The 57,671-nt window shown below is 45.8% G+C and carries 47 protein-coding genes (2 of these 47 cut by a window edge); all 47 read right to left on the bottom strand.

Annotated features, from left to right (window positions below):
• Nucleotides 1-361, bottom strand: partial view of a hypothetical protein gene (locus ACFOTD_RS11270; protein WP_378118660.1) — the 5' portion only. Its footprint begins 452 nt before the window's first position; only the first 361 of its 813 coding nucleotides appear in the window; the start codon lies at nt 359-361; its stop codon lies beyond the left edge, outside the window.
• 371 nt (nt 362-732) lie between these two features.
• Nucleotides 733-1,467, bottom strand: a complete 735-nt coding sequence (locus ACFOTD_RS11265) for a response regulator (protein ID WP_090116230.1) — start codon at nt 1,465-1,467, stop codon at nt 733-735.
• Nucleotides 1,457-2,635: a sensor histidine kinase gene (locus tag ACFOTD_RS11260; RefSeq protein WP_378118658.1), complete on the bottom strand. Its 1,179-nt coding sequence runs from the start codon at nt 2,633-2,635 to the stop codon at nt 1,457-1,459. Before ACFOTD_RS11260 ends, ACFOTD_RS11265 begins: the two co-directional genes overlap by 11 nt.
• 147 nt (nt 2,636-2,782) lie before the next feature.
• A complete protein-coding gene (locus ACFOTD_RS11255; protein WP_378118656.1) occupies nt 2,783-5,491 on the bottom strand; it encodes a stalk domain-containing protein in 2,709 nt (902 codons plus the stop codon).
• A 222-nt stretch (nt 5,492-5,713) separates the two neighbouring features.
• Nucleotides 5,714-6,202: a VanZ family protein gene (locus tag ACFOTD_RS11250; RefSeq protein ID WP_378118655.1), complete on the bottom strand. Its 489-nt coding sequence runs from the start codon at nt 6,200-6,202 to the stop codon at nt 5,714-5,716.
• 120 nt (nt 6,203-6,322) lie between these two features.
• The gene (locus ACFOTD_RS11245; protein WP_378118654.1) at nt 6,323-7,309 is read right to left on the bottom strand and encodes a copper amine oxidase N-terminal domain-containing protein; all 987 of its coding nucleotides are present in this window, start codon (nt 7,307-7,309) and stop codon (nt 6,323-6,325) included.
• A 22-nt stretch (nt 7,310-7,331) separates the two neighbouring features.
• Nucleotides 7,332-8,051: a superantigen-like protein SSL4 gene (locus ACFOTD_RS11240; protein ID WP_378118653.1), complete on the bottom strand. Its 720-nt coding sequence runs from the start codon at nt 8,049-8,051 to the stop codon at nt 7,332-7,334.
• Nucleotides 8,048-8,677 carry a hypothetical protein gene (locus ACFOTD_RS11235; protein ID WP_378118651.1) on the bottom strand — a complete coding sequence of 210 codons (630 nt, stop codon included), beginning with the start codon at nt 8,675-8,677 and terminating at the stop codon, nt 8,048-8,050. The genes ACFOTD_RS11240 and ACFOTD_RS11235 overlap by 4 nt, the downstream gene beginning before the upstream one ends.
• Nucleotides 8,678-8,730: 53 nt before the next feature.
• Nucleotides 8,731-9,894: a nucleotide sugar dehydrogenase gene (locus ACFOTD_RS11230; RefSeq protein ID WP_378118649.1), complete on the bottom strand. Its 1,164-nt coding sequence runs from the start codon at nt 9,892-9,894 to the stop codon at nt 8,731-8,733.
• Nucleotides 9,895-10,036: 142 nt separating this feature from the next.
• Nucleotides 10,037-11,371, bottom strand: a complete 1,335-nt coding sequence (locus ACFOTD_RS11225; RefSeq protein ID WP_378118647.1) for a flippase — start codon at nt 11,369-11,371, stop codon at nt 10,037-10,039.
• A 40-nt stretch (nt 11,372-11,411) separates the two neighbouring features.
• A complete protein-coding gene (locus ACFOTD_RS11220) occupies nt 11,412-12,569 on the bottom strand; it encodes a glycosyltransferase (protein WP_378118645.1) in 1,158 nt (385 codons plus the stop codon).
• Nucleotides 12,562-13,800, bottom strand: a complete 1,239-nt coding sequence (locus tag ACFOTD_RS11215) for an O-antigen ligase family protein (RefSeq protein WP_378118643.1) — start codon at nt 13,798-13,800, stop codon at nt 12,562-12,564. The genes ACFOTD_RS11220 and ACFOTD_RS11215 overlap by 8 nt, the downstream gene beginning before the upstream one ends.
• Nucleotides 13,793-15,148 (bottom strand): glycosyltransferase family protein, encoded by a 1,356-nt coding sequence (locus ACFOTD_RS11210; protein ID WP_378118641.1) that lies wholly within the window; start codon nt 15,146-15,148, stop codon nt 13,793-13,795. Before ACFOTD_RS11210 ends, ACFOTD_RS11215 begins: the two co-directional genes overlap by 8 nt.
• Entirely contained in the window at nt 15,141-16,298 is a 1,158-nt protein-coding gene (gene wecB / locus ACFOTD_RS11205) for a non-hydrolyzing UDP-N-acetylglucosamine 2-epimerase (protein WP_378118639.1), read from the bottom strand. Before wecB ends, ACFOTD_RS11210 begins: the two co-directional genes overlap by 8 nt.
• Nucleotides 16,299-16,301: 3 nt before the next feature.
• Entirely contained in the window at nt 16,302-17,411 is a 1,110-nt protein-coding gene (locus ACFOTD_RS11200) for a capsular polysaccharide biosynthesis protein CapF (RefSeq protein ID WP_378118637.1), read from the bottom strand.
• Nucleotides 17,408-18,430: a polysaccharide biosynthesis protein gene (locus tag ACFOTD_RS11195; RefSeq protein WP_378118635.1), complete on the bottom strand. Its 1,023-nt coding sequence runs from the start codon at nt 18,428-18,430 to the stop codon at nt 17,408-17,410. The genes ACFOTD_RS11200 and ACFOTD_RS11195 overlap by 4 nt, the downstream gene beginning before the upstream one ends.
• Before the next feature lie 11 nt (nt 18,431-18,441).
• A complete protein-coding gene (locus ACFOTD_RS11190; protein WP_378118633.1) occupies nt 18,442-19,662 on the bottom strand; it encodes a glycosyltransferase family 4 protein in 1,221 nt (406 codons plus the stop codon).
• A gap of 2 nt (nt 19,663-19,664) precedes the next feature.
• On the bottom strand, nt 19,665-20,282 hold the full coding sequence (locus ACFOTD_RS11185) for an acetyltransferase (RefSeq protein ID WP_378118631.1): 618 nt from the start codon (nt 20,280-20,282) through the stop codon (nt 19,665-19,667).
• Nucleotides 20,279-20,875 (bottom strand): sugar transferase, encoded by a 597-nt coding sequence (locus ACFOTD_RS11180; RefSeq protein WP_378118827.1) that lies wholly within the window; start codon nt 20,873-20,875, stop codon nt 20,279-20,281. The genes ACFOTD_RS11185 and ACFOTD_RS11180 overlap by 4 nt, the downstream gene beginning before the upstream one ends.
• Nucleotides 20,876-20,922: 47 nt before the next feature.
• Nucleotides 20,923-22,038: a DegT/DnrJ/EryC1/StrS family aminotransferase gene (locus ACFOTD_RS11175; protein WP_378118629.1), complete on the bottom strand. Its 1,116-nt coding sequence runs from the start codon at nt 22,036-22,038 to the stop codon at nt 20,923-20,925.
• 44 nt (nt 22,039-22,082) lie between these two features.
• Nucleotides 22,083-23,903, bottom strand: a complete 1,821-nt coding sequence (locus tag ACFOTD_RS11170; protein WP_378118627.1) for a polysaccharide biosynthesis protein — start codon at nt 23,901-23,903, stop codon at nt 22,083-22,085.
• Between the two features lie 24 nt (nt 23,904-23,927).
• On the bottom strand, nt 23,928-24,623 hold the full coding sequence (locus ACFOTD_RS11165; RefSeq protein ID WP_378118625.1) for a CpsD/CapB family tyrosine-protein kinase: 696 nt from the start codon (nt 24,621-24,623) through the stop codon (nt 23,928-23,930).
• Complete coding sequence (locus ACFOTD_RS11160; protein ID WP_378118623.1) at nt 24,604-25,383, bottom strand: YveK family protein; 780 nt, start codon at nt 25,381-25,383, stop codon at nt 24,604-24,606. Before ACFOTD_RS11160 ends, ACFOTD_RS11165 begins: the two co-directional genes overlap by 20 nt.
• A 159-nt stretch (nt 25,384-25,542) precedes the next feature.
• Entirely contained in the window at nt 25,543-27,735 is a 2,193-nt protein-coding gene (locus ACFOTD_RS11155; RefSeq protein ID WP_378118621.1) for an S-layer homology domain-containing protein, read from the bottom strand.
• Between the two features lie 87 nt (nt 27,736-27,822).
• Nucleotides 27,823-28,605 carry a tyrosine-protein phosphatase gene (locus ACFOTD_RS11150; protein WP_378118619.1) on the bottom strand — a complete coding sequence of 261 codons (783 nt, stop codon included), beginning with the start codon at nt 28,603-28,605 and terminating at the stop codon, nt 27,823-27,825.
• Between the two features lie 61 nt (nt 28,606-28,666).
• Nucleotides 28,667-33,019: an Ig-like domain-containing protein gene (locus ACFOTD_RS11145; protein ID WP_378118617.1), complete on the bottom strand. Its 4,353-nt coding sequence runs from the start codon at nt 33,017-33,019 to the stop codon at nt 28,667-28,669.
• 141 nt (nt 33,020-33,160) lie between these two features.
• Nucleotides 33,161-34,366, bottom strand: coding sequence for a methionine adenosyltransferase (gene metK / locus ACFOTD_RS11140; RefSeq protein WP_378118615.1), 1,206 nt, complete (start codon nt 34,364-34,366; stop codon nt 33,161-33,163).
• Between the two features lie 153 nt (nt 34,367-34,519).
• Nucleotides 34,520-34,795: an alpha/beta-type small acid-soluble spore protein gene (locus ACFOTD_RS11135; RefSeq protein WP_378118613.1), complete on the bottom strand. Its 276-nt coding sequence runs from the start codon at nt 34,793-34,795 to the stop codon at nt 34,520-34,522.
• A gap of 107 nt (nt 34,796-34,902) precedes the next feature.
• Nucleotides 34,903-35,886 (bottom strand): dTDP-glucose 4,6-dehydratase, encoded by a 984-nt coding sequence (rfbB, locus tag ACFOTD_RS11130; protein WP_378118611.1) that lies wholly within the window; start codon nt 35,884-35,886, stop codon nt 34,903-34,905.
• An 18-nt stretch (nt 35,887-35,904) separates the two neighbouring features.
• Entirely contained in the window at nt 35,905-36,456 is a 552-nt protein-coding gene (rfbC, locus tag ACFOTD_RS11125) for a dTDP-4-dehydrorhamnose 3,5-epimerase (RefSeq protein WP_378118609.1), read from the bottom strand.
• A 51-nt stretch (nt 36,457-36,507) separates the two neighbouring features.
• Nucleotides 36,508-37,458, bottom strand: coding sequence for a glycosyltransferase family 2 protein (locus tag ACFOTD_RS11120; protein ID WP_378118825.1), 951 nt, complete (start codon nt 37,456-37,458; stop codon nt 36,508-36,510).
• Between the two features lie 32 nt (nt 37,459-37,490).
• Entirely contained in the window at nt 37,491-38,378 is an 888-nt protein-coding gene (gene rfbD, locus ACFOTD_RS11115) for a dTDP-4-dehydrorhamnose reductase (protein WP_378118607.1), read from the bottom strand.
• 103 nt (nt 38,379-38,481) lie between these two features.
• Nucleotides 38,482-39,942: a class I SAM-dependent methyltransferase gene (locus ACFOTD_RS11110; protein ID WP_378118605.1), complete on the bottom strand. Its 1,461-nt coding sequence runs from the start codon at nt 39,940-39,942 to the stop codon at nt 38,482-38,484.
• Nucleotides 39,939-42,719, bottom strand: a complete 2,781-nt coding sequence (locus tag ACFOTD_RS11105; protein ID WP_378118603.1) for a glycosyltransferase — start codon at nt 42,717-42,719, stop codon at nt 39,939-39,941. The genes ACFOTD_RS11110 and ACFOTD_RS11105 overlap by 4 nt, the downstream gene beginning before the upstream one ends.
• Nucleotides 42,712-43,476 (bottom strand): ABC transporter ATP-binding protein, encoded by a 765-nt coding sequence (locus ACFOTD_RS11100; RefSeq protein ID WP_378118601.1) that lies wholly within the window; start codon nt 43,474-43,476, stop codon nt 42,712-42,714. Before ACFOTD_RS11100 ends, ACFOTD_RS11105 begins: the two co-directional genes overlap by 8 nt.
• A gap of 16 nt (nt 43,477-43,492) precedes the next feature.
• A complete protein-coding gene (locus ACFOTD_RS11095) occupies nt 43,493-44,281 on the bottom strand; it encodes an ABC transporter permease (RefSeq protein WP_378118599.1) in 789 nt (262 codons plus the stop codon).
• A complete protein-coding gene (locus ACFOTD_RS11090) occupies nt 44,275-45,453 on the bottom strand; it encodes a glycosyltransferase (RefSeq protein ID WP_378118598.1) in 1,179 nt (392 codons plus the stop codon). Before ACFOTD_RS11090 ends, ACFOTD_RS11095 begins: the two co-directional genes overlap by 7 nt.
• Nucleotides 45,440-45,955, bottom strand: coding sequence for a GNAT family N-acetyltransferase (locus ACFOTD_RS11085; protein WP_378118596.1), 516 nt, complete (start codon nt 45,953-45,955; stop codon nt 45,440-45,442). The genes ACFOTD_RS11090 and ACFOTD_RS11085 overlap by 14 nt, the downstream gene beginning before the upstream one ends.
• The gene (gene rfbD / locus ACFOTD_RS11080) at nt 45,939-46,802 is read right to left on the bottom strand and encodes a dTDP-4-dehydrorhamnose reductase (RefSeq protein ID WP_378118594.1); all 864 of its coding nucleotides are present in this window, start codon (nt 46,800-46,802) and stop codon (nt 45,939-45,941) included. The genes ACFOTD_RS11085 and rfbD (ACFOTD_RS11080) overlap by 17 nt, the downstream gene beginning before the upstream one ends.
• Nucleotides 46,803-46,811: 9 nt before the next feature.
• Nucleotides 46,812-47,681, bottom strand: a complete 870-nt coding sequence (rfbA, locus tag ACFOTD_RS11075; RefSeq protein ID WP_378118592.1) for a glucose-1-phosphate thymidylyltransferase RfbA — start codon at nt 47,679-47,681, stop codon at nt 46,812-46,814.
• A gap of 47 nt (nt 47,682-47,728) precedes the next feature.
• Entirely contained in the window at nt 47,729-48,853 is a 1,125-nt protein-coding gene (locus ACFOTD_RS11070) for a DegT/DnrJ/EryC1/StrS family aminotransferase (RefSeq protein ID WP_378118590.1), read from the bottom strand.
• Nucleotides 48,854-48,881: 28 nt separating this feature from the next.
• Entirely contained in the window at nt 48,882-49,367 is a 486-nt protein-coding gene (locus tag ACFOTD_RS11065) for a hypothetical protein (protein ID WP_378118589.1), read from the bottom strand.
• Nucleotides 49,368-49,386: 19 nt separating this feature from the next.
• Complete coding sequence (locus ACFOTD_RS11060; protein ID WP_378118587.1) at nt 49,387-50,364, bottom strand: glycosyltransferase family 2 protein; 978 nt, start codon at nt 50,362-50,364, stop codon at nt 49,387-49,389.
• A gap of 15 nt (nt 50,365-50,379) precedes the next feature.
• Entirely contained in the window at nt 50,380-52,803 is a 2,424-nt protein-coding gene (locus ACFOTD_RS11055; protein ID WP_378118586.1) for an O-antigen ligase family protein, read from the bottom strand.
• Nucleotides 52,804-52,815: 12 nt separating this feature from the next.
• The gene (locus tag ACFOTD_RS11050) at nt 52,816-54,327 is read right to left on the bottom strand and encodes a sugar transferase (RefSeq protein ID WP_378118584.1); all 1,512 of its coding nucleotides are present in this window, start codon (nt 54,325-54,327) and stop codon (nt 52,816-52,818) included.
• 137 nt (nt 54,328-54,464) lie between these two features.
• Nucleotides 54,465-56,609, bottom strand: a complete 2,145-nt coding sequence (locus ACFOTD_RS11045) for a hypothetical protein (protein ID WP_378118582.1) — start codon at nt 56,607-56,609, stop codon at nt 54,465-54,467.
• A 168-nt stretch (nt 56,610-56,777) separates the two neighbouring features.
• On the bottom strand, nt 56,778-57,671 hold the 3' portion of the coding sequence (locus ACFOTD_RS11040; protein ID WP_378118580.1) for an S-layer homology domain-containing protein. Its footprint extends 1,950 nt past the window's final position; 894 of the gene's 2,844 nt are visible here — the last part of the coding sequence; the start codon falls outside the window, past its right edge; its stop codon occupies nt 56,778-56,780.

Genomic DNA, 57,671 nt, shown 5'->3' with positions numbered 1-57,671 from the left:
CGGCACTTGCATTGGTTTCGGTATTGGACGCGGCAGCGACTGCTGCTAAGGCTTGGCCGGAAGCTTCGGCAGCAGGCGCGGCTGCCTCGTTCGCGGGCGCTGCCGAGGCTTCAGGCGCAGCGGCTTGCGCTTCAGCTTCAGGCGCAGCGGCTTGTGCCGCCGGGGCGGCCGCTTGCTGTTCGGGCGCTGCCGTCGCTTGCGGCGCGGCTGCTTGCGGCGCGGCTGCTTGCTGCTGCTCGGGCGCGGACGCGGCAGCCTCTGTCTTTTGATTGGCCGATACGGCTGCATACGTCAGCCCGCCGAATACGACGGTAGCGGCCACTACGGAAATAGCCAGTTTGGAAAGCGCGAGTTTCTTCATTTCTAAATCATCCTCCCCAAGATGTGTGGCTTATCGGAAACAAAAAAGATTCAACCGCGGCGCTATTAGCGCTTTAGTTGAATCTCCGGTTCGTCCAGTCGATTCTTGATCTCTTTTTAATTCCGATCGCCTTTGTTTACATTGAGTTCATATTAAAGGTATAATCCCGACCTGTCAACTAGTATTTAATCCTTATTTTCCCTTTCCCGTTTACAAATTATCTAATGTTCACAACTACATGTTGTAGTGAGGCATGACTTCATGTCGCTCTAAAACAAAGACGCCCCCGCAAGATCTGCCGATCGTCGGGTGGCGCCTAAGCGACTTGCCATATGTATAATTCCTGCTGTTGCGATCTTGCGATAAAGGCGTTACAGCGTCACCCAGCCGAACTTGATCGAGTTGATGACGGCTTGCGTGCGGTCGTCGACTTCCATCTTCTGCAGAATGCTGCTGACGTGGTTCTTGACCGTCTTCTCGCTGATGAACAGGCTCTCGCCGATGTTCTTGTTGCTCTTGCCCTCCGCCATGAGGCGCAGCACTTCGGCTTCGCGGCGCGTGAGCGGATTGTTGCCCCGCGGCACGAACTTCGTGATCGTCTCGCGGCTTGCGGCGGCCCCTGATGCGGCGCCGATCTCGTCGAGATACGTCATGCGGCGCAGCTGATTGATGAGCTTGCCGGTGACCTTCGGGTGGATGTACGCATGGCCGTTGGCGACCGTGCGGATCGCCTCAACGAGCGACTCGGCCTCCATGTCCTTGAGCAGATAGCCGGTAGCGCCCTTGCGCAGCGTCTCGAACACGTAGCTCTCGTCGTCGTGGATGGACAGGATGATGACCTTGATCTCGGGGAAAATGTCGCGGAGCTTCTCCGTCGCGATCACGCCGTTCTCCGTCGGCATGTTAATGTCCAGCAGCACGACGTCCGGCTTTTGCCGATTGCAGAACTCCAGCACCTGGATGCCGTCCCCGCATTCGCCGATTACCTCCAGGTCGGGCTCCATGTTCAAGATGCGCTTCAGTCCCTCGCGGAACAGTTGGTGGTCGTCGGCAAGGAGGACTTGGATCTTGCGGCCCGAGGCGATGTTCGAATTCTTACTCTCCATTAATGTCCAACTCCTTCCGCATTTCGGCTTTGATAGGTACTTGAATGGTAATCGTGGTGCCCTGTCCGATGGCCGAATCGATGTCGATCTCTCCCATCAGCAGATCCACGCGCTCCTTCATGCCCATGAGTCCGAACTTGTTCGTCTTCTTCGCCTGCGCTTCCGCCAGATCGGTATGGAAGCCTTTGCCGTTGTCCTTGATCACCATCCGGATCGTCTCTTCCAGATAAGTGATATCGAGCGACATATAAGATGCTTCGGCATGCTTGAAGGCATTGTTGAACGCCTCCTGCACGAGCCTGAACATCGCGGCCTCCAGTGCGGTCGAGATCCGCTTCTCCCGCCCGCTCGTCTCGAAGACGGAACGGATGGAGGTGCGCTCCTCGTAGTCCTGCACGAACTTGCGAAGCGTAGGAATAAGACCCAGATCGTCCAGCGCCATCGGCCGAAGGTTGAATATGATTTTGCGAATCTCCCCCAGTCCGGAACGTATCTGCGATTTTAAATCGACCAATTCGCTGCGCACAAGCTCCAAATCCTTCGTATCCAGCATTCTCTCGGCAATTTCGGTCCGCAGTACCAGATTCGCGAGCGATTGGGCGGGACCGTCGTGGATCTCACGGGCCATGCGCCTGCGTTCTTCTTCCTGGGCGAGAATGATCTTGAGACCGATCAGCTGGCGGTTCTTCGCGGACTCGAGGATGCGGGTAACCTGGTTCAGGTCGCCCGAGAAGTAATCCAGCACGACGTTCATCTGCGACCCGATCATCTCGGCCCGCTCGATGGACAGCTCCACGTTGCGGACGCGGCTCTGCAGGTCGTCGCGGCGCGCCTTCAAGTAATTCTCTTTTTCCCGATACACGGTCAGATCCAGCTGTAGCTGAGTCGCCTTCTCGTAGGCGGACTTGATGTCTTTCTCCGAGAAACGTACGAAATCCCTGCTCACCTCGGTGAGCCGGATGCGCGATAGCTTGTAATCCCGTTCGAGGCCGTCGACCTTGTCGATCGTAGTGGAAGTCTCTCTAAGGACATTCTCCAGTTCCTTGCCCAGCGATACAAGCTCGCGTCTCGCAGCCTCACAGATCTCGAATACTTGCATCTTGCTGTCTTCCATGACGCGCATCGCGTTCTGTATAACCCGGTCTATCTGTTCTACCCGATAGTCCAATCGAGCAACTCCCCTCCGCGCCCTCTCCGGACCGTCTCGCGTCGCACGCTTCCAGCCCCGGCGGGCTTGAATGGAGACAAGTTATGCCTCCATCATATCATATTTGCGTGCGACGTGGACGGGCCTACTAGGTCTGGCTGCGCAAGATTAGCGAATTGTAATCGTCTTGGTCTTCTGGTCCCACCCGACCTTGCGCCCGAGCTCCGTGGAAACGACGCGCACCGGCACCAGCACCCTGCCGCTTCGCAGGATCGGCGTCGCAGCAGCCGTCGCGCGGACGCCCGTGTTGAGCAGGTCCGGCTTGCCGACCCACAACTCTAAGAGCTTGCCGCCGCCCGTGACGGTCGCCTTCTGCGCCGCCTGGTCCCAGCCGATGTCCGCGCCGAGCGCGTCCGACACGAACCGCAGCGGCAGGTACGTCGTCCCGTTCAGCAGCAGCGGCGCGATGTCGAGCGCCACGCTCTTGCCGTCTACCGTAGCGGACTTCTGACCTAGCTGCAGCACGATGTTCGACTGCGCGCCATCGTCGACGACGGACGGATACTGGAGCGACAGATTGTCAAAAGCAACCGCCCCCGTCAGCGCGCGCTCGTCCTGCCCCTCGGCCAGGTTGACGACATAGAGTCTGGTGAGCGTCGCCGGATAAGTGATGCCGCTGCCCGACAGATCGACGCGGATCTGCTTCCAGCCGGTCCAGTTGGCCATCTTGGCGATGTCCACCAGCGCCAGCTTGCCGTCCGCGCCCTTGAACTCGGCGCGCAGCCAGTTGTTGGAGCCGTCGCCGTAGACGTCCAGCGTCAGCGCGCTCGGGCTGCCCGAGATCGCCAGGCCCGTGCTGCCGTTGGGCAGCGCGTAGGCGAAGCGGTTACCCGTACCGACCGTGAAGTCGTAGGTCAGCTGCAGCGCCTTCGAAGTCTCGCGACCCGGCAATCCCGTGACAATCGCGGCCGTGCCGGTCGTCTCCGCCGGGAGCTTGTCGAACGTCACCGGATACGCGGCATTCTCGAACGTCTCGAAGCTCTTCTCCGCTCCCGCGCTCAGCGCGAATGCCGTCGAGAAGCCGTCGTACCTGGCGATCGCGTAGCCGGTCTTCGTCTGCTCGCCGACCGCGCCGATCGTGATGACGCCGCCGCTCGCAGCCGCCGTGAAGCCCTTGAACTCCCATTTCACCGAGTCCGCCGGCACCTCGAGCGTGCGGCCGTCCGCGAGCGTGGCCGTCAGCTTGACCGTAATCTTAGCACCTTGCTGAAGCACGGTTGTGTTGGGATTCGCCTTGAGCTGGTTGATCTGCGAACCGCCGATGACCTCGATGCTTGCCTTGTCGCTCGCCGCGCCGGACTTGACCGTCAGCTCGCCTTTGCCCGCCTTGGACGCCGTCAGCACGCCGCCGGCGAAGCTGCCGAGCCCGCCGCTCACGCTCCATGCAGGCGTCAGGCCGGCGGCGTCGATCGGGTTGTAATACGTGTCGTACGCCTTGACCGAATAGGTCGCCTGCTGTCCGATGAACAGCGTCTTCGCCCCGCTGACCGTAATGCCCTTGGTCTCGCCGGCAGGCGCGATCGTGAACACGCCGATCCCGTTGGCTACCGCGCGCTGCGTCGTACCGAAGTACGTCGGATGCGCCAGGACGGTTGCCGTCTCCCCGAGCGGCCGCGTGATCATCGTCGTCGAGCCGCCGCCGTCCAGGTTGACCGCTTTCCATACGCCAAGCGACGTCAGAATGTTCTGGAATACCGACAGCGTCACGCCGTCATGCGAGCTGTATTCTTCTACAGTGACGAGATAAGCCGTCTTGCCGTCCTTGGAATAAGCGACCGCCGTGCGCGCCCGGTTGGAAGAGCCGTCCACGCCGCTGACGCTTCGGCTGAACGCCGAAGCCTTGCCGCCGTCCATGAGCAGCGTGTGGCCGCTCACGATCATCTGAAAATCGCTCTCGCTGTAGGTCTTGCCGCTCGTCTGCGACACCAGATTGTACGCGCTCGTCACCGCCGTGCCGACCGGCAGGCTGTTCAGAATGAAGTTGCCGGAATCCTTGCCCTTGTGTCCCCGGAGTATGTAGCCGTTCGCCGGGATCGGCGTCTGGATCTGCACCCCGTCGCTGACCTCCGTCACGACGCCGTTCACGACCAGCGCCTCCGTCGGCGTCGTGCCGCTGTTAGCCGGACGGTTGGCCGCGGTCCAGGCGTTGGTGTACATGTACAATGCGTTGAGATGACTCGCTGTCTTGTCCGGATACGTCGTGTACGAAGAGTTGTTCAGCCCCGACAAGGCAAACTTCGTCCCGTCCGCCGCCGTCACGCTGCCCGAGAACGCGAACTGATCGATGATCGGCGTCTTGTCCTTCGTCAACGCAAAGGCGTACATGCCCTCCAGCTTGGTCGGCGCTACCAGCAGCTGCCCCGAGAGCAGCTCCGCCCCAAGCGGCGCCCCCTCGCTCGACGTGCCCGTGTTAAACACGTCCCCGTTCACGCCAGCTACAGCTCCGGTCGCCTTCGTCATCGCCCCGACCGATTGCCCGGTCGTGACGCTGCCGTTTTTCCCGCTCAATGCGTTCATCTGCACGTACGGATTGGTCAGATCGATCTGCAGCACGTGGACGAGCTCCGTGCTCTTCTTCGCGTCCGACGGCACCCAGCTATAGTTGATCTGCTTCACGCCCGACGTCACGATCGCCTCGTCGGACTTCACCAGCTTGTACGTGACCGCCGCCGTCGCCGCCGAAGCGACGCCCGGCTGCCATTGCGCAAACGGCGCCAATCCGGTGCCCGCGAACGAAGCCACGACAAGCGTCCCGGCCAACATCGGTACACATACGACTCTAGCAGCTCTCAGAATGTTAAACTTCGATTCAGACATTAGATGCAATACGCTCCCATGTTGTCATAGATTTGCGCGGGGCGGCACGGCAGCCGACTCCTACCAAACTCCCAATACTTCCCCTCTATAAGTAGACTCCGTAATCTACAAAAAGTTACATGCGATAAGAGAATTATATAAATTTCATATTCTCGCAAAATAAAAATGATCCCTTCCGACTGGTGCGGAGGGATCACGCTTTGTGAGATTCGATTCACTTGGTCAGCTATGTACGTTTCCTAGCCTAGGTCGCTTGAAGCGCCGATAGATCGCAAGAACGATCAGCAATACGATCTGCCCGATCACAGCCCCGCTTATATCCACCATCACGTCGAGCGGCGTCGGCGTCCGGCCTCCCGTGAATGACTGATTCCATTCATCCAGGCTGGCAAACATGGCTACGACGACTAGCGCGCCCGTTACGCGGAACGCAAGGCTGCGAATCCAGGGCACCAACAACAGATGCGCCAGCAGCCCGAGCATGAAGTACATGAACAAATGCGCGCTCTTGCGGAACAGAAACTCTACGAATCTGTACGGATCCGCCTTCGCATGAATGGCGCTATGATTATATCGGATCGTTACGTCCGGCACGATCTGCTGCAAGCGATGTTCCGGTATATGCTCCCTCATAAACGGGATGATGCTCTGCTGCGAATACGTCTGCGAGGAAAAGTCGAAAATCAGCAGCAGCCACAGCATCAGCGGCATGGCGTACAGCAGCTTTTTGAGCGTAGAGATGCGAATTACCCTCCTTGCAAGACAAGTTATCTCCTCTGGCGACAGCCTCATCGCTTGAGAGATAACTTGTATAATGCTAAATCATCGACTTCAGTTGGCTCCGATTATTTCCCGTCCAGTTTGCATATCCTTTTCAAACTGCGCCCGGTAATCCGCTAGAATCGCGGTACTGTAACCATTCGCCGTCAGCGTGGCCCCTGTATCGGCCAGAATCTTTTCGAATTTCTCCGTACAGGAACTTAGCGCGCTCTGGCCCTGGGCCTTTAATGCAGCCTTCTGTTCAGTCGTTGCGCCTTGATATTGTGTGTAGAGATCATACAGCGTCACTGTACAATTCATTTCCAACGCATCCAGTTGACTCTTCGCGCTTGCTGTTATCGACTCATAACTCGGCTTCGTGACGCCGCCACCGGTCCCGCCGCTGCTGCCGCTTCCCGTTCCGCCCGTCGATCCACTGCCCGATGCGCTCCCGCCGGATCCGGCGCTCCCGCTCGTGCCGCCGGAAGTACCGCCACTCGTCTGCGCATCGCGATATGCTTTGGACTCGCCCGAGACCGTTCCCGTCTTCGCGTCCCACAGCACCGTCGTCCCGACAGCCTCCGAGATGAAACGCACCGGCACATAGATCGAGCCGTTCACGTTGTAAGCTTGCTGACCTGCCGGCAGTTTCTTCTCCACGCCGTCAAATATAAGCTTTACGGCCGTAGGAACCAGCTTGACCTTGACCGCCGTCGACGCCGTCTGTCCCGACGAAGCGGCAGCATTCGCCAGGTATTCCTTCAAAGCGACCTTTTGCCCCGAAGTCGGTTCGGCGACGGACACCGTCTTCGTCTTCGCATCATACTCGACTTGCTTCTGCAGCGCATAAGAGGCGAACCGCAGCGGTATGTATACCTTGGACTGATACATGAACGCCACTTGTCCCGAAGGCAGCGCCAGCTTCTTCCCGTCAAACTCCATGACGATCGGCTTCGATTCCACCGCGATCGTCGTTGTGGCCGCAGATGCCGCTACCGGCACGGACAACAGCATTGCGCCGAGTAATGCGGCCGCTATGATGCTTCTCTTGCTTTTCATTTCACTGCTCATCTCCCTTTGACTACTCAGCCTGCCAAGCAGCCAGAATCTTCGACATCGCCGACAGTTTTGCCTGCGCCTTGCCGTTATCGTACTGACTCTTCCACGTTGCGAGCTTCGTCTCTACGACTCCTGCATCCTTATAAGCTTTCTCCGCTTGTGCCAGCGTCGTGTTAAACTGCTGATCACATATCGCCTCGGCTGCGGCAACCTTGCCCAGAAACTTCTTCTGCAGGTCCGTAATCGACACCTCGCCGTCTCCCGACTTGGCCCCTGCAATATAAGACGTCACTTCTCCGGTTAAGTTGCTAACTTTTGCCTGACAGCTGGAGCGGATGGAGGTGAATTTGGATTCATATTTTTGTTCGACCTCACCCTTCTTCTGGGTATCTGTAGAAGAGGGCTTCGGCGAAGTAGAAGGCGTCTTTGCCGGCTCGCTTGCGTTGGGCTCTACGTTTTTGCTAGGTATAGGCGTGGCATCGGGAGTAAAAGTGGGCTCAATTGTTGACGACGCAGTCTCAGAAGGAACGGCGGTCGGCGAGTGTGTACCTTCACCTTCAGTTTCATTGCTGGGGGAAGGGGTTGCGAACTGAGTTGCAGCCGCAGAAGGTGATGGAGACAAGGACGGAAGAGCCTCGCCTCCACTATTTTCCTTAGAGCATCCTGAAGCTATAACAACAACTGCTAGAGCCGTAAGCCCCGCAATAATAGTAGTCCGAGACCTAGATAACTTCTTCATCACTGCATACCTTTTTCCTTTTTAGAATCCTCATAGCTCTTGCCTTCGCTCATACCGTATTTCTGAGCGATCTTAATCAGTTCGTCATACTCTTTTTCACTGAGCTTTTCAAGAATAATCTTCTTGGCTTCTACCTTCTTCTCTACGCTTAGGCCACCGCTGGCCAGATCCGACAACGTCTTAATATCACTTGCACTCAATCTTTTGAGCATAATTGTCATTAACTTCGTTTTTTCGGAAAATGTGATGTCTTCCTTCACTGACTCCGCCTTGTCGACTGATACCTCAGCGCTATAGGATTGACTATGATCCCCACTAGCGTCATTAGGTGTACTATTGCCATTGCTTGTCGGATTCGAGAAATTTGAGGGGGCGTTTGATTCTGATCGATCCGTGCCATTATTCTCTGTTATATTTATTGTTGACGTATCAGAAGGCAAAACGGTTGAAACTTTTACCTTATCCGTAGAAGGAGTTGAAGATGTTATTGCATTCTCAAGTATTGAGTCAGATAAACTGTTCATAACCTTATCCGCAGCAAAGTTAATGCCGAAATAAGCTCCAACAAGCAAAACGACAAGAAAACAACCGATGCCTATAAACCATTTTCTAAATCTATTTTGTTTCATCTTGACACACTCACCTCGCAAAATCATCTAGTCAATACCAGTGCCCTGCCGAATCAGTCCCTGTTGAATAAATCTCTTGTGTATATTTTATTAGCCACGTCTGAAAGCCTTTTAGACATGCGATTGGCGACAATAACATCAGCTCTTTTCTTGAATAGTTCAAGATCGTCGTATACCCTACAATTAAAAAATTCATCTGATAACGCAGGTTCGTATACGATAACCTCTACCCCACTAGCTTTGATTCGTTTCATAACGCCTTGAATAGCTGATTGTCTAAAGTTGTCTGAATCCATTTTCATCGTCAAACGGTAGATGCCAACTACCTTTGGATTTTTTTGCAAAATCATATCAGCGATATGATCCTTTCTTGTTCGGTTAGCTTCAACTATCGCAGACATCATGCTCTGAGGCACATCAGCGTAATTTGCGAGCAACTGCTTGGTATCTTTGGGAAGGCAATATCCACCATATCCAAAGGATGGGTTGTTGTAATGGTCCCCAATTCGCGGATCCAAGCTGACGCCCGTAATAATCTGCTGCGTGCTTAGCCCTCTCACCTCAGCATACGAGTCCAATTCGTTAAAGAACGCGACACGCATAGCCAGATATGTGTTGGCAAACAACTTAATAGCTTCTGCCTCCGTCGAATTTGTGAACAATATCGGAAAGTTCTTTTCAATTGCTCCTTGTACGAGCAATTCTGCAAAAATCTTCGCTCTTTCCGACTGCTCACCAACTACCACGCGAGACGGGTATAGATTGTCATAGAGCGCTTTGCCTTCTCTCAAGAACTCTGGGGAAAAGATAATATTATTAGTCTTAAACTTTTGTCTAGCAATTTGCGTGAATCCAACCGATACTGTTGACTTAATAACCATTATTGCATCGGGGTTAATCGATAATACTGAACTAATAACATCCTCAACGCTGCTTGTATTAAAGTAGTTTTTGTCGGGATCGTAATTTGTCGGTGTCGAGATTATAACGTAGTCAGCATCTTTATAAGCTGCGAATTTATCCGTTGTTGCCGTTAGATTCAGATTCTTGGTTTCAAGGTAATCCTGTATCTCTGTGTCAAAGAAAGGCGACTTTCGTTCGTTGATCATGTTAACCTTGTATTCATCAATATCAAACGCAACTATTGTGTTATGCTGGGCCAGCAGCACTGCATTGGAAAGGCCGACATAGCCAATTCCTGCAATAGCGATTTTCATGCTAATCTCCTTTCTTGTTCCATGTATAAACATACAATCGACGTTGTTAGCACAAATACAAATCTAAATTTATTATTCAAAAACACGTCTTTAACTATAAGATTAATAAAAAACCTTTAAATATAGAATTATTAATAGTTAATCATGGTCTAGCTTTTATCTTAAATATAAAAGCACGTGCAATCATAAGATTTGATGTTCTAGTTTCACTGAACATTGATAAGAGCACTAAAGCAGTTAACTGGGCTACTAATGTCGCAAAAGCTGATCCATAAGCGCCGTACTTCGGTATTAACATCCAATTCAGAAAAACATTCATTAGCAGTCCAAAGAAAGTGTAAATTAAGGTGAACTTTTGCAAATTCTCGCAGACGATCCAAACCGCTCGAGCTGTTCCCAGCATAGCAAAAGTACCTGCCCAAACACTTATCGATAATATATTGGCTGCTTCGATATATTCATTCCCATACAGTAACTGTATCATCGTTTTCGAAGCAAAAAAAATCATAAAACCGACACTAATACCTAACCAAGCTATTACAGTATATAGAAGCTGTAAAGAATCTAAATATTTTTTCTCACTCATTTTTTTATTATTAATTATAATGGGCTTGAACGAGGTAATGACTGAAATAGGAATAAAATACCACATCTCCGCTATTCTTACAGCCACTGAAAACACACCAAGGACTGATTTATCCTTTAGCATCGATCCCAACATTACTTGATCTATTCTCATATAAAGAGTTATCATAAATCCTGATAATATTAAATACCAGCTTTTATGTAAAACCTCTTTTGCATATTCCCCGCTTAAACTCCACTTACTATTAGCTTTCCGAAGATAAAAGTACATTGCAAAAATAGAAAAACCAAATAATATTGCTTCGAATAAATATAGGATTGATAGTTGTATTATAGATCCATCAAAAATAACTAGTATTATTTTCAATAGTGAAATAACTATATATATAGTCATTCGAAGTATCGAGGGAGTTTTAGATTTATGATGAGCTTGGAACCAGTATTCTATGATTTCAAAAGATTTAAAAATCATTGTACACGACATAAAAAAGACCAACCATATCAATGTGTAATTTTGAGGTTCAAGAAGCTTTACCACTAATGTTGCTGAAATGGTTAGGCCAGTTCCTCCAATCAATCTTAAAAGTAAACTTGTAAATAAAATTGACCCTTCTTCATATTTTTTTTCAAGCAAATTTTTAAATGTTATTGTCTCTAAACCCAATGTTGAAAAAACAGTCAATAATGAAACAATTGCAATTGAGTAATTGAATAGCCCAAATTTTGCAGGACCAAAATAACGTGCAATCATTGCACCAATGAAGATTCCTATTAACAAATTCACTAATTTATCAATTACTAACCAACTTGAGTTTTGTATGATTAATCTTAATTTTTCGTTTGAGATTAGTGTTTTAAACATTGTTTTTAGTCGAGTCATAAGTTTTCCCACTTTTTGAATCTTATTCTGTGGAACCTTTTACTTTTATACTTTAATTTATTTTGAATCTAGATAAAATTCTTCTAATCAATATTTTAAGCATAAGACGATAGTCATTACTTTTAATATCGTAATTCCATTTTTTAATATCTGTTTCTGTTGCCTTTATGTAATTATTTTCGTCAGCTATCGAAGTGTCGTATAGAAAAATGTCTTCACCTGGTAGCTGGTTTGTAATATTAGCTTCATGAGGGCGCATTTCTAAACCAAAGCTTTTTACTATTTTATAAGGTTTCTTTTCCATCGTGAGCAAAAACCTTTTATAAACTTTCTCACTTTTCCCACCGTAAATATCCAAACATAGATCCAAATCATTTAAACCAATAAATTTACCGAGATTTTCTCTCTCGAAGAAACAATCGTAAAAAACTCCTTCGTCCCTATTATTTATATCGACGAATTTATATTTTAGTCCCTTCCCGTTTACTATGGGAATCTGATAATTGGTGGATTTAAAAGCATTATGTTGTCCAATATCAGTGAAATTAGTTGATAAAGAGTGATATGGGTAGACAAAATATTTATTCATCTCAATACAATACTTTATATGATATTTTAACCATGAAGACGCAGGCCAATTGGATACATTGGGGGGGATATGTGGTTGATCCAAAAATTCTTCATTATTTTTATTATACCAATCTATAAAATCCAACCATTGATCTTTTAACCAAATCTGCCCCCAAGATTGGGCATACTTCATAAAATAAACATCATAACAATTTTTATCGGGAATAAACGGACGGTTGTTATACTCACTCCAGCCATGGGAGTATAAAGAGATTCCCGCAATATTTCTTTCTCCTTGATAGTAATTAACAGCTTGATTCATGAAATTGAAAAAGTCTGGAGAAACATATACATCATCTTCTAATACAGCAATCGCATCGTAATCATTTAATAAATCGCCACATGATAAAATGTGTTTTCTTAAACCCAGCTTTTGGGGGTAAGCTTTAACAATTTTATCCCCAAAAGGCCATCTATACTCTTCTGCAATCAATCTAACATTATCAACACCACTAAAATCTATGCTAATAACTAGATCCACTTTTTCCCCTGCGTAATCCGCTTTTAAAAGAGAAGCTAGCAACCTACTTATGCTATCAGTTCTATTATAGCCAATAACCACCACAGCAAATTTATTCATCATTTAACCTCATGGTATTTTGATTGATTTCTACTTTAGAAATCGCTAACAAGATAAGGGCAAGATAAAAAAATCTCGATTCATCAATTAAGCTATTGATTGTAAAGGCGATCACAACAGGAATTAAAAAAGAGTACCTCATTTGAAGATATCTTTTTTTAACAGAAATGAACAACAAAGAAATATAAGCAACAAGTCCGTAAGAATATAAGAAGCGAAGATGATCTGAATGAGGATTAATATAGAACCCATCTCTTATTAAAGTATAACCAGATCCCCATAGTGGAGGAAAACTTTTCAAAATCTGCCCGTACCTTTCATACCTACTATTCATACTATTGTCGCTCCATCGCTGCACAGTTTCGGTATTTTTAAAGAAGTCTATAATTTTGTTGTCAATTAAAAGGTTTATCCAAAAAATCACACCAATAAAGGCTAGTATAAAAACAACAGATATTACATACTTAGTGTTGACTTTATTTCGCCAAACCCTAAAGTTTTTAACAACAATATAGATTATTAATGCGTAACCTCCTCCTACACTTTTAGTTAGAACAAGTGCAAAGATCGCCGATAACCACAATAAAACTCTTGTTATTTTTCTTAATGAGTAAATTTCAAGTAAAAACATTATAACCATCAAAATGAAATAGCAAGCATTGTTCGGATCCAGCAATATAAAGTTATATCTTTCAAAATACCCAGTGTTTATTAGCACTTCGTTTGTAGTTAAGTTAATATTACTATTAAAAAATAAGTTTTTAATTTGATAATAACTTAAATAATCGTTTAGAAAAATAATACCTAACAAAGAGAAAACAGCAATTATTAAATATAAGACCCACTTAATTGATACGATCAATTTTGCACGACTTCTTCTATATAGGTAACCTACCGATTCGTAAATTATAAAACCAAAAAGGATAAACAATAATCTTTTAATATCTTCCCTTTGAACATCAATAAAAAGTGTATTTACATCATTTTTAAGTAAAGCAGTCTTTTCCTTAAAAAGCACAGATAGCCATCCAGATATAAGTAAACAAACTATCAATATATAGTATGATATCGGCTTGGATTCTAACTTTTTTCTATAAAGAATATGGAAGAAAATTAGGAGATTCGCAAACAAGGAATATGGAAAAGCAAAAATGGGACTTACCGGAAAAAGAGCCACATCTAAAATAATAAATAGAAATAGTACTTTGTTTGGGACAATTTGATTATTCATGTCTCTCTCTACCACAAGCCTCTTCTATAGTTATATATATATTTTCTTGGTTTCTTTTAGGAGTGTGCATATTCAAGTAACCTTGGAATGCTGTATCACTGTAAAAGCGTCTCTTGTTTTTGTTAGATAACAACTCTTCTATACCTTGCTTGATAGCCGCAGAACTCCTAGTAGTAACTACTTTCCCGAAGTTATTTTCTTTTATATATTTTATAGACGCAATATCATCAGGTCCCACTGCAAATATAGTTCGTCTCGAAGCCATGTATTCTGGGATTTTTGTAGATATAGATAAGCGTGTTATTGCTTTGTTTTTTTCATCGAAAGCCTCAACATGAACTAGAATATTGGAATTAGAAACCGCCCTCTCCAGTTCCTCTTTCAATAGAGATCCACCATATTTTATTGCAGAAATTGACTCAAAAATCTTCCTTATTTCCGGCGAAACTGGTGTTGGAGTATATATAAATAATTTATATTCAGCACTATATTTTATGTTTAAATCCTCAAGAGAGCGACCAATATCTACAAGCAGTTCCCATCTCTTAAGCGAAACATTACCTGTATAGAGGAGATTTCCCCCTTCCTGCTCATCTTTAACATTTCTTTGAGGAATTGAATTCATTAAAACCGAGTAGTCTCCGCCAAAACGAGATTTGTATTCGTCTTTCATATACTCACTAATAGTGTAAACCTTTGAAGCTAGGTTTATTGTATAAGAAAAGATATCTAGATACCTTTTTTTATTTACCTTTTCAATTACTGACCACTTATAAAGCCCTGTTGTATAATCGTCCGTCAACTCTAAAATAACTGGGATTTGAAACTTTTCGCGTATCCATAAACATATTTCATACCCAAAAACACAGCTACTTCCTTGGAAAAAGAGTACATCAGGGGAAAAATCCTCAATATAATTCTCTAGCTCTTTATTTTTCCATTTCCCTAACTTCCAAAACCACTCTCTCATAAAAATAAATAGAGGTTTACGTGCAATAAAAGCTTTATGAATAAAATTATTAATTCCTTTTCGCTCATTTCCATTATTCCGTCCCGTATATAACCTTTGAATTACTGGATTCAAGGTTTCCAAGTTATCTTCTTTGCTAAGTATGATTTTCTTGCCTATTCGCCCTTTAAATAAAATATTATTTAAGACTTCATAATCAGTCATTCTATAATAGTTTTTGCAAAAATCAAAATCAGGAGTTTCTGGCTGGAGATAAATTTGAGCAATTTTGTCTTTATCCCAATTTTGAAAAAAAGATTCTAAAGTTTTTCCGTTGTTCTGTGTTTTACTGAAGGCGTTATGGCTTAATACTAAAACTTTTTTGTAGGATTTATCCATCTCTTTTCACCTCAAACACCTTCAAAGAATTCCTCCAGACAACTGTATTCACATAATTTGTATAAGACAAAATTATTCTAAGCACTTTTTCAGATACATTAGGCATGTTGTAGTCTCGCACTATGCTTAATGTATTTAATTCTTGAGTATTTAAAATTTCTAACCCCTGCAGAATTCTTTCCTCGTTTAAACCTACCATCATAACAGCCGCTTCTTCCATTGCTTCAGGTCTTTCATGAGCCTGTCTAATATTCAAAGCTCTAAACCCAAGAATAGAAGATTCCTCACTGATAGTCCCACTATCACTTAGAACTGCCTTGGATTTAACTTGCAATTTAATATAATCATTAAATCCTAATGGTTTCATTATTTTTATTAGTGGATTAAACTCTATCCCTTTATTATCAATCATATTCCTTGTTCTAGGGTGAGTGCTGAATATGATTGGCATATTGTACTTTTCAGAGATTCCATTTAAGCTGTTAACCAAATCCATAAAATTGGTCTCGGAATTGATATTTTCTTCTCTATGTGCGGATACTACAAAATATTTCTCTTCTTCAAGATCTAATCTTTCGAGTATATCTGATTTTTCGATATCATCTCTTCTAGAATTTATTACTTCAAGCATAGGACTTCCGGTTTTAATGATTCTGTCTGCTGGCAACCCTTCTCTTAATAAATATTCTCTCGCTATATCACTATAGGTTAGATTAATATCCGCTATATGATCTACAATCTTTCTATTTGTCTCTTCTGGTACCCTCTGATCGAAACATCTATTGCCTGCTTCCATATGAAAAATGGGAATCTGTCTTCTTTTAGCTGCGATAGCACATAGACAGCTATTGGTGTCTCCCAGTACTAAGAGGGCATCTGGTTGAACTTGTTCAAAAATAGGATCAATCTTAATTAGGATGTTTCCTATCGTTTCAACCGGCGTTCCGATAGCTGCATTAAGGAAGTAATCAGGCTTCTTTAACTTAAAATCATCAAAAAACACTTGATTCAATTCATAATCATAATTTTGCCCCGTATGAACAAGAGTATGTTCAATTGCACTTGATTCTTCAAGCTTATTAATTACAGCTGACAGTCTTATTATCTCTGGTCTAGTACCTACGACTGTCATCACTCTTAGCTTTTTCATCATTTAAACCTCCATGAAGTACGTATCCGGGCTATTCGGATCATAAAATTCATTTGCCCACATAATAGTGACCATATCGGTATCACCAAGGTTTTCAATATTGTGCGTGTAGCCCGTAGGTATATCTACGACTTCCATTTTGGCCCCGCTTACGAAGTACTGAATGATTTCATCTGAGTCAATTTTCCTAAAGCGAATAACTCCTTTTCCACTAACCACAAGAAACTTCTCATTTTTCGTATGGTGCCAGTGATTCCCTTTTGTAATACCAGGTTTAGATATATTTACGGAGACTTGTCCTCGATCAGGAGTCTTGATGAACTCAGTAAATGAACCTCTTTGGTCTACATTCATCTTAAGTTCATAACTGAACTGGTCATCTGGCAAATAGCTAAGATAAGTACTATACAATTTTTTTGTAAATGCATGAGACATATCCGGAATTGAGCGCTCTTCACGACTTTTCTTGAACGAATAAAGCAAATCAACGATTTCACCCAGCGTTATAGTTTGGACCAAAGGAACTTCGCAGTAATCTCCGACACGATTTTCATGATTAACCAATGCCTTGGCCATTTCCCTCAGGAGATCATCGATATAAATCAGTTTCATTTCGGTGCTGGGGTCATTCACTACGATAGGCAAATCATATGCAATGTTATGACAAAAGGTCGCTACTGCACTGTTATAATTGGGTCTACACCATTTTCCAAATACATTAGGAAAGCGATAAATAAGTACTTTTGCTCCAGTAACACTGCTATAGTCTAATAATAAGTTCTCCACCGCTTTTTTACTTCTTCCATACGGATTGTCTAATTCAGCTTGAATAGAGGACGATATCATGACTGGACACGGATTCTGATATTTTTGTAGAGTTGCGAGTACTCTTGATGTAAAGCCAAAATTGCCATCCATGAATTCACGTTCTTCTTTGGGTCTGTTCACTCCTGCTAAATGAAACACAAAGTCGGCTTTCTTACAATATTCATCAAGCAAGTTCAATTCAGAATCCTTATTATATTCAAAGATATTTGAATGATTAAGGTTTTGAAGTTCTGCTACAAGATTTCTACCGATAAACCCTTTTGAACCGGTCACAAGTATATTCACCGTCGGTTCCAGCCCTTCAATTCTTCTCTCACATAGTCAAGCATCAATAGTCGATCTTTAACTTTCTCAATATTAAGCCTCACTGTATTATGGGAATTATACTCCTCTTCCGAGGACAACTCCCGATCACCTTCTACAAAATACTTATCGTAGTTTAAATCCCGCTTATCTGAAGGAACTCTGTAGAAGCCTCCCATATCCTGAGCGACAATATGCTCTTCTCTTGTAAGCAATGTCTCGAATAACTTTTCTCCGTGACGTGTACCAATAATCTTTATCTCATTATCAGCATTAAATAATTCTTTGATCGCTTGTGCCAGATCTCCTATCGTTGAAGCTGGCGCTTTTTGAACCATAACATCACCGGCACTAGCATTCTCAAATGCAAACACGACTAGCTCTACCGCATCTTCAAGACTCATCAAAAACCTTGTCATATTGGGATCTGTAACTGTTAACGGATTTCCGCTTTTAATCTGCTCAATAAAAAGCGGAATTACAGAACCTCTTGACGCCATAACATTTCCGTAGCGCGTACCACAGATCAATGTCCGATCCGGATCAACGGTTTTAGACCTAGCCACAAAAACCTTCTCCATCATAGCTTTAGAAATTCCCATTGCATTAATAGGATAGGCCGCTTTATCTGTAGACAAGCAAATGACTTTTTTTACTCCACATTCGATCGCCCCGGTAAGAACATTATCCGTTCCTAAAACATTGGTTTTCACGGCTTCTAACGGAAAGAACTCGCAAGACGGGACTTGCTTAAGCGCAGCTGCATGAAAAATATAATCTACGCCGTACATGGCATTTTTAACACTAGCCAAATCCCTTACATCGCCTATATAAAATTTAAGCTTTTCATTTTTATAAATTTTACGCATATCATCTTGCTTTTTCTCATCTCGAGAAAAAATGCGAATTTCTTTTATATCCGTATTTAAGAACCTTTTCATAACTGCATTTCCAAAAGACCCTGTCCCGCCAGTGATTAATAATGTTTTATCTTTGAACATTTAACAGAACCTCACACGTTTTTTTTAAAGTGCTTCATAATAATTTCATAAGAGTGTCTTGCAGTATAATATTCTTCCAAATACTCTCTAGCTTTACTCCCCATTCTCTCTCTGAGTTCTGCATCGCAAAGCAAATCCATACGGTGATTAAACTCTTTAACATTGCCACTCTCACACCAGAATCCAAACTCCCCAGACTCTATCACTTTCCCCACATCCGTATTGCAATCGGTCGCAGCTAGTACAGGAATAGATGCTTGCATGTAGGAAAGAATTCTCGAAGGGAAATTAGGTATGGTGAACCTACGGTCTAAAAATATTAGTCCTACGTCACATAAGCCCTCTAATACTTCATACTCATACTTAGACATTTGTCTAAACAACTGGGCATTCGGAGGTTGCTCTTTATCAAAATATGCTTTAATTTTGTTGAACTCTGTTCCTGCTCCTACAATAACGAAATGCACCTGTTTATTGTTTTTGTTAGCATCCACACACTTAATGAGGAAATCTATACCTTGTGGTTTCCCCAAGTTTCCACCATATATAAATACAGTCTTATTAATAGGTATGTTATATTTTTTCTTAATTATCTCATTCTTTTGATCCTTATAAAGCATTCGTCTTGGCTCTAAAGTGTTGGGGCATATCTCCACAATGTCACGCGATAGTCCCTTATTATGGTTTAATATATAATCCACATTTGCTTGCGACATACAACCAATAAAATCTGATATCTGATACAACTCATCTTCTTTAGCTCTAAAATACTTATATAGAACGCCTTGTATTCCATTCTTTCTCATCATGCCGAGATCTACAGCATTCTGCGGAAAAATATCCTTTAATAACAAATAGGTTTTTGCATTATTTCTTTTCTTTACATCTTTGATTGCCTTCTGCAATGTTATTGGCGGTGTTGAGTATATTACCAGATTAAATTTGATATTAAAAAAATACTTTCTCACGCCTCTTTGAAATTGTGATTCAAGAAAAAAAGTTGAAATTCCCTTTTCAATAATATTAGTTTTTTGAATGTTGCCTATTTGTAACTTCAGGATCCGACAATTCCCATTTTCAATTAACCTTGTTGGTTGTTTTTTTCTTCTTTCAGTTGGCGAAACAATATAGACTTTATGGTTATCTTTCACAAATTCTCGCAATAAATCAGTGTATATACCTCTTTCTTCGAGTGAATCAAAATCCAATAGGGTTAGAAATAGTATATTCATTCTTAAACTCTCCTTGCAGGAACACCTATGTATGTTCCAGCTTCGGTTAGATCTTTGACAACAACAGCCCCAGCTCCAACATTACAATAGCTTGTTATATTAATGTTATTAACAACTATACTCCCAATACCTAACCAACTACCCTTGCCCACTTTTACCGCCCCGGCCAAATTAGCTCCAGGTGAAATATGGACGTAATCATCGATTAAACTGTCGTGATCAATTGTTGCACCCGTATTAATAATACAGCCCTTTCCAATTGTCGAGCAGCAGTTTATTACTGCTCCAGCCATTACCACTGTCCCTATCTCCAATCTGACTTGTTCTCCGATTACAGCACTGGGATGTATTAATATAGGTATACTATTTCCTTCATCTTCAAGACGCTTTTGCATCTTTTCTCTTGTAGCATTATTTCCAATCCCCACAAATATGTCATAATTTTCGGTATACTTATGCGTCTCCTTTGTGCTGCCTACTATTTCTAACCCCATGGAAGACTTAATACTTTCATTATCGTCCAAGAAAGCAACATTCTTCCATTTATTCATTTTTAATGCAATGTCCGCAGCAACTCTTCCGTGACCGTTTGCACCCATGATGAGAAGCTTTTTTTTCATAGTCCTATGCTTCCCTTTGAACTTCCCTTAAATTTTTCAACCGTCGCGTACGTCTCTGAATTTATTCCTTCTCGGACAAAAACCTTTTTTACCGTCAAAAAAATAATCTTCAAATCTCCTACAAAGCTTATGTTATCAATGTATTGAACATCAAGATTAAATTTTTCTTCCCATCCAATTGTATTTCTCCCATTAACCTGCGCAAAACCAGTTAAACCCGGACGGCTTTGATGTCTGCGACTCTGATGGTCGTTATAAAGAGGTAGATACTCCACTAATAATGGTCTAGGTCCCACTATGGACATATCCCCAACAAGGATATTAATAAGCTCTGGCAGTTCGTCAAGCGATGTAGAACGTAAAAGCCTCCCAAACCTTGTAAGTCGCTCACTATCAGGAAGCCATTCTCCATGCTCATCCTTTGCATCCGACATCGTTCTAAACTTATAAATGGTAAAGATCTTACCATTTAGACCTGGTCGAGCTTGTTTAAAAATAACTGCCCCTCCAAAATTGATTTTTACTAGTAATGCGATTATGACCAGAACCGGTAAAAGAATTATTAGTGCGATTAATGATATGAATAAATCCATCTGTCTTTTTATATATCTTTTATAAATTCTATCTTTACGATAGTCCACTATTGCCTCCATATGCTCTGAATTATTCCTGCAACTCTTTCTAAGTCACTATCAAACATTTTTGTATCAGAAGGCAAGCATAATCCATTCTTAAATAATTCTGTGGAAATATTTTCTCCAATATAGTCATATTTCATAAAATAGGGCTGCAAATGCATCGGCTTCCACACGGGCCTTGATTCAATATTCTCTCGGCCAAGGATCTCCATGACATCAACTGGTCTTACATTGCCTTGCAGTATCACTGAACTCAACCAATAATTTGGTTCATCCCAATCATTGCTTGGCATAAAAGAAATATCTTCAAGTTCCTGCAGCTGGCTCTTGTAGAACTCAAAAATATACTTTTTCTTAGCAACCCTCTGATCCAGCACCTTCAACTGCCCTCTACCAATCCCCGCGACAACATTGCTCATTCGGTAGTTAAATCCAAGCTCACTATGCTGATAATGTCTGGCAGGATCTCTACTTTGGGTAGCCCAAAACCTCGCCTTTGCGATTCTTTCTTCATTATTTGAAACTAGCATTCCTCCACCGGAGGTCGTAATGATTTTATTCCCATTAAAAGAGAAGATGCCATAATCGCCGATCGTCCCGGTATGCTTCCCTTTATAATAAGTACCTAGAGATTCGGCAGCATCTTCTATAACGGTGGCATTATAGCGGCGACAGATTTCCATAATCCTGTCCATGTCCGCAGACAGACCATACAGGTGGACGACAATCACGGCTTTTGCATGCGGATATTTGTGAAAGGCTTGTTCTAACGCTTCGGGACACATGTTCCAGGTCTTATAATCGCTATCGATAAAGACCGGCGTTGCGTTCTGATAAATGATCGGGTTGGCCGTCGCCGAGAAAGTTAAGGTAGGGCAAAAAACGATATCTTCCTCTCCTACACCGGCAGCCTTTAGGGCTAAGTGAATTGCAGCCGTACCGGACGAAAGAGCGGCAGCTGACTTAATTCCAACTTTCTGAGCCAGCTCCCGCTCGAAAGCATCGACATTCTCCCCTAGCGGAGCGATCCAATTGGTCGCAAAGGCTTCTTGTATATACTGCATCTCATAACCTTCATCGCTCATGTGAGGCGAGGAGAGATAGATTCTTTCTTTCATGGTCCTAGCTTCCTTTCGTGGCCATTACGCCGCAATCACGAGAATTACGAGACTTGTTCATACAAAGGAACCAACTGTTCAATCGCTTCCTTCACATCGTCGGCTCCGCCGGCAATGACTCGATTTAGCTTGTTCAGCTCTCTAGCCAAGTCCTCCCGGCTTATCACTTCCGGCTTCCCGATATAAATCCGCTCATGCTGCGTCTTCGACGCACCTTCTTCAGCTGTGAGCAGCTCCTCGAACAGCTTCTCCCCTTCGCGAATACCGGTGAAGTGAATCGGGATATCGATGTAAGGTTCGTAGCCCGAGAGGCGGATAAGATCCTCGGCGAGCTTGAGGATCTGAACCGGCTCCCCCATATCAAGGATAAAAATCTCGCCGCCTTGAGAGATGGCGCCGGCCTGGATGACGAGCTGCACGGCCTCTGGGATGGTCATGAAGTAGCGGACCATCTGCGGGTCGGTGACGGTGACCGGGCCGCCGCGGGCGATCTGAGCCTTGAAGGCCGGGATGACGCTGCCTCTGCTGCCGAGGACGTTGCCGAAACGAACTGACGCAAACCTGGTACGAGATGACGCATTAAGGCTCTGAACATACATCTCTGCAATGCGCTTGGTTGCCCCCATGACGCTGGTTGGGTTGACGGCCTTGTCGGAGGAGACGAGTACGAAGCGCTCTGTTCCATATTTGTCCGCGCAGTCAGCAACATTTTGCGTGCCGAATACGTTATTTTTGACGGCTTCTGCCGGGTTTTTCTCCATTAGGGGGACATGCTTGTGCGCTGCGGCATGGAAGACGACTTGCGGACGGTAAGCGTCGAACACTTCTTCCATCCGCCTGCGATCCTGAATATCCGCGATGATCGGCTCGAACAGCATGCCGGGGAACTTATGTTTCAATTCCATCTCGATGGTGTAAATACTATTTTCGCCGTGTCCCAGGAGCAAGAGCTTGTCCGGAGCGAAGGACGCGACTTGGCGGCACAGCTCGGAGCCGATGGATCCGCCTGCGCCCGTGATCAGGACGACCTTGTTATGTACATAATCCGCGATGCCTTGAAGATCCGTATGCACCGGATCGCGGCCAAGCAGATCTTCGACGTCGACGTTGCGGATGGCACTGACTGAGATCTTGCCTTTAATGAGATCGTTAATGCCAGGAATGATCTTGATCTTAACGCCGCATGCCATACAGAGATTAATAATCTCCGATACTTGGGAGCGCGGTACGGAAGGAATGGCAATAATAATTTCTTTGATCTTAAATACTTCTACCAGCGTAGGCAGATCCGCACGCCCCCCCAACACAGGCAAGCCGTGCATGGTGAGGTTATGCTTGTCTCGCGCGTCATCTACAAAGCCGATTAGCTTGTGATCGTCCATCGCCTGTCCTTTGAACTCTCGGGCGACCAGCGCGCCGCAATCCCCGGCACCATAAATCAAGGTCGGAATACGCCGGTCGACGCCTTTGCCCTGACGAAGACGGATGACCCGCCAGATCACGCGTATACCGCCGATGAGGAGCAGGCTGGTCTCCAGCGTGCGTACGGCGACGGACAGCGGTACCCGAAGATCCGAAACAATGGTCGTAGCGAGAAACGAGAGCCCCCACCCGATCGTAACGGCGACGCACATCGAGAACATTTCGGAGACGCTGGCATACTGCCACATCTTGCGGTACATGCCAAAGTAAGCCATGCTCAGTCCGCACAATACGGAGGAAATGGCACAGTACAAGAACATTTGGTTCGCGTATTGTTCAGGCGCAGGGCCTTCGAATCGGAAGAAATAGGCGCTGCAGATACTGAACCAAATGATGACCAAATCTACGAGAAACAAGATTGCCATCTTCTTCTTGACTGCCATTTACGAGAGCCTCCGCCTTGATCGTTATTTATTTTCCCCGTAATAATAATAGTAGTACCCTTCGCTCTTCTTGCGCTTGATGTTGTTAAGCACGACACCGAGTATGCGAGCTCCGACCTTCTCCAGGTTCGCCTTCGCCTTCATCGCGATGTCCCGCTTCACCTTGCCCTGATCGAGCACCAGCACGTATCCGTCGCACTTGGTCGCAAGCACTTGCGCATCCGTGACGGCCAATAGGGGCGGCGTATCAATCAGGATGATGTCGAACTGTCCCCTCAGCTGATCGATCAATGCGCTCATGCGCTTGGAAGCGAGCATCTCCGCAGGATTGGGCGGAATGGGCCCGGAAGAGATGACGGACAGATTCGGAACATCCGTCGGCTGGATCACATCATCGACCTCAGACTGCTGCGACAATACAGAGGATAGACCTTTTCGGTTCGACAGGTTAAAGGTGTGATGCTCGGTCGGCTTGCGTAGATCCGCGTCGATCAGCAGCGTCCGTCGTTCGGACTGTGCGTAAGTAATCGCCAAGTTCCCGATTGTCGTGGACTTCCCTTCACCAGGGCCCGCCGAAGTCACGGCAATGACCTGCATCCGCTCGTCTACCGAAGAAAAGTCGATACTCGTCCGGAGCGAGCGGTAGGATTCCGATACCGGAGACTTTGCGTTCGTTAGCGTGATAAGAGGCCGCTTACTGCTACTTGCCTGCTGAGACATGATTCAATTCTCCCGCGCTTTTGACTTGAGTAGATCTTCCTGGTGCACCGGCTTGATGTTCGTCGAAGTTCACTCTGGAGATGGAGGCGAGTACTGGCAGTTCCAGGTATTTCTCGACATCCGACTCGGTCTTGATGCTGTCATCCAAGAACTCCAGCAGAAATGCGACGCCAACAGAGAGCATAAGGGAAACAATAAAAGCAATCGCGATATTGAGCGGAATATTGGGCGATATAGGTCCGGGGAGTTGAGCGGGCTCTAGCTTGGCATTGTTGAGGATGGATACGTTCTCTACGTTAAAAATATTCGGGATCTCTTGACGGAAAATCTCGGATACGGCGTTGGCAATCTCGGCGGCTTTCCTGTAAGAGAGGTCCGTAACGCCAACCGTCATTACCTGCGTATTGTTCACTGAGCTGACCTTGATCTTCTCGGCCAACTGTTCGGAAGTCAACTGAAGCTGCGGATAGTTCTGGACGACCTTATCGAGAATCGCAGGCGTCTTGATGATTTCTTTATAGGTCTCGATCATGCGGATATTCGTATTTACGGCATCGCTATTCAATAACGGTTGATTCGTAATCGCCTGCGTGGAGGTCTGATTAACGATAATCTTGGTTGAAGCTTGATAGATCGGGTCCTTTACATAAATACTATATAGACCTGCGGCGACTGTCACGATCAGGACGACCCCGACAATCCACCATAGCCGCTTCCGTATGATCCGGAAGTAGTCTCTCAGGTCCAATTCATTAGTCACGCGAATTCCCTCCAAATGTATGAGTCCCAAGCTGCCACTGATGTCTAAATGCCATAATTCGCCAACAATACCTACTCATAGACAACATCCTCCCCTCGAAACCAAGAGAGGAGGATGCGCCTATTCGTCATACAGCGTAACTAGGATGGGTGAAAAATATTAGGCTTGCGGCTTGAAGTTAATCGCACGATAGATGATGACGGCAGCTTCGGCACGCGTCGCGTTGTCGTTCGGCAGGAACTTGCCGTTAGCGCCGATGATGATGTCGCTGGCAGCAGCCCAAGCTACGCTCGAGCGGAACGCGGAACCGATCTTGCTCGAATCCTTGAATACCGACAGCGCCGCTTCGACATTGTCGATGTCCTTCAGATCTTGCGTTACCTTAAGCGCGCGTGCGATCATCGTTGCCATCTCGGCGCGCGTGATCGTCGCGTTCGGCGCGAACGTCGACGCCGACTTGCCGTTGATGATGCCCTTCTCGGCAGCTACCGCGATGTACGGAGCAGCCCAGTGGGATGCAGGCACGTCAGAGAACTTCGAGGAAGTCGCCAGCGTGTTGTCCAGGTTGAGCGCCGTGATCAGAATCTTGGCGAACTCGGCGCGAGTAATCTTGTCTTGCGGAGCGAAGATGCCGGCAGATTTGCCTTCGATCGCGCCCTTAGCCGCTACGACTTGGATCTGACGACCCGCCCAGCCTTCGACTCTAGCAATATCGTTGAAGGTAACCTTGTTCTCGATAACGACATACTTGGAAAGCTTGTAGCGGTCCTCGTTGATGAAGTCGCCGTCTACGTTGCCGCCTTGGATCGACACGGAGCCGTCGTCTTCGTAACGAGCTACGGAGAGCAGTTCCTTGTCGACGCCGGTCAGGTTCTTGAGCGGCAGGCGAAGCTTGATCGGCTTGTTGAACTCGTGGACAGCCTTGCCGCCGACTTCTAGATCCACGTTGTACACGTCGGATACGACCGACTTGCCGTAAACGCTCGACGAAGCGGATGTTGCGTCCGTTGCTTCAACCGCAACGCCCAACGTAACGGCTTCCGTAAAGGTGCCGGTAGGCAGCGTAGCGCTCATCGGACCGATCTTGACGGCAACGCCGTCAGCCTTGATGTCCGAAGCCAGCGTCCACAGCTCTTGCGGAAGCGAGACGGAAGCGCCGGATTGCGTGATCGTGCCCAGGTCAAGCGTGATTGCGCCAACCTTCAGACCTTCGGCGGAACCGGTTGCGTCAGCAAGTGCCTTCTTGGCGTCGGAGACACCAGATAGGAGCTTGGTCACGTCTGCTGCCGACAACGCTACAGTCGCCTTGCCGTTCACAGTCGATACGAGCTTGGAAGCGTCGATCGATACCAGCTTCTCAATAGCCGTGTTGGCCTTGGAGACGGCTTGATCAATAAGCTTCTGCTTCTCGTCGCCCGTAGCGGCTGCGATCTGGGTCTTCAGCGAAGTCAGGTCGCTTACAAGCGTAACAATGATAGAATCGGTCGTTGGCGTCGGGGTGCCGGTGCCCGTGCCAGGCGTATAGCCGACAATACCCGCAGCATTTTGGTAAGCGAGGTACAGCTCGACGGCAGCCTTGTCAAAGTTGGATTCACCAACAGCGTGACGGAAGTTCAGGAAGACTTGCTTAAAGTCGCTGCCTAGGATTCCATTATCGTTGAGCACATCGCGAATCTTGGAATTGTTCGTTCCATTCAGAATCGCCGTGAAGATCTCGTCGATGAATGCATTACGAGCAGCTACATCAGTAGCGAGCGTCGCCAACTCGGTCGGCGTCTTGCTATTCAGTTTGTTGTTAACGACGGCTTGAAGGCCGGTAGAAGGATCAAACAGGAACGTACTAAGATCATTCAACGTGATGTCCGTTGAAATATTGCGAAGCGCATCCCGGATGCCTTCGTCTTCACGAAGCGCTTCCAGAGCGTAAGTATCTTGGTCGAGCGCAAACTTCGCGATCCCGGCAAAGAGCTTGTCCACATTATCACGATCGTCGGAATCCAGATTCAGCTTGCCTACTACCGGCTCTGTAATTTCTTGTACCGTGTAGACGGTTTGGGTTGTGGAAGGATCACCATAAACGGTGTATGTAATGCTTGCAACGCTGCTATTACCGAGCTTGACGTCGATGTTGTCGGCTACGTGCGGCGCATAAACGGCGCCTGCAATGCTTTGTTTGACTGCGTTTGCCCAAGTTACGACCTGCGGAATTGGAAATTGAGTGCTTTGTGCATAAGCTACGCTAAATCCCAGCTTCTCAGCGATTCCCTTGTCGCTGAGCGGCAGTCCCGCCAGTGCGGTGAACGTCAAGCTGGCCGCGATCGTGCCGGCAATTACTTTTTTCTTCAATGCCAAGAATCTCACCTCTACCATTTTTTTGTTTTAACAGTGTTAATATTTACTTGCCTTAACAAGTATTCTAACGAATACTTAGAGGCTAGGTCAACTTTTCCTGAGAATATTTGCGAGCTTCATCCATAAACTCTCATTTCGAGCAATCGGAGGATGCGGCGATATGTCACCATTATACAGCACGGCTTCCGCATTTTCTCTAAAAAAAAGCTCAAACTTTTCGCCTAGCATCCGGTTCACTTTGCGGTAACTCTCTTGAAGCAGAAATCCCCGCTTGGTCACATGATGCGCGTCGGAGGATACGAGATGGATGAGCCCTCCCCTGCATAGCAGCCACGACGCCTGCTCGATTCGCTTGCCGAAGGCGCCCAGCAGCGAATGCGTCGTCACCTGGCCGTATGCGCCCGCCGCTACAAGCTCGGCCAGTCGTTCGGGATGGCTGACGATCTCGGCATTGCGCTCGGGATGCGCGATGATCGGCGATAGATTCAATAGCTTGAGCTCATGCAGCAGATCGATTAGACCGCGCGGAATTCTGGAAGTCGGCAGTTCGATTAAAATATACCGCGTACCGGCTAAGGAAAGCAGGTCTCCTCTCGCCCAGGCGTCGAGCAGGTCATCGTGCACCCGGATCTCCTGTCCCGCACGCACCGTCAGCGCGATGCCCTCATCCGCCAGTCGCTCGTTCATGGCTTGCACCGCCGGCGCGATCCTCGGTCCGACGTTGTCATACTCGCCGTTGGCATGATGCGGCGTCGCGATGATCGTCTCGATTCCCTCGGCCGATGCCGCGCGTGCCAATGCCAATGCGTCCTCCCAATCCTGCGCGCCGTCGTCAAGCCCAGGCAAGATATGGGAATGTATATCTATCATCAACCTGTACCCACTTTCGACAAAAATGTAACAGGGGGCGTTATGGCGCCCCCCGACTATTTTACATCAATTCTACGTACTCCAGGAAACGCTTGACGATAATCGCCGCCTGCGCGCGCGTCGCGTTGTCCTTGGGCTTCAACTCCGTCGTCGTAACGCCTTTGATGAGTCCCGTCTTAACGGCTGCCACGACGGCGTCCTTCGCCCAGCTGCTCACGTTGGTCCGGTCCTTATATGCGTTGATCTCCGTGCCGGTGACGGTCGGCATGACGCCCACATACGACATGGCCCGCAGCATCATCGTGGCCATCTCTTCGCGCGTAATCGTAGCGTTCGGTCGAAACTTCCCGTCCGTGCCGCCTTGCACGATGCTCGCCTTTACCGCCGCGCCGATGTAGGCAGCCGAGGTGCCGCCGCTGCCTACGTCGGAGAAACGCGCCGCCGAAGCCGAGCTGCCGTTCAACCCTAGACCGCGCACGATAAACTCGGCGAACTCCCCGCGCGTAATCTTGCGTTCCGGCGCAAAGGCAGCGGCGCTGCTTCCTTTCACGATAAACTTGGAAGCAAGCGAGGCTACGTCAACGCCCGCCCAATGCTTGGTCATATCGCTGAAGAGCGTGATGGGCTTCGCCACGACCGCGTAGAGACTGTTGCTTTTGCGCATGAAGTCCACGCGCAGCGTCGAACCGTTCGCCACCGCATGGGTCGGCACGTAGACGATCTCGCCCGAATCGCCGTCGAGCCGAACGACTGCGGCATCGGAAGCCGAGGTGCCCGAGGCTGGCAGCAAGAAAGTCCTTGTCACGTAAGAGCTGTATTCGTCGATCGCACGTTCGCTTCCGCCCACCTCGATTGAAGCCGTGAAGTCGGCGACCGCGGATTGCGCTTGAATGCCTTTGGCATTTAACGCAGATGCAAGCGTCGTGTTCGACAGCTTCTCGATCTTAAGGACCAAATAAGCGCTGGTCATATCGCCGCCGCTGGTCTGCACTTCCTTGCTGTAATTGATCGCCTTGAGCGGCAGGCTGAAGAGCAGATCGCCGTAGTCCAGCCGGAAGACGGCGGAAGAATTCTGCGTAACGGCACCGGCGAGCGCCATTACAGGAATGGCTACGATCGCGCCGGCTTCGCTCTGCGGAACGCTGAACGAGAGCTGCGGCACGGTCACCGTACCGGCATTAAGCGCCGTGGACACTGCAGAATACGACAGGGTCACCTTATCCCTGTCCAGGTTGTAACGAACAGCCGTCTTGCCCGACACCGTCTGGCTCGCCGCCTTGGAGGCGGCGGACTGATTAAGCAGCAATCCTCCCGCTCCGTCCAACGTTAAGTAATCCGGCAATCCCGCGACAGCTGAAGTGCCATTCGTAACCGCTCGATCGCTGAACGCCGCAACGATCTGACCGGAAGCGTCCTTTAATGCATTGCCGCTAGTCGCATAGCTGACAATGACCGCTTTGCCGGCTGCCACCGGCGCTGTAAGCGTCAGCGTAACTTGAGAGCCGCTGATGCTGATGTTGCTGATGCCGTAAAGTCCGCCATCGGAATTTTTAACGGTGTATTGCGCGACATAAGGAACCGTGGACGGATTCAAGGCTGCGGAATATTGGATCGTGAGCGCGGCCCCGTTTACCGTGATATTCGTAACTGTAGCGGTTACCGTAGAGCCTGCCGTAATCGAATAACCCGTAAACAGCGAAGCTGCGTTCCCCGCAAGATCCTTGATCGGCGTAGAACTCGGAATATAAGTTACGGTAACGGTCTGGTTGACCATCACGGTGGAGGCCAGCGTCAGCGTCACGGTGTTGTTGCTTACGGATACGCCGGTTATCTCCGCGGCCGAGCCGCCTACCAGAACAGAGAAGCTGGATTTGGGCGGTACGGAAGAAGCGAGAAGTCCCTCGTTATAGGAAAGCACGACCGAAGTCCCGGCCACCGTGGCGCCCGTGAGCGAAGGCGGCGTCGTGTCGTTCGTATTTTGCAAATAGAAATCGCTGAACGCGGCCGCCTCGTTGCCCGACAGGTCGGTAAGCTTGTAGCTGCCGGGTGAATAGCTCACAGAAACCGACTGGCTTCCCGCGATCGAGCTGTACAAGCCGAACGTGACGTTGGCGCCGCTCGAAGAGATCGATGCGATGCTTTGCGCCGTACCGTTCACCTTCAGCGTAAACTGACCCGCCGCCGATGAAGAGACGGCCGCCAGCGTCTTGTTGAACGTCAACGTCACGCTGCTGCCGGAGACCACGCCGCTTGACGGACGCGGTTGGGTCGTATCGGCCGTATTTGCGACGTTGGTCGCATTAAAAGCCGGCGCGGCATTGCCCGACAAGTCCTTAAGCGTAACGGCGCCAAGCGTATAGGATACCTTGACGGTCTGTCCTACCGTAACGCCCGATTGCAGCGTCAGGCGCACCTGGGTCCCTTTTACCGAGATCGCATTGATCTGCCGCGGAACGTCGTTAACGGTCACGTAATAGTTGGAGGCGTACGGAATCGAATTCTCGTCCAGCGCTTCATTATAAGTAAGGAGCACGATCGCCGCGCTGTCCATCGTCGCGCTCGAGAGGCCGGGCGCCGTCGTGTCTGTGCCGAGCGTCTGGAACGTCCAGCGATAGTCGTTGAGGATGCCGGGATACGCATTGCCGGCCAGGTCGGTAATGGCGTTCGCGGGAACATTCACGATATAACGGGATGCCCCGGCAAAGTTAGTGCTTGGCGTCAACGTCACGATTCGAGGATCGGAGCTGTCGATCGCGAGCGAGAGAGAGATTCTGACGCTGGCATCGTTCCCTAATACAGCGCTGGCTGTCACGCCTCCAGAGGCGATCCGCACCGGTTCGCTGAAGGTCATGCGAAGAACGGAATTGGGGCGCACGCTGTTGAGCAGCGGGGCCGGATCCGTGGAGACCAGCTCAGGCGGCGTATTGTCCGATGCCACGCGGAAGCGCCAGGTCGTCAAGTCCGAAGTGCCGATGCCCAGATAATAGTTGCCGGACAAATCCGCGAATGCCATCGTACCGATCTGCACCGCGTACGAGGTATTCGGAGACAGCGCAGCGCAAGGCTTGATCGAGATCGTCGCGGTGCCGCCGCCCGTGATCGCGGTCGAAGTGACCGGAATCGAGCAAAAGACCGCGTTGGTATCGGCGTTGCGGATCACAACGTTGCCGGAACCCGGCACGACAGGTTCGCTGAACTGGATAGTGAGCGATCCTGCAGTATCCGTCGTGGAACCGCCGGCCGCCGGAGTCAGCGTTGCAACTGTAGGACGCGTCGTATCCGCGGAAGCCATCGTCGAGAAGTACCAGCCGGAAGGATCCACGATTCCTTCGTAGGAAGCGCCGCCGGTCGTCAATAAAGCGCCGGGATCGATCAATACATAATAAGACGTGTTGCGTGCGAGCGATTGCGACATCGGTACGTTTACCGTTGCGCCGTTGATCGAGATTCTTCCCGAGTTTGCGGCGATCGATTCGACTGTCTCGTTGTTCGATACTTTTTTGACGGTAATGTACCCAGTGTTGCCCGTCTTCATTCCCGTCTGGAATTGAAGCTGCAGCGTAATGGGCGAATCGCCGTTTACGCCCGAGGCGCCGCGAAGCGGATAGGCGAATTGAGGCGCGGCTACATCCGAAGCCGTAGTCGTAAATGACCATATGTAGGAACCGGAAATGCCGGCATATCTGTTGCCGACGGCATCGACAAATGCGCCATTGTCGATAAGAACATCATACTGCGTGCTTGCGACCAATCGAGTCGGCGGCTGGATGCGAATCACGTTCGTACCAGATCCGGTCACGGCGGAAGACAGCACGGAGATGACCTGCGCGTCTTGCGTGTCGCGGCGAACGATCTGAATGCTGCCGGATGCAGCTTGTACCGCTTCATTAAATGTGAGGGTCAGAGCGCCGGTTGCACCCATCGTTCCGTTCTGCAGCGGCGAATAGTTGCTGACCGCAGGAGGCGTCGTATCCGCGGCTACGACATGGAAGTTCCACGCCGTCGCATCCGTGATGCCGCCGAAGTAACCGCTGGCCCCGGTAAAAGCGCCTGGCGTAATTTGGACATAATAATCCAGACCGGCCAGGAGCGTGCCGGAATTAGGATAAATGTTCAGTCGGTTGTTGGGGCTAATCTGCAAATGCGTGGTGTCGGCCGCTACGTCGAAGCTTGCCACCGTATTGTTAGACGCCACTTCCTTAATTAGTACGGAACCGGCGGAGCCGCGATAGATCTGCTCGTCGAACGTGACGGAGAGCTGCGCGTTAGCCGGCACGACCGGGCTGTTGTCTGCGGGTTGAAGTGTGACGATGACAGGACCGCCGCTGGCTGCAAATGCGCCCCCTATCGGACCGAATGTCTGGGCCAGGAGCGTGAGCAATAATAGTACGGGTACGAAACGAAGACGCTGCAATTGCGATTCCTCCAGATCCTAAAGGCATACTGTACTGTATATGTCGGCTCTTGGAAGGTGGAAATTAAGTCTATACGCAAAAACCGCCTCTACGGATTTTTGTCCGTAGAAGCGGCTGCATGTGGAGATCGTATGGAATGATTAAGCCCAAGCGCCGGACTTCAGCAGCTCTACCTTGTCGGTACGCTCCCAAGGTACGTCGATGTCCGTGCGGCCGAAGTGGCCGTAAGCAGCGGTTTGCTTGTAAATCGGACGGCGCAGGTCGAGCATCTTGATGATGCCTGCCGGACGCAGGTCGAAGTTCGAGCGGATCAGCTCGACGAGCTTGTCCTCGGCGATCTTGCCCGTGCCGTAAGTGTCGACGTTGATGGAGACCGGGTTCGCTACGCCGATCGCGTAAGCAAGCTGGATCTCGCACTTGTCGGCAAGTCCGGCAGCGACGATGTTCTTCGCTACGTAGCGCGCTGCGTATGCAGCGGAGCGGTCGACCTTCGTCGGATCCTTGCCGGAGAATGCGCCGCCGCCGTGACGTGCGTATCCGCCGTAGGTGTCGACGATGATCTTGCGGCCGGTGAGGCCCGCATCCCCTTGAGGTCCGCCGATAACAAAGCGTCCCGTCGGGTTGATGAAGAACTTGGTCTCGTCGTCGAGCCATTCTTCAGGCACGACCGGCAGAATGACATGCTTCTTGATGTCCGCTTGGATCTGCTCGAGCGAAGTCTCTTCGGCATGCTGGGTCGAGATAACGATCGTGTCTACGCGAACGGGCTTGCCGTCGACGTACTCGATCGTAACTTGCGTTTTGCCGTCCGGGCGAAGATAAGCAAGCGTCTCGTTCTTGCGCACTTCGGACAGGCGACGCGACAGGCGATGCGCCAGCGCGATCGGTAGCGGCATGAGCTCAGGCGTCTCATTGGTCGCGAAGCCGAACATCAGACCTTGGTCGCCGGCGCCGATGTCGGCGTTCTCGACAAGAACGTCCTTGCCGTCGCGGCTCTCGATGGCTGCGTTAACGCCTTGCGCGATGTCGGCCGACTGCTCGTTGAGCGACGTCAGGACTGCGCAAGTCGTGGAGTCAAAGCCGTATTTAGCGCGGGTATAGCCGATCTCGCGAATCGTCTTGCGGGCGATCGACGAGATGTCGATGAAGTCCGCGGAGCTGGAGATCTCGCCGATAACGAGTACGAGACCCGTAGCAACGGATACTTCGCAAGCGACGCGCGCGTATGGATCAGCCGCAAGGAATGCGTCTAGCACCGCGTCTGAGATTTGATCGCAAATTTTGTCCGGATGGCCTTCCGTGACCGATTCGGACGTGAAGAGATGCCGGCCCTTAATCGTCGACAATATCTTCAACCTCCCCTACACAAAAAATGAACCTTTTCCGGTAGGAAAAGGTTGTTAGACAGACCTTCTGATTAATGATACCGGAATTGTCGAGGGGTGTCAATGAGCGGAAAATACAGTCGAGCCTTTTGTCAACTGGTTATTATCCAACAGTTAAATCAGCGATTGCTGCGCTTGCTGGATCAACCTTTTCGTGACGCCACCGCCGACCGCACCCGCTTCGCGCGAAGTGAGGTTGCCCAAATACTGCGAACCGCCTCCGCCAGCCGAGAATGCGCCGAGATCCCCCGCGAATTCCGTATCCCCTGCACCGGCTGCACCACCGTATTGACCAAAGTCGACGCCGAGCTCCGTTGCGATCTCATACTTCAATGCCTGCAGCGCCTTCGCGCTCTCCGGAACCAACTTGCGATTGCTTCTGCTTGCCATTTTCCCATGCACCTCCGTTGAATTTGACAGACCTAGTATGACCAGGTCCGCTTCGCCGGAGGCGTATGAGTTAATGGGTTAAGCGGAAAATTACAACTATGCAGCTACTACTGTCCTCTGTATGCTCCACTAGCAATTCTCTGCATCCATTTCTGATTGCTGAGATACCATTTAACCGTAGTACTGATTCCCGATTCGTAATCGTACATCGGTTTCCAGCCGAGTTCGCGACGAATTTTGTCGGCATTGATTGCATATCTGCGATCATGCCCTAGCCGGTCGGTAACATAATTAATTAACGTTTCAGGTTTGTTTAACTCGGATAATATTTTCTTGACGACTGCAATATTCGTTCGCTCATTGTTGCCCCCGACGTTATATATCTCGCCGTTTACTCCTTTATGCAATACCAAGTCGATGGCACTGCAATGATCTTCAACATAGAGCCAGTCACGTATGTTTAGACCATCTCCGTACACAGGTAAAAAGTTGTCTGATAGTGCATTTTGGATCATAAGTGGAATAAGCTTTTCCGGAAATTGGAAGGGGCCGTAATTATTTGAACAACGAGTGATATTGACGGAAAGGCTATACGTTTCATGATAGGCTCGCACCAGCAAATCAGCGCCGGCCTTAGTGGCCGAGTAGGGGCTATTAGGTGCTATCGGTGAAGATTCAGTAAATAATCCTTCATCGCCTAAGGTGCCGTACACTTCGTCAGTAGATACTTGAATATATTTTTTTACTTTATGCTTCAAGGAGAGGTTAAGTAAATTCTGCGTCCCTTGAATGTTGCTATGAATAAAAATCTCTGGCTGTTCAATGCTTCTATCCACATGAGACTCTGCGGCAAAATTAATGATAGCATCTATTTCCTGCTCAAAAATTTGCCCCATTGCGATCGGATCAGCTATATCCGCTTTAAAAAAGGAATGGCGCGCATCTCCTTCAACACCGGACAGGTTATCCATATTTCCTGCATAAGTTAGAAGATCAACGTTGATAATTTGATAATTTGGATAACGGTTCAGCATATAGTGAACAAAATTGCTCCCAATAAATCCCGCCCCACCTGTAACTAGCAGCTTCAAAGCGTTCACCCTTTAAAATTAATATATAAAATTATAATCAGCTTGGTCCAACGGAGGGGCGACGCGATCTTTTTCGGAAAGCACGGGTTCCCTGAAGGGCCACTCAATATTCAATTTTGGGTCGTTCCACAGTATTCCACGATCATGCTCTGCCGAATATAGTTCATCGACTTTATAAATGACTTGCGTATCAGACGTCAAGGTGCAAAAGCCATGTGCAAATCCTTTTGGAACTAGAAGCTGTCTTTTATTGGCTGCCGAAAGTTCAAACCCTTCCCACCTACCAAATGTCGGAGAGCCCCGTCGTATATCAACGACCACATCCCAAATGGACCCCGCAACTACTCTGACCAGTTTGGTCTGGGCTCTAGGGTTCAGTTGATAATGCATTCCTCTAATCACACCTTGTTGGACCGACAAGGAATGATTGTCTTGAATAAAATTCATATCGATCCCGTTTTTAATGAAAAGTTCGTAATTATAACTTTCCATAAAAAAACCTCGGTGATCTTCATGCACTTTTGGTTCAATAAGTAAAACACCTTCTAATTTCCCTTTAATTACGTTCAAATTATTTCACCTTTTCAATGTGAATATGATGTAATTGCAAATAATTCTAACTTATGCATCTTCGGACCATCTTGCCTTTTCTTTTATTTTTTTTCGCTTATTTTTTTGTTCTTTAATGATTTTAGGCAGGACCGCGAGACTGGTGAAAACTTTGGGATCTTTCCATAATAAGTACGCGTGAAACAACAGTTCGTACATAAGTTGAATAGGCAGCTTTAAGATCCAACCGACCGTAAAATTTTCATTGTTAATCAACATTCGATAACGATTGTGATAAGAATGAACACGAACAAATATAGGAATATGGCTTCTACTGGAAAATGAGCCCCAATTTCGTTCATGGGTGGCAATTGCGCTTTGGACATATCGGGACTTCCATCCAAAGCGTTGGGCACGCCACGCAACGTCCACGTCCTCCTTGTAAGCAAAAAAAAGGGCGTCAAAAAATTCTTCATCAATAGAAATATGCTCGATCATTCGCCGTGCATACATCGCAGCTGCTCCTGACACCCCAAATATATCAGTGTCTTTCAAAAAATCTTTTCGATTTTTTCCTGCACCTCGATCCTTGGCTCGTCTAAGCCAATTCATTTCCAAACCAGTCGAATCAATGATCTGCGGACGGGATGCGAGAAGCAAACATCCCGTTGCGCTACCATACTCACTATGATCCTCAAGGAAGTTGACTAATTGCGAAATATAATTGGGGCTCAGAATAACGTCAGGATTCAACACAAGATAATAATCCGATTCGACAGAATTGATCGCCTGATTCTGACCCTCCGCGAAACCGACGTTAATCTTATTCTCGATGATCCGTATTTTTTCGTATTGACTCATCAAAGATAACGTTGCATCCGTCGATGCATTATCGACCACCACTACATCGATTCGTGGCCATCCCTGATTAAAAACAGCGTCTAAGCATTCATTTATGCATTTCTGACTATTATACGTCACTATGCATATGGTTACGCTTGGTAGATAAAGTACTCCATTCATCATTAACACCTTATTATTACGGCCTTTAGCCATTATATCTTATTTTTTTCGCCATCTCTATTACTGTACAATAAGGTCATAAAGTCTGTTAATGCTTCTCGCCATGAACGAAGCGCACCAAACCCATTGCACTCTAATGCGATAGAATCCATAACAGAGTAATGGGGACGTTTGGCCTTTTGCGGATATTCGGAAGAATCACATGGCTTAATCTCGGCATTGATCGTTAAAGAATATGAACGCATTTCTTCTTCTATGGCTCTGGCAAATTCATACCATGAACAATCGCCACTATTTGTAACATGATAAGTCCCGTAGTATTCTGTATCGACTAGTTCCAGCAGCTTTTGCGCGAGATCTTTGGTATACGTTGGAGATCCTCGTTGATCATTCACGACTTGCAATCTAGATGTGGATTGTATTAATTTAATCATTGATTTTACAAAATTTTGCCCGTAAGCTCCAAAAACCCAGGAAGTTCTCACAATGTATAATTTTGTAATTAGATTTTGTACTAAGATTTCTCCAGCTCTTTTGGAATGTCCATATATATTTAATGGAGACGTATTCTCATACTCATGATAGGGGATCTCTCGTGCACCGTCGAACACGTAGTCGGTACTAATATAAACCAACTTAATTGCAGCTTTTGACGCAGCCAGCGCAATATTCCGACTACCAAATGCATTTATCTTAAATGCATCGGTGACTTGAGTTTCGGCTTCATCCACAGCTGTAAATGCTGCACAATGGAAAATAACATCCGGCTTTTCGTTTTGAACGATCGAAAAACATTCCTCTAAATTGGTAATGTCCAATTCATTCCTTCCAACAGCAACTACCTCATGCCCTCTTTCTTTTGCGATGTGATATAATTCTCGTCCTAACTGGCCTTGCCCGCCCGTCACAAGAACCTTCATCGCTTTATCTCCTCTAAAAGTCCCTTAATACAGTTATTTATACATCGCCTCCTAAAGAAAAAGACCACAAATCAACATTGGTTTGTGGTTCATTAAAACATGATTAAAAAAGGAGCTCACCGCAAAATGATGAATCTGCTTTTTTGCCAAGTCGATTATATTTCGTCCATTCGTAAATCTGCACTCCCCACAGATCCGGTCGCATACCTACGAAACGAATATAGTATGTCTGCTCAGCGGAACCCTCCAACTCGTCAAAGCTAAATTCTGTTTGAACTTCATGATGAATTATAGCATCTCTAGAATGAACTGATCTTAGTATACGCATTTCAGAGTCCAAGATCTCCAGCGCTACACTATGGACCAAAGGCGGCGATTGGAAGTTCAAGAAAATAGCTTTAAGGCCTTTCCATTTATTCGTTTTAGGGTGGACCTTATAAAAAATGATATCCTTCCAGCCGATAGATTGACTTTTATTTAGCACGTAATCATTGAGATCTTTATTGGATTGGAGGATATTTTGTGCCACAAGAGTTTTACAAGAATCATTGATAAAAAGACTTAAATCATTCCACTTATTATTTAGAATCCTTTTCCCCCTCTCTCTTACGCGATTCCATTTGTTACTTTCAAGAGCAACAAGACTTGTCCAGATGCTCTTTGCACTGCCTGGATCTAATGATGTAGCATTCACTTCGTTGACGGTTCTGTAAGACTCCTCAGCCGTATTATCAATTGATGGTTCTTTTTTTAATTTCCCTATTTCATTTTGTAACAACTTTAAGCCATCTTTGAGTTCAGCTAAGTGGCCTTCTAGGTTTCGGGTAAAATACTCCCGTTGGCTTTCCTCCGCTATTTTTCTTTCAGAGTCCGCTGCTTGCTTTGCTAATTCAGCTGAATGAAGCTTGATCACATTTTGTTCGTTTAATTCTCTTAATCGTCTGAGCGTGACATGCTGCGGTTCTTCCAACGGCCCAGTTTGGATATCTAATAATTCAACTTTTGATATGTCTTCTTTAACGACCACTAGATGAATTAAGATTTGATCAACGACATTAAAACTGTGTTGACGAGCGCTTCTCTTTGCTTCTTCGGAAAGAGCCTGATATTCCGGAAAATAAAAATACTCCATTTTGATACATCGGAAATCCATTTTCAGATTGCTATTATCACTGCTACCGAGCCCCCAAGCTACTGCATGAGGAAAATAATAATCTTCTTCGGGTATTAAAGACTCAGGATCGTTAGTAAAAAAGCGAGCCGTATGTTCATTAAACGCGTGCTTGTGGTAGGGATTGGCTACGTTTAAGCTCGTTTGATAGTAAGGCGCTGCAATCACAACGATAGCCTTATGTTGGCATACTCGATAAATTTCTTCCATAGTTTCCATTAAGTCACCAACATGTTCAAGCGAATGCGAAGCTATCAGGTAAGTGACTGAATTTTCTTCTAAAGGCAGCCCCTCGTCAATGTCGCATACAATCTGAGTATCTGGCGTTTGAAAGCGATCTATTCCGACATAGCCTGGCTGCTTATTATATCCGCACCCTAAGTCAATTTTCATCCTTGCTCTCCTTCAAGCACATAATGATAAATAGATTCACCTATAGGTTGCTTTCCTCTAACTGCAATTAGAATACGAGCATCAGTATTTTCTAAACATATGCTGACCATTAAGTTAGCTTGTTTTGTATGCGTTAGGGGACTTATGAGATAAAAATCATAATATGCTTCATCTGGCTTTATCGTTATTGTGTACTTTTTACTGAAAAGTTCAAGATCTTTTCTATTATTAGATTGAATGCCTATAGTCAGTGATGTCGTAGTTGCTATTTTGCTCTTTAAATAAAGCCGAAGACCAATCAAGTTTGGCAAGAGCCCATATAAAGGGAATCGGTATTTTTCTCGCAATGCGATATACTTTTTATCCTTATTATTGCTTCCCGGATAAATTTCCGTAAAAATATGACGAGATTCCACACCTCTTTCCTGCTTGTAACTCCTAGCCTGTAGATGATTTGCATTGTAAAAATGAGAAAGTGTACGAATATAAACATCCAGTAAATCAGCTTCTGAAGAATTAGTAGAAGTTTTGTTCTGAATATAGTGATAGGTACGGAACATCTCGCCCAGAACATAAGCAATTTTGTGCCGATGACAATACCATTGTATTAACGTATTGGACGTAAGATCGTGTACCAATCCAACCTCAGAATCTCTGATCCAAGCTTCGTTTATCTCCTCAATGATTTCGATATCAGCTTGTCGACACCAATCAATGATTGAAGGGATATGTTCATCTATTGAAACCATGACGTGGTAGTTGTACTGCTTTAATCGTGTCATTGTTTCTTTAATTTCTTCCCAGTAGTGCTTGGTGCAAATAAAAACAAAGTTTTTGTTTATTTTATTAGCTATATGATTTAAACTTGCCCATTTAAGCATAAGCTTGAATTGATCTACCTGGCTTTCAGTCGAGTATGATTCTTCAATCGTCGTGAGGGCATTTTGATATATTTGATCTAACGATTCTTGGTCCATAGAAATGATGTGCCGAATTTTGTTGTACAAGGCTCCCTTATGATAGTCAATCATGAACCCATTATGCCCATCTTTTATAAGAGCGGATACGACTTTATTTGAAAATATACCGATGGCTCCAGCAGCGCCAGACTCTAACATTTTTATATTACTTTTATCGTTTTTAAATTCTACTTCTTCTAATGGGGATAAAATCAAATGAACATTTAGCTCTCTTAGCATGCTCAAATAACTACCGTAACGTTGAACACGAGGGACGAAGTGTATATTATTTTGAGATTGCTCAAAGGGCTCCATACCGATGAAATAAACCGCAACGGTTGTCTCATAGTTTGAAGCCAGATTCCGGATTTCTTCATAAAAGTACTTAAACTCTTCGGTTCTTGAATCGCTGCCTATCCAGGCTATATTCCAAACGCCGCTCCATGCGGAGCGTTGCGCCTTAAGCTCGCCAAGTGGAATGTTGGTACTTAATTGGTAGACAGACTTGTTTAACGCCGCAGTATCTCTAGAAATACCGTTAGTTGTGGAGTAAACCATATCGGCGAAACTTATGTAATTTTGAATTGTCTTATAAGCTTCCGAGTTTGGTCTGTAGGCTGCATACTCGTTTCGATTCAATAAATGTAGCTTTAGCAAATTATCGTCCAATAAATAAACCATCGGTCTATTAGCGATAAGATAGTCTATCTCCGGTATTTTGTAAACAATTCGCTGGAGAACCACTATATCAGCATATTCAATTATCCTATGATCTAGATGGTTTAGAGTGATATACATAAAATTGTATTCACCCTTAAGTTTCTTTGCGAAATTTTCTAGTGTTATTTCCGTAGTTGCATTATAATCCGACATGATTACTGCAATATTTAAGGCTTGCTTCGGGAACGCCACATATTCTTCTAAGCCATTCTTACGTTGATGTGCATACCAATGTAATAAGTGCTCGTCATAGATAAGTTGTTGGATTTCACTTTTATTAATGAAGTCTAAGCGGTCAACAACATACTCATGAATAGCATCAAGTCTTAGAAGTGTATTTCTTTCTTCATTTATGTTTTGAATATATTTAAAAATAGATTGATCAAGAACCACCGTTCTTCCTAGCGAATCCTCTTGGTTACCTTCAACCAGACTAACGATAGCATTGACGTGGACGATATTAATGTGCTCTGACCATCGGCACCAAAGGTCCCAGTCGCAAAGTCGCTTCATTGTCACATGACAATCGTAGCCACCGTATAAATAAGGAATGTCTTTAGAATGAAGTACAGTGTTATTGGCAATCGTGTTTGTCGCTTTTAAAAGATTATAATCAAAAGTGTCACCGAATATTATCTCCGCTTTGTTTAGTAGATCTTTAAATCTACACTTTCCGTATACCAACGTAGGTTTATTCTCTTTAACAATTACGCCATATAGCAATTCTAATGCATCGTCATACCACTGATCGTCGTCGAATTGATAAGCGATATATGCTCCACGCGCTTGTATGATTCCTTGGTTTACTCTTAAGGCAGGAAGCCCCGAATTTACGTTATTTCGAATGTAGACGACTCGGGGATCGTTTTCAATGTATTCCATGACAACTTGCCTAGTTCTATCCACGGATCCGTCATCAACGATGATTAATTCAATCTCACGAAAAGTTTGATTAAGGACCGATTCAATAGACCTGCTTAAAAGTCCATTATCCCCTCTGCAATAAGTAGGTAATATGACGCTGATCTTGGGAGCTTCTATAAGATTTTCAGAGTGATACAGCTCGACTTGCTTAAGGAAATGACTTACCTTAATCATTAGGAATCTCCTTCACTGGTGGTTCAGCAGCACTCGCTAAGTAACGCTCGACTACTTCCTCCGGGGTTCCCAGCATTTTAATTTCACCTTTTTCGAGCCAAATACACTTATTACAAAATTCAAAAACGGAAGGCATACTATGCGTCACGAATACAAGAATCTTCACTCTATCTACTAATTCATTCATGCGGCGCTGTGCCTTGGCTAAAAACTTTGCATCACCGGCTGCAATAACCTCATCCAAAAGCAGAATATCAGGCTCAATTGCTGTCGATATTGAAAAGGCTAGACGTATGAACATTCCTGATGAGTAATATTTCACAGGTATATTAAGATGATCGCCTAATTCACTGAACTCTGCGATTTCATTAAGTTTTTTAGAAATTTGTTTCGGCGTTTCTCCTAGCATTAACCCGCGCAATCGAATATTATCCCAGCCGCTGGCCTCCATCTCAAAACCAGTTGCTAATTCAAATAAACTGGCCATTCTTCCTTCAACCTTCATGCTGCCGCTAACCGGGGGATAAATGCCCGCTATGACCTTCAGAAATGTGCTTTTCCCCGCTCCATTGTGCCCTACAATACCAAGACGGTCTCCATCCTTTAAATCCAGGTCGATATTTTTTAGTGCATGAATGACCTTGCTTTGCACTAACGGTTCACGTCTTTTGGTCATTCCGATTACAAGATCCTTTAAGCTTCGATCGTTATGGATCTGGTATTTAAGATTGATTTGGCTCATACGGATAAAGCTCATTTATATTTCACCTTTTTCACAATTTAAACGTTATTTTTCTACCGATAACGGAGATTAACGTAATTGCAATAATGACGAGAAGCGAGGTAATTCCGATCGCAATCAGCCATGTATTTAGCTCGATCCCGCCTTTACCCAGGAGCGGATTTCGAACAATTTCTATTAGATAGTACATGGGATTATACAAATAAACCCATTCAAAATTTTGTTCCTTTAGCATCTCAGGTTTATAAATAATCGGGCTGAAGTAGAAGAGACCCTGTACCGCCAAAGATTGCAATGGCTGAAAATCACGAACGTATAAATTAATAATAGCCGAAATGGTGGCCCAGGCGGAACAAAACAAAAACCAAATTAATGTTGCGGGGACTAACATAAACATACGAATACTAAAACTTTCTGGGTCCAAAAAGACATAGATTAAGAAAAATGCCGCAATGGAGATCCCGAAATTAAACAAATTCAGGAGGCTTACACGGAGTGGGAAAATCTCAATCGGAACCTGCGTTTGCTTTATATATCCCTGAGAGCCCAAAAAAGAAATGGCTCCTCCTTCTGCAGAGGAAGTAAAAAAAATCCACGGTAGAAGACCCGAAAAAAGGTAGGGAATAAATTCGATAAGTGGCGTCTTGAACACAATCGAATACACAAACCCTATAATCGACACTAGCCCCAGCGGCGTAAGGAAATTCCAAGCAACACCAAGCAATGAATTTCGATATCGGCTCTTTAAATCCTGGCCCACAAGGCTCAATAATACATATCTTCCGCGGTAAATTTGTCTAAAATACAATCTGATCACCACTTTTTATTTATCCTGGACCAGCTTTTTCGAGCAATGATTGGAATGGCTCTCAATCCATTGTTTTTAATTACCATAATAGCTTTGTATATAAGTACGCTCTTAATTTTTCTTTTTAACTTAACAGAAGATACCTTCACTGTCGGAGCAATATGGGTCATCATTTGAGGAATACACTGCTTAATTTCGATGGCAATATGTTCACTTGTGAAAGCGCTATTCAACTGTTCGAAAGCATTTCTCTTAATCTTGTTCCGTAACTCCTCGTCCTCAATTAACTTACTAATTCCTTTAATCCAAGAATCCGGATCATTATTAATCAAAAGCCCGTTAGTATTATGTCGTATTACAAAACGATAGGGGTCGACGTTTGAATAAATGCCAGCAGCCTCAATTGCACCATATTCCAAGAACTTGTTAAAGTACTTACACGCATGAAATTCCGTTTCTGGTAGTGGCGCTAAACCAATATCCCATGCTCGTTCTTTTAGCTTTTCTCTGTAACTATCGTGATTATTCTCATATGGTATATAGTAACAGCTGTCATTTTCAAAGTTAAACTTTGGCGATGCGCCGAAAAACTCAAATTGTATTTTTCCTGAATATACTTGAAGAAGCTTCTCTACTACAATCGACATCTGCTGCTGCAAATAAGGACTGTGGTCAATGCTTCCGGCAAATCCGATTCTAATTTTTTCTGTACCTCTCACTCTTTCTTTAACATTCCCCAAAAGCATAGCTGGCGCATTTACAATAGCCGTTTTCGAGGTTTTAACGAAGGTTTCATACTTACGGGCGATATTTGAATTCGTCGTCCACAACATATCTGAAGAAGCCATCAACTTCATCATTTGCGACCGGATTTCAGAATTATTGTAATATAAGAACGATGCAGAGCTCTTCGGTATGTGTAGTAAATCATCATCGAGAAAATAGATTATATATTTTCCGAGGCGCTTGCTTTCCACGATAATTTGGACATCAACAGACTCACTTCCACGAATACAAATTACAGTGTCTGCCCATGCAAGGTCCTGATTCTCGATTTGCAGAGATTCCTTAAAGCGGAACTCGACGTCCCCACTTCCCTCCAACGCCTTCAGAGGAGTAATAACCCCCACTAAAGCAGAAGGGGTTTCTCTAATACAGAACGCCAATACCTTAGGTTTCATCATAACCCAACCATTTTTCCATTCTTATAATTTTTCTTCCATTATGTATGTATTCGCCTTGAAAGTGAAAACCACATTTTTCATATAATTTCGCCGCTACTTTATTTGTTTGTAGTACTTCCAGTACAATTCGATTTGCTTCCAATTCATTTAAAGATAGATCAGTCAAAAGAAAAACAACCTTTTTAGCAATCCCTTTGCCACGCATTTCAGGCACCAACAGCAACCTGCCAAACTCAATCGTTTTATTTTGTAAGTCATGGTTATAAAGCGCAACCACGCCGACCTTTTGCCCTTCCCATATAATCATAAACATATAATCGTTCTCTTTATTTAAATAGCTAAGATACCACTTTTCTTGTTGTTCACTCGAGATTTCGGTAGAATTCAAAAAGTAGAATCGTGCCCATTCAGAATTTCGCCATATTCTCATAATCTCCAGATCACTATGCCTAATAGGTTCTATGGTTAGATTATGATCTTGAATTTTATAAAGATGGTCCATTATTAATCTCCTTTTTCATATAAGCTTCCAAGGAGTCTTCCCAACTTAACATTCGCCTGCCTAATGACTGTTCAATTAGTTGACTGTCCAATGCAGAGAATAAAGGTCTCTCAGCATTATGTATCGTGTCTGAAGTTTTTATCGCTTTAACGTCAGCGGAGATCCCGGCGAGTGACAATATTTTTTCCGCAAAGTCGAATCTCGAGCAGTAGCCTAGTCCACTGCAATGGTACAAGCCTGATAACTTAACTCTCATTGCTAATTCTACTTGCAGAGCTAAATCTAAAGTACAAGTTGGATTCCCGATCTGATCATCAACGACCTGAAGAAGACTTCCCTGTTTTGCACGGGCAAGCACAGCATTGACGAAGCTTCTTCCACTTCCTCCATAGAGCCATGACGTCCTAATAATTAAGTAATCGTCGTGGCATTCCATAATTCTTTTCTCGCCCTCAACCTTAGTCCGGCCATAGTGATTGATTGGATTCGTTGGATCAGTTTCTATATAAGGCTTATCAGTCCTGCCATCGAAAACGTAATCGCTGGAGAAATGAAGAAGCGCGCAACGGTGTTCATTTGCAACTTCTGCAAGATTACGAGGCCCTAGTTCATTAATTAACTCTGCTCTGGATCTATCAATTTCAGCTTCATCCACATTATTATAAGCTGCACAATTAATAATCCAATCAGGTTTATAAGCTTTAATACGTTTGTTAAGTTGGTTCTTATTCAAAATATCCATCTCATCAGAAGTACAAGACATTACCCTGTACTTCCGATCAAGTAGTTTATTTAGTTCTCTTCCTAATTGTCCGTTGCCCCCGGCAATTAACACTTTCAGAACCATAACCTCCTACTACTTGTGATGAATTAAGGATTTCAGGTATCGGCCATATTGTGTTTTCAATAAAGGCTCTGCTAAACGTATTAGTTGCTCTTCAGATATCCAGTTATTGAGATAGGCGATTTCCTCGATACATGCAATATAGCTTCCTTGTCGCTTTTGAACTGCAGCAACAAAGTTACAGGCGTCCAGCATTGAATCAGGATTCCCCGTATCCAGCCATGCCATCCCTCTACCAAGTAAATTAACCGTCAATTGATTATCTTTAAGATAATTAAGATTAAGATCCGTTATCTCAAGCTCTCCTCTATCGGACGGCTTTAGGGCTAGTGCTCTTTCCGAAACTGTCTCATCGTAAAAATATAGCCCCGGTACAGCATAATTTGATTTGGGCTTGACTGGCTTCTCTTCTATTGAAAGCACGGATCCGGATGCGCTGAACTCCACTACACCATATGCGCTTGGATCCTGAACATAATATCCGAAGATGACTGCCCCTTTCTCAAAGGAGCCTGCCTTCTTTAGGTTTCCTGTCAATCCCTGCCCCCAAAAGATATTGTCACCAAGTACCATTGCCACTTTGTCGTCTTTAATGAAGTTCTTACCAATAATAAATGCTTCAGCGAGTCCATTGGGCTCTTCCTGTACGGCGTACTCAAATTGCATTCCAAGTGCGTCCCCACGTCCAAATAATTCAATAAACCCAGGCAAGTCACGTGCGGTTGAGATGATGAGCACCTCACGAATTCCTGCAAGCATTAACGTAGAAAGCGGATAGTATATCATAGGTTTATCAAATACCGGAACCATTTGCTTAGAAAGCGCCTTGGTAATTGGATAAAGCCTTGTACCTGAACCGCCCGCCAAAATAATACCCTTCATTCTATGTTCTATCCTTCCCACAAAAGTCATGAAACATATCCGCTCGTTTAGGCATATTTAATTACCATACTGGAAACATAATCCACATCTTGCTTGGACAATTGCAAGTGCATTGGCAACGAAAGAATTCTTTCAGATAGACGATGGCTGTTAGGACATGTCCCTTTGGCGTAGCTGTACATGCCGTACTCTGTATTATCTCTGTAATGTACACCAGGATAGATATCGCTCTCGTTCAAAGCAAGAAGCAGCTCATCCCTACGATCTACCTCTATGACAAATAAATGTCGCGACGACTCACAGTCTTCTGCCACCGGCACTGCTTTAATATGAGGTTGATCCTTAAAGTTGTAATTGTACCATTGAGCAAGCTGTCTACGGTAAGCATTATCTTGATCAAGATATTTTAGCTGAACCAATCCGATTCCAGCCATTATAGAATTCCCGTGATATTTGTAACCCACGTGCTCTACATCATACTTCCATTTGTATGCACCTTTATTATTAGAGCGCGCATATGTATCTTTATTAATCCCTAACCAAGTTAACTTACGGCAAAGTTCATCATGACCCTCTTCTCTGAAGCATATCATCCCAGAATCAGCCGTCGGAAGATTTTTAACAGCTTGGAAAGAGTACACAACAACATCTGCCTCACGCCCCGGAACTTGACCATCAAGACGAGTCCCTGCCATGTGGGCTGCATCTAAAATCAACTTCAGTTTATATTTTTCACATAGCGCTACTATTTCTTTGTATCTTCCTGTATTTCCTCCGATTCCAACAAACATGATTGCACGCGTTTTAGGTGAAATTTTACGTTCTACGTCTTTCGGATCTAGACACAAAAATTCGTCAACATCAGCAAAAACAGGGTTGAGATCCTCGTACAGTATTGCATGATTGGTTGAAACAAAGGTTAAAGGAGTTGTAATAACCTCGTCTTGGTCGTCCCAACCGTTGGCATTCTTCAAAACCTTGAGAGCCAGACTCAACCCTACTGTTGCAGAATTTATAAAATGAGCGTGTGGTAGACTAGTGAATTCCTTCCATTTATTCTCAAACTCTACTGTTTTAAATCCTAGGCCTGTCCATCCCTTTTCCAAGCATTCTCTAATCTCTGCCAAACATTCTTCCACTCTAAAAGTCGGTGTAAATAGTTGGATTGTCATTTCATTAGATCCTCCTAAATATAATAAACTAACTTAGTTGATACTTGCCTCGCACCAAAACCGTCAATCCATTCTTCTGCCTTGGATCCGGCTCAACTCCTCTGCCGTCCCGAGGGAATAGGATCAAATGGTTTGTCGCAATTGGCGAACCAGAAGCGATATCTGCACCGGCCGTGAGATCGGATAGACCGTTCGAATCCGAGCTGTAGGCGACGGCTTTGCCTGTCCGCACAACAATCTCTCCGCCGGCACTGACCATTAATTTAGCCCCAAGTGGAATTGTCACAACTTCTAGCTTTGTTGCGTCCTCCGGAGTTGAGTTACCACCTGAATTTTCGCCACTCTTTAATTCTGCGATCTTCTGATCTACATAACTCTTCGTCACGATCGGATCATCCGAAAGCCCCGGTGTTGTCTGCTGAACGTCGGCGTAAGCAGATTGATACCAGTTAACGCCTCCTGCGACAATAGCAGCTGTGACAAGAATGCCAAAAGTCTTGGTATATCGATTCATGATGACCTTCCCTTCATGCTCAATGGTTGCTGACCGATTGTGCCTCTGCCTTAAAAATAAAGGGGTCTCGCACGATCTGAGATTTATCGTAATTGGACCAAAAGTCCGGGTGCATGCTGAAGCGTCTCCTGAACATGACCGGAAGCTGCTTGTATGATACGCCCAGTCGATATCCCGCGTACTTTGCAGCAGCCTCACCGATCCATTTGGGAATCCATCTCCAGTTCCCTTGTTTCCATAAGCGCCCTAGTTGCTCCTTGACTAGTTTCCCGCCTTCTTTTTCCGCTCGTGCATATTGGAAAATCCACTCGTTCATTCGCATAGACACGCCAATATCGAAGTTGCGTTTAAACTGCTTTTTTAGACTGTAATCGTGAGAATGAATGACACTGGCGCGCGGGTTATAAACGACGGCAAAACCGTTGGTAATGCATTTGGCCGCAATCATCATATCTTCATTAAGAATAATCGGAGCAGGAAAGCCACCCAACTGAATGAACGTATCTCTGCGTATGGCCGAGCACACATTGGTGAAGAAAAAGAGCTTGATGCCAAAACGCTCCAAATCGGCAAGCGTTTTATGAATATACAGTTCGGGATAGTTAATATCACGGGTCATCCGCTCTAGTACGTTGGACTCGGCTCTTGCAATCTGTCTTCCGCACACTGCCGCAACCTTCGTGTCCGCGAAGGGCGCAATGATTTCTTCTAAGAATCTTTCATGCTGAGGTACCGCATCCTGGGTCATATACACGAGTACGTCGCCCGTAGCATTCTGCGCAGCTAGGTTTCTCGTGCCGCCGTGATCGAACGCCTTGCGCTCTACCGACATGACTCTTGCACCGAGTCTCTTAGCGAGCAGAAGCGTACCATCATTTGAACGAGAGTCTACGACGATTATTTCATGCGGCCGCACCGTTTGTTCCTGCAGCTTGCCGATTAACTTGACTAGGTATTTCTCCGCGTTCAACGTCGGCAGAATAACTGATATTTTCACCGTTATCCCTCCTTTCTATTTGAGCTGCTCTAGTTGGCTCGCTTCGTTTTCATCAGCTGCAATTAATTTATCATATAAAGCCTGATCGTCTTGGCCTTGCTTGCGTAATGCGGCCAAGTAGTATCTGGCTACCTTACGATTGACGCCCTCCGCACTCAAATCCTCTTGTAAGGCAGTCTTTAAAGTTTCGGCGGCCTGCACATAATCGCCATCGTTGAAGGCAACTTCCCCGGCAGCCAGTCTTGCAGTGTTAGAGATTGTAAACGCCCGATTAAGCTCGATTGTCTTGGGAAGTTGTTGTACGACGCGTTCTTGATCCATAATCTTTAGATAATATTTCTTAACCGTCTCTGCCGTTGCCTTAGCGCCTTCAGTATCGCTCGCCTGGCGCTGTTGCTCCCACTTGGTCAGCAATGCGGACTCGAGCTGATCGTAGAAGGTTTGTTCAAAAGGATATTGAATGACGGCTTTCTCCATGATATTAATAGCTGCATCTTGTTTGCCGTGAATCATCTGGATCGTAAAGTTTAAATCCACGCCAGGGCGATAATACGGTTCAGTTTTCACTAGCTTTGCAAGATACTTCTCTGCTTCCTGTAGGTAAGCTTCGTCCTTGGATTGATCATAAGCCTGGTAGTTCCAACTCGTTAGCTGTTGGAGCAATACGGGGTGCCCCGGCGTAATCCCCAGCCCTTGCTTCAGCGGGTCGACAATCTCGGAGAAAGGTCGCTGCTGCGCGTAAGCATCATTTGCGTAGTCTATTTGATTGGAGCCATATAGCCTTAAGCTTGTGATGACAAGAAGCGCTATACCTAAAGCAGCTAGAACGCCTGAACTAGTTTGTTTTATTAATCGTGCTTGCTTGACCGGCCATTGCTTCACTGGCGATAACGCCCCGCTTAGTACGCCGAGGCACAGGAATACCAGTATATCATAGAGCAAATAACTCATCTCGAAATCTATTGACGCATGCAAGAGTATCGTAATAGGTACGACGAAGTAAAAGATGTATTTGTTGCGATAAGCTTCAGACATTCTCCTGTACTTCACGACAAAGGTAATTAATGAAAACAGGATAAGACCGATTATGGCAACTGTACCGACTATACCGACCTCGACGAGCAGCTGTGTAATAAAACTATGCGTCTGTGCACTTAAATATGGATAGGATTGATACTTCTCATAGGATGCCTCCCATGCCCCGCTGCCGCCTCCAAGAATCGGATAGTCCTTCCACAGCTGGATTGCGTTCTTATACATTCTTAGACGCTCATAAACGCTATGAGTTTCAAAGTTTATGCCTTCAATCCGGTTCCGAAGCACCGCCGGTAGCACTTTCACCATCGTGTCGGACAAAACAGCAAGAGCGCCTACCACAAACAGAACTAACAGCCCGATTGGCAGCCATATCCCAGAGCGATTAGACGCTTGATTACCCAACTTAGCTTGAAGCTTGGGTTCTATGTATCTCTCTATCGCATAGGTTATCGCGCCCATTACGAGTGATGCAACGAATAGAATAGCCCAGTACCCGATCGCATCCCCTGAGAAAATGGAGACCGTATTGTAACTTTGCTTGGCAGCCGTCGCAGCGAGAATGCCGTTGACGACTTCAATACCTCTATCAGCTAACTTAGAGTAGATCAATAGCGATATTCCCATACCGATGACCGAGTATAGAATTAGCTTGATTTGAATTTTTAAGCGGAGCATGGCCAGTGTGACGATTGCGATAATGGGCAGCACGACAAGCGCGCCTCGGGACAAAGTCAACAAAAAGGAAACAAGCACCGGCACGAGCATAATCCCATGCAGAATTTGAATCCCTCTGCGTGATGTACGGTTAATCTCGAGCAGCATTACGATCCACATAATGAGCAGCAATACGGCATACGCGTTGGCATATTGAAACACTGAAGTGATTCGAATGCCGTCCTGCGGGGTCAAGGAATCTAGCAGATATGCGTTGCCGAACATAGTGAGAAACCCGAAGGCAACGAGGAAGTATCCAAAGATTAGAAACACAAGAGGGAAACGATCAGTAAGTTGGTCGGATCTCGACCAGAACGTACCTGCTACATAAAATAAAAAAAGTGCCAGGTGAATAAGGATTCCGATCTTGGCCATATAAGGGGAAAAAGCTTGAAAAGAGCTCAATAAATATACGAGAGGAATTAAAATTGCCAGCGCACCTATTATTATATTTGCTCTCGTCCATTCAAAGTTACGGGCGCTTATCTGTAGAATAAGCCACATTGTAATGAAAGCCGAAACAATCAAGGCCAAAAAGGCCGGGCTCTCGAACTGATATTGGTTTGGACTATGTAGTCCGTAACCGAGGAAAATACCGTTGTTAAACATCGCGATAAACAAAATGAATGCGATCCATCCCCAGGCAAACCACTCTCTAAAACCCGACTTTTCTTGACGCTTCAACATTGCCACTCCTCATCAATACGCGCCTGTGCCCTTAATAACCACAGGTACCGTTTTTAACAATATTTTCATCTCCAGCGCAATGCTCCAGCGCTCGATATATTGAATGTCCAGATCGATCCATTCCTCAAAATGAAGATCGCTTCTGCCGCTAACCTGCCAAAGTCCCGTCATGCCAGGAAGAACGTCCATACGCCGCCAATGGTAATTCGTATACTGAGCAACCTCATCAGGCAGTGGTGGCCGCGGTCCAATCAGGCTCATATCCCCTCTCAGCACGTTCCAGAGCTGCGGGAGCTCATCCAACGAATATTTGCGTAGCCACCGGCCAGGGCGCGTAATTCGAGGATCCTCTTTGACTTTAAATGCTGGACCTCCACTGACTTCATTTGATTTAGCCAGGGCCTCTCTCATTCGCTCCGCGTCTGTACACATGGACCTGAATTTCATCATGGAAAACGGAACGCCGTTTTTACCGACTCTCACTTGCTTAAAGAATATGGGACCTTTTGATTCAAATTTGATCCACAAGCCCAAAATGAAGAACAAGGGGGATAATAGAATAAGTAGAATGGCGCTGATCATCATATCGAATAGTCGCTTTAATACGATATTTATACCTCTCAATGGTGTTTTAACGACTTCCATATACGGTTGACTAGCGTCCGTATGAAAGGCGAAAACGGTTGACATTCGATCGAACATTTCCGGTATAATCCGGATATCGACATTGTACTTGTAAATGGTGTGCAAGATCGAATCGATAACGCTGCGTTCGGAAGGTATCGTTATATACACGATATCGATATGCTGATTTTGCAATACCGCTTCCAACTCCGCCGTCTTACCGATCACTTCAGAGCCTATTTTATAATCGTCCAAGTAGCCGACAATCTGGAATTTGTGGCTTCGTTCCTGCTCCAGCATTCTCTGCAGTTCATTGCCTACCTTGCCTGCGCCTACGATCAGAACGCGATCTTGCAGATACCCCTTTGTATTTAAAGCTTGATTCATATATTTATGTGTAGCTCGCCAAATGACAGCTTCCACAAGCATCAGAATGGCAAACGTGACTAGCGTCACCCGGGAGTAAATAAAAGTCGTTTTTAATAGAAATGTGATGCCGATCGACATAAGAAACGCATAGCTTGTTGCCTTTACAGAAAACAATAATTCTTCGGTCAACCCTCGTTCTCTTTTTCCAGAGAACAGAACGCCTTGCGCTCTAATGAATCCATGAATCAGCAGCGTCATGCCTAAGAATAGCAAGTACTTATCGAATACATAAACTTCACGAATCCAATGAAATGGATTTATTGAATGAACTGTCGGATAGTCCGGTAATACCTTCAAATACATAAGCAAGTAAAACGTCAGAACATATATGCTATATTCGCCTGTTAGAAAGGAAATCTGTAACCATCTTCTGAGTTTATTAAGTTTTATTCTCTGCTTGGAAGCATTTCCTACCGCCTTGATGCGCATTTGTCCGGCGCTCTTGGTGGTTGCTGTCCGATTCACTTCCATGCTTTTTCACCATCATTCGGGTATAGATACCTCTATTTTAACACAAATTCCGACATGGGGAGCCAAAGTATTTTCCAGTTCTGTGAATAAAAAACTGCCGGTATATGATAAATACCGGCAGTTCTTTAGATGAACTCTTAATTATTCGTATCCGCTGTCCAGTCGTTCGAATAGAACCAAAAATCAATTGAGCGTTCAGCGACAAGCTTTTTAGCGCCTTGAACTGCTTCATAAAGACGAAGCTTATACTTGAGTGTGGCATCGTATCCGTTATTCGGATTTGGTTTTTTAATGATGAGTTCCTGGTTTGTTCCTGCTTTAAGTGTTGTAGTCGATGCGTCGCCTTCGATCGTTACGTCTTGTGACAGATAATTCGTTTCTTTTCCATCCGAGTTAACGCCTACTACCTCTAAGATAAGCTTGCGATCCGTCGGATAAATATCGTAGGAGGTATCCTTATCGAGATTATAATCCAACGTCAACTGAATATCGTCCCCAAGGATGGTCGGGAGCAACTTATTAATCGTGAACTTATACGGCAGTAAACTTATATCCTTAAAGGTGCTGTACAGTCGCTGCTCCTGCGGCAACCCGTAGGAGACGGCGTTAATGAAGCCCTCGGCAGCCGTTTTAGCATCTGTATACTTGGTATCTGAAACGCCTTCGCCTACGATCAATTTTAAGTTGTTCGTGTCATAGTTTTGAGGCACTGTGGCCGTAAACGTAAGCAGGGATTTGTTCGAAGCATTAACTTGACCTTCAGCCATCGTTGCAGTTGCTGGGAAGATATCGCCGTTATCGCTTTTAAAAAGCCCCACCAGTCTAACTGGATCGATTGTACGTTTTTCCGAGCTTGTCAGCGTCATCTGCACCGAGAAGATCTTGTTCGTTATCGTGTTGTACACATTTACATTATTCAGCTGAGCTGTCATTTTGCTGCCTTCACGATCAATGTTCATGATCTTATCAACGGCATACGATGGAATTTGGGCCAAGTAAGACGTGCCTGTCAATTCTCCAAGCTTGGTCGTCGTCTTATCATCGACCTTGTTATTCAGGACTAACTGAGCCTTAGTAAAGTTAAAATTGGATGGAAGCTTTGCATATACATCCAAATCTACATAGCTGCCGGCATTCAATCCAAACTGGTTGTTAACGGCAATGGTCTTAAATTCAAGCTTTGTCTTTTCATCCAAATAGAAATAGCCGGATAACGCTGGAATCGATACAGCCGTCTTGGATTTGTTCGTAAGCCGTATTCTCGCAGAGAGTACATCCTGACTGTTCCACGGCTCTCTAATTAGCGATGTTAGCTTGTACTGGTATGAACCCTCTGTATTGGTGTATGTGAAGTTATCACTTGACGTGGAGGTCGTCGGTGTAGCCTTGCTAAAATAGAGATTATAAGTACCGACCGGAAGCGTAACAGCCGTTTCTCCACCACTATCTTTTAAAATCATCAGTTTCCAGCCCGTCTTGGCCAATGCATTAGGAACATTCGCCGTGATACTGAGTTCTTTACGCGTTAGCGGTTGTATCGAAAGGTCGTCGGTAATCGAAGGTGTAGCTTCGTACATAATGCCGCTGGCAGTTACTAGGTAATACTTGTACTTACTAAGTGTAACGGCTTTCTTACCGATATTGTTATATACAAAATTGGTCGTAATGAGCTGCTCATCATCGCCAGATGCTGCGATCGTAGACGAGGTTACTTTCGAGTTTAATGTCGTCGTAGAGAAATACAGAGACTTGTAAGAGCCGGCAGCTACAACATTATTAAAGTTTTTAGGAAACGTGAATTTACCAACGCCTTGCTCATAACCGGCCACACTGAAGTTAAACTTAACCACTCTAAATGCCAAGTCCGATAACTTCGTCGATTCCCCTACGGTAGCATACAACGTGATCATGCTTTTCGAGTTTGGAGCAACCCTGTTGAGCTTTGCATCTGCAGCAGATGTCTTAATGGAATAAGTGCTGCCCGACAAGTTGGCTAACCTGAACCAATAATTAGAAAGGTCCAAAGAAGCGGAGCTGCCGTTATAAATACTCAAAGTAAATGCAGCGATCTGTCCGCCATCAACCGGGGTCAGGCCTACATCAACCAAATTAATATAGCTGGTACTACTTAAGTAAATAGGTTTAACGACTTGCGATACGGCCGTTATTTTCGGCGCTGCCGCTGCTGTCGTAGTTGCCGCATAAGCCGATACAGGTGCTACAGCCAACATGGCCGCGGTTAGTCCAACCAATACTTTAAACTTTTTGCTAGATCCGTTCATCCGGCGATCCTCCCTAAACTCTATTGCATTTATTATAGCTTGCACACATGAATATTACGTGAACCGCATCTTAACCTACTACTATAGACGACGGATCTAGTCAAAAAGTTGTGATCACAGAAAAAAAGAGCAAGCCCGAAGGCTTGCTCTTTTTGGGGTGAAGAGAGATTACTTGGTGAGCGAAACGTCAGCAATTTGGTTGTTGTTGTTGTCTTTGATTGGAGCATTTGCGATCTTGACAACAATCGCTTGCGAAGCTGCAAACGTATCGTTAACGCCAGAAGTAATCGTCAGCGTCGTACCTTGAGCGGAGAACGAAAGTCCAGCAACCTTGGACGTGCTACCATTGATGTAGACTTCAACACCAGTGGTGAAATTCAGGTTTTGTTGAACTGCTTCGCTCAGAGAAACCGTTAGTACCTTGTCGCTAACTACAGTGATGTTGGAAGCAGTAGGCTTAACGTTTTCTTTCAGGTACAGATTGGAGTTAGAGTTCTCATTAGCAGTACTCGACAGCGTGTTGCCAGCCGTATCCTTAATATTACTTACAGATACAGAACGGTAGCCGCTGCTCGTAATCGTGCCAGCAGGCAGGATAGCTTCGATCGTGTTACGATTTTGAACGAAAGAGATGCTAGTGCCCGTCGGCAGTGCTACGCCGTTGATCAGGAACTTAGAGATGTCCGGCGTATCCGTTGCAAGTGTAGGAGCGTCATTGGAATTGTTGTATCCAAAGGTAAAGACCAGTTTGCTAGGATTGTCTTGATCTTGCGCAATCGAAACCTTGATGTTGCCACTTGCGCTACCGCTAGAAACTGTGATAGTCGAAGTTGACAGGTTGCTAGTGATCTTGTTAGATACAGCAGCAGTGTCAGCAATGTACTTCACTGGGTTTGCGCTCGGAGTACCGTCATTTTGGTAAACAACGGTGAAGACATAAGTGCCCGGTGCGAATGTTTGCGTGGTAGTGAAGACAAGGTACTGATTTTCGCCTTCGCTAGCAGACGGCACACCATTGTTATTGTTGTTCGCATCATAACCTTGAGTCCAAGTACCCGCCAG

The sequence above is a fragment of the Cohnella sp. GCM10012308 genome (assembly GCF_042649185.1).
In the GTDB taxonomy this organism is placed as follows: domain Bacteria; phylum Bacillota; class Bacilli; order Paenibacillales; family Paenibacillaceae; genus Cohnella.
This window is presented reverse-complemented; position numbering and strand designations above follow the sequence as displayed.

Bases quoted from the DNA above. Each gene is read 5' to 3' on its own strand.
- ACFOTD_RS11265 (WP_090116230.1), bottom strand. From the start codon at position 1,467: ATGGAGAGTAAGAATTCGAACATCGCCTCGGGCCGCAAGATCCAAGTC.
- ACFOTD_RS11255 (WP_378118656.1), bottom strand. From the start codon at position 5,491: ATGTCTGAATCGAAGTTTAACATTCTGAGAGCTGCTAGAGTCGTATGT.
- ACFOTD_RS11250 (WP_378118655.1), bottom strand. From the start codon at position 6,202: ATGCCGCTGATGCTGTGGCTGCTGCTGATTTTCGACTTTTCCTCGCAG.
- ACFOTD_RS11245 (WP_378118654.1), bottom strand. From the start codon at position 7,309: ATGAAAAGCAAGAGAAGCATCATAGCGGCCGCATTACTCGGCGCAATG.
- ACFOTD_RS11235 (WP_378118651.1), bottom strand. From the start codon at position 8,677: ATGAAACAAAATAGATTTAGAAAATGGTTTATAGGCATCGGTTGTTTT.
- ACFOTD_RS11230 (WP_378118649.1), bottom strand. From the start codon at position 9,894: ATGAAAATCGCTATTGCAGGAATTGGCTATGTCGGCCTTTCCAATGCA.
- ACFOTD_RS11220 (WP_378118645.1), bottom strand. From the start codon at position 12,569: ATGAATAAATTTGCTGTGGTGGTTATTGGCTATAATAGAACTGATAGC.
- ACFOTD_RS11215 (WP_378118643.1), bottom strand. From the start codon at position 13,800: ATGAATAATCAAATTGTCCCAAACAAAGTACTATTTCTATTTATTATT.
- ACFOTD_RS11210 (WP_378118641.1), bottom strand. From the start codon at position 15,148: ATGGATAAATCCTACAAAAAAGTTTTAGTATTAAGCCATAACGCCTTC.
- wecB (WP_378118639.1), bottom strand. From the start codon at position 16,298: ATGAAAAAGCTAAGAGTGATGACAGTCGTAGGTACTAGACCAGAGATA.
- ACFOTD_RS11195 (WP_378118635.1), bottom strand. From the start codon at position 18,430: ATGTTCAAAGATAAAACATTATTAATCACTGGCGGGACAGGGTCTTTT.
- ACFOTD_RS11190 (WP_378118633.1), bottom strand. From the start codon at position 19,662: ATGAATATACTATTTCTAACCCTATTGGATTTTGATTCACTCGAAGAA.
- ACFOTD_RS11185 (WP_378118631.1), bottom strand. From the start codon at position 20,282: ATGAAAAAAAAGCTTCTCATCATGGGTGCAAACGGTCACGGAAGAGTT.
- ACFOTD_RS11180 (WP_378118827.1), bottom strand. From the start codon at position 20,875: ATGGATTTATTCATATCATTAATCGCACTAATAATTCTTTTACCGGTT.
- ACFOTD_RS11175 (WP_378118629.1), bottom strand. From the start codon at position 22,038: ATGAAAGAAAGAATCTATCTCTCCTCGCCTCACATGAGCGATGAAGGT.
- ACFOTD_RS11170 (WP_378118627.1), bottom strand. From the start codon at position 23,903: ATGGCAGTCAAGAAGAAGATGGCAATCTTGTTTCTCGTAGATTTGGTC.
- ACFOTD_RS11165 (WP_378118625.1), bottom strand. From the start codon at position 24,623: ATGTCTCAGCAGGCAAGTAGCAGTAAGCGGCCTCTTATCACGCTAACG.
- ACFOTD_RS11150 (WP_378118619.1), bottom strand. From the start codon at position 28,605: ATGATAGATATACATTCCCATATCTTGCCTGGGCTTGACGACGGCGCG.
- ACFOTD_RS11135 (WP_378118613.1), bottom strand. From the start codon at position 34,795: ATGGCAAGCAGAAGCAATCGCAAGTTGGTTCCGGAGAGCGCGAAGGCG.
- ACFOTD_RS11120 (WP_378118825.1), bottom strand. From the start codon at position 37,458: ATGAATGGAGTACTTTATCTACCAAGCGTAACCATATGCATAGTGACG.
- rfbD (WP_378118607.1), bottom strand. From the start codon at position 38,378: ATGAAGGTTCTTGTGACGGGCGGGCAAGGCCAGTTAGGACGAGAATTA.
- ACFOTD_RS11110 (WP_378118605.1), bottom strand. From the start codon at position 39,942: ATGAAAATTGACTTAGGGTGCGGATATAATAAGCAGCCAGGCTATGTC.
- ACFOTD_RS11105 (WP_378118603.1), bottom strand. From the start codon at position 42,719: ATGATTAAGGTAAGTCATTTCCTTAAGCAAGTCGAGCTGTATCACTCT.
- ACFOTD_RS11100 (WP_378118601.1), bottom strand. From the start codon at position 43,476: ATGAGCTTTATCCGTATGAGCCAAATCAATCTTAAATACCAGATCCAT.
- ACFOTD_RS11090 (WP_378118598.1), bottom strand. From the start codon at position 45,453: ATGATGAAACCTAAGGTATTGGCGTTCTGTATTAGAGAAACCCCTTCT.
- ACFOTD_RS11085 (WP_378118596.1), bottom strand. From the start codon at position 45,955: ATGGACCATCTTTATAAAATTCAAGATCATAATCTAACCATAGAACCT.
- rfbD (WP_378118594.1), bottom strand. From the start codon at position 46,802: ATGGTTCTGAAAGTGTTAATTGCCGGGGGCAACGGACAATTAGGAAGA.
- rfbA (WP_378118592.1), bottom strand. From the start codon at position 47,681: ATGAAGGGTATTATTTTGGCGGGCGGTTCAGGTACAAGGCTTTATCCA.
- ACFOTD_RS11070 (WP_378118590.1), bottom strand. From the start codon at position 48,853: ATGACAATCCAACTATTTACACCGACTTTTAGAGTGGAAGAATGTTTG.
- ACFOTD_RS11065 (WP_378118589.1), bottom strand. From the start codon at position 49,367: ATGAATCGATATACCAAGACTTTTGGCATTCTTGTCACAGCTGCTATT.
- ACFOTD_RS11055 (WP_378118586.1), bottom strand. From the start codon at position 52,803: ATGTTGAAGCGTCAAGAAAAGTCGGGTTTTAGAGAGTGGTTTGCCTGG.
- ACFOTD_RS11050 (WP_378118584.1), bottom strand. From the start codon at position 54,327: ATGGAAGTGAATCGGACAGCAACCACCAAGAGCGCCGGACAAATGCGC.
- ACFOTD_RS11045 (WP_378118582.1), bottom strand. From the start codon at position 56,609: ATGAACGGATCTAGCAAAAAGTTTAAAGTATTGGTTGGACTAACCGCG.